Source organism: Candidatus Protochlamydia naegleriophila, from assembly GCF_001499655.1.
GTDB lineage: Bacteria > Chlamydiota > Chlamydiia > Chlamydiales > Parachlamydiaceae > Protochlamydia > Protochlamydia naegleriophila.
In genome coordinates this window covers 115,343-173,013 of the sequence record NZ_LN879502.1, presented here as the reverse complement: position 1 = coordinate 173,013, position 57,671 = coordinate 115,343, and the positions used below count along the sequence as shown (strand labels likewise).

Annotated in this window: 45 protein-coding genes and 1 pseudogene (2 of these 46 running past the window's edge); 12 read left to right on the top strand and 34 right to left on the bottom strand. The window is 43.9% G+C overall.

Annotated features, from left to right (window positions below; genetic code table 11):
- Both lipA and lpdA read right to left on the bottom strand, forming a co-directional pair.
- Positions 1-490, bottom strand: the beginning of a protein-coding gene (gene lipA / locus PNK_RS00720) for a lipoyl synthase (RefSeq protein WP_059059673.1). Its footprint begins 497 nt before the window's first position; the window shows 490 of its 987 coding nt (coding positions 1-490); it begins with the start codon at positions 488-490; the stop codon falls past the left edge of the window.
- 30 nt (positions 491-520) lie between these two features.
- Positions 521-1,930, bottom strand: coding sequence for a dihydrolipoyl dehydrogenase (lpdA, locus tag PNK_RS00715; RefSeq protein ID WP_059059671.1), 1,410 nt, complete (start codon positions 1,928-1,930; stop codon positions 521-523).
- A gap of 876 nt (positions 1,931-2,806) precedes the next feature.
- Here lpdA and PNK_RS00705 point away from each other — a divergent pair.
- Complete coding sequence (locus tag PNK_RS00705; RefSeq protein ID WP_059059668.1) at positions 2,807-3,262, top strand: hypothetical protein; 456 nt, start codon at positions 2,807-2,809, stop codon at positions 3,260-3,262.
- On the opposite strand, the gene PNK_RS00700 is transcribed toward PNK_RS00705, so the two are convergent.
- Positions 3,259-4,515, bottom strand: coding sequence for an alpha/beta hydrolase (locus tag PNK_RS00700; RefSeq protein ID WP_059059666.1), 1,257 nt, complete (start codon positions 4,513-4,515; stop codon positions 3,259-3,261). The genes PNK_RS00705 and PNK_RS00700 overlap by 4 nt on opposite strands.
- A gap of 312 nt (positions 4,516-4,827) precedes the next feature.
- Here PNK_RS00700 and PNK_RS00695 point away from each other — a divergent pair, with 312 nt between their 5' ends.
- A complete protein-coding gene (locus tag PNK_RS00695; protein WP_059059664.1) occupies positions 4,828-5,136 on the top strand; it encodes a hypothetical protein in 309 nt (102 codons plus the stop codon).
- Positions 5,137-5,141: 5 nt separating this feature from the next.
- Here the strand turns inward: PNK_RS00695 and PNK_RS00690 are convergent, their stop codons facing one another.
- From PNK_RS00690 to PNK_RS00670, 5 genes are all read right to left on the bottom strand, one after another.
- A complete protein-coding gene (locus PNK_RS00690; RefSeq protein WP_059059662.1) occupies positions 5,142-6,170 on the bottom strand; it encodes a ubiquitin carboxyl-terminal hydrolase in 1,029 nt (342 codons plus the stop codon).
- 214 nt (positions 6,171-6,384) lie between these two features.
- Complete coding sequence (locus PNK_RS00685; protein WP_059059660.1) at positions 6,385-7,620, bottom strand: MFS transporter; 1,236 nt, start codon at positions 7,618-7,620, stop codon at positions 6,385-6,387.
- A gap of 465 nt (positions 7,621-8,085) precedes the next feature.
- Complete coding sequence (locus PNK_RS00680) at positions 8,086-9,345, bottom strand: ArsB/NhaD family transporter (protein ID WP_059059658.1); 1,260 nt, start codon at positions 9,343-9,345, stop codon at positions 8,086-8,088.
- 24 nt (positions 9,346-9,369) lie between these two features.
- Positions 9,370-12,660, bottom strand: a complete 3,291-nt coding sequence (gene treS / locus PNK_RS00675; RefSeq protein ID WP_059059656.1) for a maltose alpha-D-glucosyltransferase — start codon at positions 12,658-12,660, stop codon at positions 9,370-9,372.
- Between the two features lie 8 nt (positions 12,661-12,668).
- On the bottom strand, positions 12,669-14,636 hold the full coding sequence (locus tag PNK_RS00670; RefSeq protein WP_059059655.1) for an alpha-1,4-glucan--maltose-1-phosphate maltosyltransferase: 1,968 nt from the start codon (positions 14,634-14,636) through the stop codon (positions 12,669-12,671).
- Between the two features lie 391 nt (positions 14,637-15,027).
- Between PNK_RS00670 and PNK_RS00665 the strand changes: the two genes are divergently transcribed.
- On the top strand, positions 15,028-15,648 hold the full coding sequence (locus PNK_RS00665; RefSeq protein ID WP_051981815.1) for an aspartyl/asparaginyl beta-hydroxylase domain-containing protein: 621 nt from the start codon (positions 15,028-15,030) through the stop codon (positions 15,646-15,648).
- 146 nt (positions 15,649-15,794) lie between these two features.
- Here PNK_RS00665 and secA read toward each other — a convergent pair whose 3' ends face one another.
- Positions 15,795-18,869, bottom strand: coding sequence for a preprotein translocase subunit SecA (gene secA, locus PNK_RS00660; protein WP_059059653.1), 3,075 nt, complete (start codon positions 18,867-18,869; stop codon positions 15,795-15,797).
- 256 nt (positions 18,870-19,125) lie between these two features.
- Here secA and PNK_RS00655 point away from each other — a divergent pair, with 256 nt between their 5' ends.
- Positions 19,126-19,872 (top strand): Bax inhibitor-1/YccA family protein, encoded by a 747-nt coding sequence (locus tag PNK_RS00655; protein WP_059059651.1) that lies wholly within the window; start codon positions 19,126-19,128, stop codon positions 19,870-19,872.
- A 156-nt stretch (positions 19,873-20,028) separates the two neighbouring features.
- On the opposite strand, the gene PNK_RS00650 is transcribed toward PNK_RS00655, so the two are convergent.
- The 7 genes from PNK_RS00650 to PNK_RS00620 all read right to left on the bottom strand — a co-directional run bounded on the left by PNK_RS00650 (position 20,029) and on the right by PNK_RS00620 (position 27,734).
- Complete coding sequence (locus tag PNK_RS00650) at positions 20,029-20,652, bottom strand: hypothetical protein (protein WP_059059649.1); 624 nt, start codon at positions 20,650-20,652, stop codon at positions 20,029-20,031.
- A gap of 115 nt (positions 20,653-20,767) precedes the next feature.
- The gene (locus PNK_RS00645) at positions 20,768-21,163 is read right to left on the bottom strand and encodes a hypothetical protein (RefSeq protein WP_032124797.1); all 396 of its coding nucleotides are present in this window, start codon (positions 21,161-21,163) and stop codon (positions 20,768-20,770) included.
- 84 nt (positions 21,164-21,247) lie between these two features.
- Positions 21,248-22,567, bottom strand: coding sequence for a phosphopyruvate hydratase (gene eno / locus PNK_RS00640; protein ID WP_032124796.1), 1,320 nt, complete (start codon positions 22,565-22,567; stop codon positions 21,248-21,250).
- 184 nt (positions 22,568-22,751) lie between these two features.
- On the bottom strand, positions 22,752-24,509 hold the full coding sequence (locus PNK_RS00635) for a hypothetical protein (RefSeq protein ID WP_059059647.1): 1,758 nt from the start codon (positions 24,507-24,509) through the stop codon (positions 22,752-22,754).
- A 57-nt stretch (positions 24,510-24,566) separates the two neighbouring features.
- Positions 24,567-25,709 (bottom strand): ribosome small subunit-dependent GTPase A, encoded by a 1,143-nt coding sequence (rsgA, locus tag PNK_RS00630; RefSeq protein WP_032124794.1) that lies wholly within the window; start codon positions 25,707-25,709, stop codon positions 24,567-24,569.
- Between the two features lie 43 nt (positions 25,710-25,752).
- Positions 25,753-26,496: a TrmH family RNA methyltransferase gene (locus PNK_RS00625; RefSeq protein ID WP_059059645.1), complete on the bottom strand. Its 744-nt coding sequence runs from the start codon at positions 26,494-26,496 to the stop codon at positions 25,753-25,755.
- Positions 26,493-27,734 (bottom strand): CCA tRNA nucleotidyltransferase, encoded by a 1,242-nt coding sequence (locus tag PNK_RS00620; RefSeq protein WP_059059642.1) that lies wholly within the window; start codon positions 27,732-27,734, stop codon positions 26,493-26,495. Before PNK_RS00620 ends, PNK_RS00625 begins: the two co-directional genes overlap by 4 nt.
- Before the next feature lie 98 nt (positions 27,735-27,832).
- On the opposite strand from PNK_RS00620, the gene mutL reads away from it, so the two are divergent.
- The gene (gene mutL, locus PNK_RS00615) at positions 27,833-29,773 is read left to right on the top strand and encodes a DNA mismatch repair endonuclease MutL (protein WP_059059641.1); all 1,941 of its coding nucleotides are present in this window, start codon (positions 27,833-27,835) and stop codon (positions 29,771-29,773) included.
- 99 nt (positions 29,774-29,872) lie between these two features.
- On the opposite strand, the gene PNK_RS00610 is transcribed toward mutL, so the two are convergent.
- Together PNK_RS00610 and PNK_RS00605 are read right to left on the bottom strand one after the other, a co-directional pair.
- Positions 29,873-31,063, bottom strand: a complete 1,191-nt coding sequence (locus PNK_RS00610) for a collagen-like protein (protein ID WP_059059638.1) — start codon at positions 31,061-31,063, stop codon at positions 29,873-29,875.
- A 212-nt stretch (positions 31,064-31,275) separates the two neighbouring features.
- Positions 31,276-32,601, bottom strand: coding sequence for an inverse autotransporter beta domain-containing protein (locus PNK_RS00605; RefSeq protein ID WP_059059636.1), 1,326 nt, complete (start codon positions 32,599-32,601; stop codon positions 31,276-31,278).
- A gap of 345 nt (positions 32,602-32,946) precedes the next feature.
- Between PNK_RS00605 and PNK_RS00600 the strand changes: the two genes are divergently transcribed.
- From PNK_RS00600 to PNK_RS00575, 6 genes are all read left to right on the top strand, one after another.
- The gene (locus tag PNK_RS00600) at positions 32,947-34,002 is read left to right on the top strand and encodes a M24 family metallopeptidase (RefSeq protein WP_059059634.1); all 1,056 of its coding nucleotides are present in this window, start codon (positions 32,947-32,949) and stop codon (positions 34,000-34,002) included.
- Between the two features lie 210 nt (positions 34,003-34,212).
- Entirely contained in the window at positions 34,213-35,982 is a 1,770-nt protein-coding gene (locus PNK_RS00595; protein ID WP_059059632.1) for a sensor histidine kinase, read from the top strand.
- A gap of 63 nt (positions 35,983-36,045) precedes the next feature.
- Positions 36,046-37,035, top strand: a complete 990-nt coding sequence (locus tag PNK_RS00590) for an AAA family ATPase (protein ID WP_059059631.1) — start codon at positions 36,046-36,048, stop codon at positions 37,033-37,035.
- A gap of 150 nt (positions 37,036-37,185) precedes the next feature.
- A complete protein-coding gene (locus PNK_RS00585) occupies positions 37,186-37,548 on the top strand; it encodes a DUF488 domain-containing protein (RefSeq protein WP_059059629.1) in 363 nt (120 codons plus the stop codon).
- On the top strand, positions 37,548-38,438 hold the full coding sequence (locus PNK_RS00580) for a DUF58 domain-containing protein (RefSeq protein ID WP_059059627.1): 891 nt from the start codon (positions 37,548-37,550) through the stop codon (positions 38,436-38,438). Before PNK_RS00585 ends, PNK_RS00580 begins: the two co-directional genes overlap by 1 nt.
- Positions 38,435-39,499 carry a hypothetical protein gene (locus PNK_RS00575; protein ID WP_059059624.1) on the top strand — a complete coding sequence of 355 codons (1,065 nt, stop codon included), beginning with the start codon at positions 38,435-38,437 and terminating at the stop codon, positions 39,497-39,499. The genes PNK_RS00580 and PNK_RS00575 overlap by 4 nt, the downstream gene beginning before the upstream one ends.
- Positions 39,500-39,735: 236 nt before the next feature.
- Here the strand turns inward: PNK_RS00575 and PNK_RS00570 are convergent, their stop codons facing one another.
- The 8 genes and pseudogenes from PNK_RS00570 to PNK_RS00535 all read right to left on the bottom strand — a co-directional run bounded on the left by PNK_RS00570 (position 39,736) and on the right by PNK_RS00535 (position 50,474).
- The gene (locus PNK_RS00570) at positions 39,736-40,374 is read right to left on the bottom strand and encodes an outer membrane beta-barrel protein (protein WP_051981814.1); all 639 of its coding nucleotides are present in this window, start codon (positions 40,372-40,374) and stop codon (positions 39,736-39,738) included.
- Positions 40,375-40,517: 143 nt separating this feature from the next.
- Positions 40,518-41,627, bottom strand: a pseudogene (locus PNK_RS00565) (ABC transporter permease).
- Positions 41,628-41,637: 10 nt separating this feature from the next.
- A complete protein-coding gene (locus tag PNK_RS00560; RefSeq protein WP_059059622.1) occupies positions 41,638-42,786 on the bottom strand; it encodes an ABC transporter permease in 1,149 nt (382 codons plus the stop codon).
- Positions 42,779-44,509, bottom strand: coding sequence for an ATP-binding cassette domain-containing protein (locus PNK_RS00555; RefSeq protein ID WP_059059621.1), 1,731 nt, complete (start codon positions 44,507-44,509; stop codon positions 42,779-42,781). The genes PNK_RS00560 and PNK_RS00555 overlap by 8 nt, the downstream gene beginning before the upstream one ends.
- Entirely contained in the window at positions 44,506-45,390 is an 885-nt protein-coding gene (locus tag PNK_RS00550) for an efflux RND transporter periplasmic adaptor subunit (protein ID WP_059059619.1), read from the bottom strand. The genes PNK_RS00555 and PNK_RS00550 overlap by 4 nt, the downstream gene beginning before the upstream one ends.
- A 210-nt stretch (positions 45,391-45,600) precedes the next feature.
- The gene (locus PNK_RS00545) at positions 45,601-46,248 is read right to left on the bottom strand and encodes a DUF7948 domain-containing protein (RefSeq protein ID WP_059059617.1); all 648 of its coding nucleotides are present in this window, start codon (positions 46,246-46,248) and stop codon (positions 45,601-45,603) included.
- A gap of 444 nt (positions 46,249-46,692) precedes the next feature.
- Positions 46,693-47,292 carry a DUF7948 domain-containing protein gene (locus PNK_RS00540; protein WP_158021650.1) on the bottom strand — a complete coding sequence of 200 codons (600 nt, stop codon included), beginning with the start codon at positions 47,290-47,292 and terminating at the stop codon, positions 46,693-46,695.
- 239 nt (positions 47,293-47,531) lie between these two features.
- Complete coding sequence (locus PNK_RS00535; RefSeq protein WP_059059614.1) at positions 47,532-50,474, bottom strand: DUF7948 domain-containing protein; 2,943 nt, start codon at positions 50,472-50,474, stop codon at positions 47,532-47,534.
- 363 nt (positions 50,475-50,837) lie between these two features.
- On the opposite strand from PNK_RS00535, the gene PNK_RS00525 reads away from it, so the two are divergent.
- Positions 50,838-51,563 carry a hypothetical protein gene (locus PNK_RS00525; RefSeq protein ID WP_059059610.1) on the top strand — a complete coding sequence of 242 codons (726 nt, stop codon included), beginning with the start codon at positions 50,838-50,840 and terminating at the stop codon, positions 51,561-51,563.
- Positions 51,564-51,715: 152 nt separating this feature from the next.
- Here the strand turns inward: PNK_RS00525 and PNK_RS00520 are convergent, their stop codons facing one another.
- The 8 genes from PNK_RS00520 to gspE all read right to left on the bottom strand — a co-directional run.
- Positions 51,716-52,690, bottom strand: a complete 975-nt coding sequence (locus PNK_RS00520; protein ID WP_032124776.1) for a small ribosomal subunit Rsm22 family protein — start codon at positions 52,688-52,690, stop codon at positions 51,716-51,718.
- A 7-nt stretch (positions 52,691-52,697) separates the two neighbouring features.
- Entirely contained in the window at positions 52,698-53,522 is an 825-nt protein-coding gene (locus PNK_RS00515; RefSeq protein ID WP_059059609.1) for a hypothetical protein, read from the bottom strand.
- A 2-nt stretch (positions 53,523-53,524) separates the two neighbouring features.
- Positions 53,525-54,286 carry a PulJ/GspJ family protein gene (locus PNK_RS00510; protein WP_032124774.1) on the bottom strand — a complete coding sequence of 254 codons (762 nt, stop codon included), beginning with the start codon at positions 54,284-54,286 and terminating at the stop codon, positions 53,525-53,527.
- A complete protein-coding gene (locus tag PNK_RS00505; RefSeq protein WP_158021649.1) occupies positions 54,283-55,011 on the bottom strand; it encodes a type II secretion system protein in 729 nt (242 codons plus the stop codon). The genes PNK_RS00510 and PNK_RS00505 overlap by 4 nt, the downstream gene beginning before the upstream one ends.
- The gene (locus tag PNK_RS00500) at positions 54,956-55,561 is read right to left on the bottom strand and encodes a prepilin-type N-terminal cleavage/methylation domain-containing protein (RefSeq protein ID WP_059059605.1); all 606 of its coding nucleotides are present in this window, start codon (positions 55,559-55,561) and stop codon (positions 54,956-54,958) included. Before PNK_RS00500 ends, PNK_RS00505 begins: the two co-directional genes overlap by 56 nt.
- Positions 55,562-55,576: 15 nt before the next feature.
- Positions 55,577-55,984 carry a type II secretion system protein gene (locus tag PNK_RS00495; protein WP_032124771.1) on the bottom strand — a complete coding sequence of 136 codons (408 nt, stop codon included), beginning with the start codon at positions 55,982-55,984 and terminating at the stop codon, positions 55,577-55,579.
- Positions 55,985-56,113: 129 nt separating this feature from the next.
- Positions 56,114-57,301, bottom strand: a complete 1,188-nt coding sequence (locus PNK_RS00490; protein ID WP_032124770.1) for a type II secretion system F family protein — start codon at positions 57,299-57,301, stop codon at positions 56,114-56,116.
- On the bottom strand, positions 57,301-57,671 hold the 3' portion of the coding sequence (gene gspE / locus PNK_RS00485) for a type II secretion system ATPase GspE (protein WP_162264028.1). It continues 1,264 nt past the right edge of the window; the window shows 371 of its 1,635 coding nt (coding positions 1,265-1,635); its start codon lies beyond the right edge, outside the window — the gene reads right to left on this strand; it ends in the stop codon at positions 57,301-57,303. Before gspE ends, PNK_RS00490 begins: the two co-directional genes overlap by 1 nt.

The following is a 57,671-nucleotide window of genomic DNA, read 5'->3' as shown; positions in this document are numbered from 1 at the left end:
TCGTCACCTCATCACTGTGTCGCCTAATTTCTTCGATCACCTGGGCTAAATGCTGCGCCCCGCCATCGGGTAGGTCATCGCGTGCAACCATCGTGATGACAACGTGCTTCAATCCAAGCTCCTTGACTGAAAGGGCAACCCGTTCTGGTTCGTCACTTTCCAGAGCTTTAGGCGTCTTGGAAAAATCGATGTCGCAAAAGCCACAATTGCGCGAACACTCTTTGCCCATCACCAAAAAAGTAGCGGTTTTTTTAGACCAGCACTCTAATAAGTTCGGACATTTAGCCTCTTCACAAACCGTATGCAGGCGGTGATGGTTGATGACTTGCCCCGTCTGCTTAAGCTCACTCCCTTTCGGCAATTTGCGATGCAACCAAGAGGGAAATCTGCCAGGCCCGACGGCTTTTTCTGTGGGCTGATCTTCGGGATTCACTGGTAAGACATTTAAACGCCTCTTCGGCTTGCTCAATGATTCAGATTCGTTTTCCATCTTTCCCTCCCTCTTTTGTGATTGTGCGGCTCACTTAGCCTGTCTCGTTTGTTTAGGAGGCAAGTGTAAAGGCAATCCTTCGGCTAACAAGGCGGCTTCCAGCCATGCTTCTGGTAGCGTTGGATGAGCATGAATGGTTTCGGCCACACAATCAAGCGTCAATTCATTCGTAATCGCCAAAGCCATTTCGGCAATCAGAACCGATGCCTCATAACCTACTACCTGGGCTCCAAGAATTTGTCCCGTTTTTTCATCCACAACAATTTGAGAAAATCCATCTGGCTGCATAGCGGCTTGCGATTTGCCAAGTGCTTGAAATGGGAAGGTAGATACTTTCGCCTTATACCCTTGCTGAATTGCCTCTTCCAGAGGAAGGCCAACCGTTGCAATTTCAGGATGGGTAAAAATAACCGAGGGAATGGCATTGTAATGCATACGAGTCGGCTTGCCGCATATGTTATTGGCCGCTACCAACCCTTGATGGGAACCGACATGAGCAAGCCACCATTTAGAAGCAATATCGCCAACAGCATAGATGCCATCCACATTGGTCTGCATCTTTTCATCAACGGCAACCATGCCATTATCTAAAACTAATACCCCAGCCTTTTCCAAGCCAATACCCTTAGTATTGAGTGAACGCCCAACAGCCACCAAGCAACAATCTGCTTCGAATAGCTTACCGCCTTCCACTTGTGCTCGCACACCAGTTCCGGTATTTTCAATTTTCTCAACTTTGACGCCCGTTTCAATTTTAATTCCACGCTTGACAAAAGCCTTGGCCAGTGCTTGAGCCACCTCGACAGCCTCTGTTGAAAGCAACCGGGGTAATAATTCCAAAATAGTCACTTCAACGCCAAGAGTCGCATAAAGAGAAGCAAATTCGCAGCCAATCACTCCACCACCGACAATAATCATTTTTTTAGGCAGCTCTGTCATGGCAAGCAAAGATGTTGAATCGTGAATGCGACTATAATCGAAAGGAAAAGCTGGTATGTTGCGCGGCTCAGAACCTGTTGCAATAACAACTTGACCAGCCTCAATCGTCACATTGTCCTGTCCTTTGATTTTAATTTCATTGGGTGACAAAAACTGCCCGAACCCCCTCAATACCGTAATTTTATTGGCCGCAATCAGCCCTTCTAGCCCCCGCCTCATGCGTTCGACAACCTGGTCTTTATGGGCGGCTAACTGATCGTATTGCACCGCTACATCTTTGATGTGAATGCCAAACTCTTTAGCCTCATGGAGGCGATCAACAATCTCTGCTCCCGCAATCAAAGCCTTCGAAGGAATGCACCCACGATTTAAGCATGTACCGCCCATCTCTTTAGCCTCGATTAAGGCAACCGACTTCCCAAGTTGTGCCGCGCGAATCGCTGCTGGATAGCCAGCCGGCCCGCCACCTAAAACTGCAACGTCAAACTTTTTCTTTTCCATGGCTTGTATCTCCTCAAACTCTATCCGACAAACAGCCGAAAATGTTAATCTTCGAATAGACGCAAAAAACGCTCCTTTTATACATCCCTTCTCTATCCCAAGCCAACCATCTCTTTCCATTCATCCCATTAGCTACTTGGCACGCGCGTCTATCATTCGCGCCCAAGCATATACCATTTCTTAATTCAGAATCATCAAGAGAGTGTCCAACAGGTAAAAAAACAAACTCTAACATTCAAATTTCCACTCATCCATAATAATCTCTTACAAAAAACTGAAGAAACAATTTTCAAAACAGATTCGATTCACCCTATTACATCCCAAACAGCAATTTGAACAGGATAAGAACAATAAAAAATTCAAATTAAGCATTTACATAAAAGCAGGAACGCATTTTTCAACTTGACTTAAAAAAGACAAAAAAACGCCTGTTTTTTTGCTTTTTTATCTTCTTCTTGCAATCTTTTCTTTCTAATCAACGTTTTTAATCCATTACAGAGCCTTTTACCCCTTTCAGATGGCTCCCAAACAATCAGCATTAACAATCTGATTGTCAATCAGTTAAATGCCAAAAGGATGGCGATTTAAATAGGGCTTGACAAAATTTATAAATAGAAGCTGTCAAAAGCTTGCCTTTTGATAAAGAAAAAGATAATATATCAGCAGGTGTGTGTATACTCAAAACAGATGAGAGGTTTGCTCAAATACGAACGTGGTTAAGTGATTGGCTCGTTAGCCAAGCCATAAGATCCAAGATTTCGGGCGCTCGCGCTCATTTTTCAGCCGTTTTGCGTGTAATCCCTCTACAAGGAGAACAGAGCATCCTAAAATAATATAAGAAGAATATTTATTTGCGTGTGAAATAGGGCGTTTCAGATGAGCGCGGTACCCCAAAAAAAATTATGCTGGAATTGTGAAGGAAATGTTTCGAAAGAAATAGATAACTGTCCCTACTGCGGAGTTTATCTGCATGCGGATGCAGACGATTCCAGTTGGAGCCCTTCTTACCGTTCATCTCCAAAAGAAGACATTCCTACGCCCCTTTATCAAGTCAAACCTCAAAGCGATAGCGAGGAGCAAGTATCTAAACAAGAACAAGCTACCCTATCTGCCGTCGTAACGTGGGCGCACCTTAAAAAAGATGTTTTGCCGCTTTTATTATTAATGGCAGGCTCGATCTTTTTCCTTTTTGGCATCGTTCTCTTTCTTTTTTCTCAAGAAGGTACGCTGACTCTGCAATGGCAAGAACATTATTGGACCTACTTTCTAGGACTGAGCGTCCCGTTCATTTTTATCGGCTGGAAGCTTTTACAGCAATTAGAAGCCGATTAAAAGACTCTTTGCCGCAATCCGGTTTTTTCAAGAAATTGGTTAAATTGCCGTGAAGTAACCGCATCATCCGTCCATGAACCTGTGTGCTCTCCATTAAAGTCCATCAATTTAATCTCTTGACCTTTACGGGTATAAGGCAAATTGTCAATGAGTTTCATTATTTGCGATGAGTGTATCACTGTATCGTGGATAGCCATCACAATCCCTATATGTCCCTGTACCCGATTCAAATTGGCCGCATTGTTGTAGTCGACAATGCTGGGCAGAATGTGGTGAACCAACTTTTTGATAATAGGAAAGCGCTCGCGTGCGACCTCGCGATACTCTGCAAAGGTGCGGTCTAAAATAAGATTCACCCCTTTCCTTCTTGCGGCTAGATCAGAAGCCGGCCCTCCTCCCAAGCAGTGCCCATGAACGATCATATCCTCATTCTTAATCCCAAGTTCTCGGCTCAAATATTGATATGCCGTTTCTACATCGAGCTTGGTTTTATAGGCAGTTGGGCTTCCCCCGCTTTTTCCATAACCTCTCACATCAACCATCATCACGTCAATACCTCGCAGCAGATAAGAAGCTGCCAAGCCTTTATAGGCAGCATAGCTCATGCCAGACCCTGGACAAATAAGCGCTGTTGGATGGGACCCCTCACTGCGCTCTTCTATTTTCTTTAAATCTTGCCGAACATTTCCAAGCTCAATGCGATACCCCCTAACGGGAGGCTCCAAAGACAGTTCGCCGGAGGGGAAATTAATAATCCCTAATGCCTTAATTGATTGACGGATAAATTGATCAGCCTCCGCATTAGGCTGCATATAGTCAAAACTCGACTGATCGCTAAATGATTGCCGCTTAACCACGCTACAATATTCGGCCTTAATCGTTAAAAACTGGTTGACCGTGCCATCTCCATTGTCTTCTTCTTGATAATCGCAGTATTTATCTATTAAAGCTTTAAAATCTTTGGCCCGCAAATGCATTCCATCTATCTTATCGCCATCCGGAGTCTCCATCGTCACCGACCTGCCCCCAATCCCTAGAAGCTGCTCCCTCGCTTTTTCCATCCGCTCCGGATTGATGAAATCACCTTTTAGAAATGAAGCCCCAGGATATACAAATGTTTTAATCATGCGCGTGCTAACATCGTTTACAAAGGCTGCTATGGCATTCTTCGGCTTGATCGACCGACTATCAGAACCATAATTATAATCTGATTTAAAGTAGGCTGATTGAATAGAATCGTTAGAAATACCCATTTCTCACCCCATAATAATGATTTTGTTTACTACGGAATTTCCATTTCGATCTCCTTTTCAAATAATTTTATTTACAACTCACTTAAAATTATTATATTATAAACTAAGTTTATTGATTAATAATAAGAGATTAAATAAAATTAAAACAAACAAACTAGATTATAATTTAAATTTTTATGGACCAAACTGAACAATAATTTTAAAATTGAGAATTATGAGTTAAATAAGAGCGGGCAATTATGTGAAATTGCTTGGTACAGAAAATTGAGTTGGGATGGAGATTTAGCCAGAAGGCAAAACTTTTATGTACTCATGACATGCCTCTTACAAGACGCTGTCAAGCGTCTTGAGAAGAACGAGAACCTTTACTTAGTCAATCAAGGAAGCGGCCTTTTTGCTGCCGCCATCCGAATGTATTCTGCCAAATTCCCGGTCTATTACCTTGCAGGAAAGATTACCGATCATCCTGATTTAGCCAAACAAGGCGAAATTGTGAAGCTAGCCAACAAGATGTTAGAGTTTCAAGATCGATATCCTCTCTCAAAAGTACCGGACGGTCTATTGATAGGCATGGACGATCCAAAAGTTCTGCACTGGGATGAGAATATCGCAAGCATCTGAGATTCTTAATTTTCGACTAACTGATAAAACAGAACGACAGCAGTTTTTCTACAAGCTTCGCTCGGCTCTTCAAGCTTTAGTACATCTTCATCATCAAACAAGACCCATGATTGATCTTGCTGATTTTTGACATAAGCAGTTGAGTGCTTCAAGCCGCCGAGCATTGACACGAGGCGGTATTCAGCCAGATTATCTTCACCATAGACAGGCACCTTTATGCTCGGAACAAGCCCCACAGCGACATTAGAATAGGGATTTAGATTAATAAAAGTCAGAATAGGAACAGCTTTATTTAGCATAAAGATTCTGGCCGGCTGGACAATTTTTTGCTGAAAGAGATGAGCTTGTAAATGTTCCGGCGGAAGATTAATGTGATCGCTATCTTTTTCGATGAGCTGATTGGTCCGTATGCGGCAATAGGAAATGTAAGGGAGCTCTAAAACCTGATGAAGAATCTGCCAAACCTTGATCGCATCCCCGGGTCCTGTTTCTGAAATTCCAGAATCGAAGCTCCTTAATAAAAGACGGAAACGATGCATCGCTTGAGCACATATTGTTTCTCCCTTCGAGGAGGCATTTAAAATGGCTGCCAAGGCTTGGCGGATCTCTAACCGCTTAGAAAACATGCCGGCTGTTTCGTCTTCTTTCTGTGTTAAACGATAGGTTTTATCATTTAAGCACTCCATAAAAAAGGAAAGGTTCTTAAGGCTCTGTAAGGTAGCAGCAATATAGCACGTATTGCCCCCATTCATCAGACCGCCCGACCTTTCGAGCGGACAGAGCGACCGCACGATAACTTCCAGCCTCTTTTCTAATTTTTGAATTTTTTTCCATTTATAGCGCGCAGTCAAAATATGTAGGGTCAGGTAAAAGCTAACTCCCAATGTAAATGGCGTTAAGAATCCGACCAGAATCGATAGAGCAATGATCTTGGTTTTGTGCTTTGTGACATCGATCACCCGGTGTCTATATTGATATTGAAATAAGCTAACGTTGTTATCGGAAAATAGCACCTCTTTAAAGCCCAGTTTCATAGCCACCTTTAACAATCGAGTGGTTTGCATAGTTATAAAAAGCAAGACCACTATATATAATATTTGAAAATTTGACCATCTCAAACATTCAATTGAACCCCGTGATTACAAGCCTCCAGCAAGGTGCTAGATCAACCAGAAGTGAGATTGAGCACAAATCATTTGATTAATGAGAAATGGTCAAACACGGCAAGCCGTGTTTGACCCACAAGAGTTAGCTATTGTGTGCAGTAACGCGAGGCGGGCGGCTTCCTCTCCAAGCAGCCCAGCCACCCATCAATAAGGCAATCGCCCCGCCTACGATCGCCAAAAATGAATAAACCCCTACAGCCGACCCGAAAAGCAATGGACTGATTCCCATAGCACAAGCCTGAACAGCTTGATACACCCCCAAAACTTCGCCTTGATGGGCCGCGCCCACCTTGTTAGAGACCGCCGCCGCCGTTGTCGGGAAGGACAATGCTAAAAAGTACATTAAAAATGGAAGAACGAACCAAAGGCCGCTGCTCACTGGAACGAGAAGGATAATGAGCATGAAGCTTGCACAACCACTTAAAGCAAAGGCAAGAAGCTTTTCAGCTTGGAATCGTTTTAATAGAGGAGCCGTTGCAAAAGCAGCACTCAGAGCATACCAGGCGCTTGTGTAAGCATAGAAATCTCCTATTGACCCAGTCGAAAATTTAAAGCGATCCTGTAAAAAAATCGGGACAAATTCATTAAAGAATGACCATCCAAATGCAAGTAAAAACCCTGCAAGCAGCAGCCATCTCAGATGATCGAGAGCAAAGACTCGGCGCATATTATCAATCTCGCTCTTCCAAGAAAAAGGCGACTGTTTGCGCTGTAAATTAGTTTCTGGGAAGGCTGTCCAAACCAAGATAAGATTAATCAGAGAAAAAGTCCCTGCCAAAATAAAAGGAATGACATAACCGCCCCAACTGACAAAATGGGGGTCGGATAACTTGCCGCCCAAAAAGGGGCCAATCATAAATCCAACCCCTAAACTCGAGCTGAGCCATGAGAAGCGTTTAGCCCTCTCTTCCTCTGAACTCATATCCACAAGCGCAGCTTGCGCCACCACGGCTGTTCCTTCTGAAACTCCCACTAACATGCGGTAAAGAAAGAGAAGACTCAATGATTTCGTCATAAGCCCTATAACAGCCAAACTATAACCCATGCAGCCAATTCCGATTCCAAGCAGCAGTGCAATACGCCGCCCTTTACGATCAGAAAAAGCCCCTAAAAAAGGAGAGGTGATAAATTGAGAAAGTGGGGTGAGGGCAATTAAAATACCCAACAAAGCCCCTCGATAGCTAAGAGAAGCATCGAAAGCAAGAAGCCCATAAGAGGTATCGAACAATAAGGCAGCAAAGATTGGATAAACCAGCGCGATGCCTAAATAATCGACAAAGCCAACTAATAAAATGATTATAAAACTAAATCGTGACATTCATAACTCCATCAGCAATCCATTCCTTTTTTCTTATTGCCCGCGTGAGCTGAACAAAAAAAGAGGTAATCGATCGCATCTAAGATGCAAATAAAAAAAAATAGAACGCAAACGCGCGTGAATAGAAAAAGACAAACGTGACGATCCGAAGCCTCAGAGAATGAACCTCTCTTAAAACTTCGGTCTAAATTTAAAGCTGAGCTTAAATTTAACATTCATAACGTTCATGATCGGAAAAGACCGCTACTTCCGAACGCAGATAAAGAGCGGCCCTAGACGGTACAGAGAGGATGATCCATGGAAAAATCTACGACTTTGAATAAAGTGCCATTTATTAGTTGCAGATCTCGATCTGCATAACTTTTTTTATTCTAAAGCTTCGAAAATCATTAATCAAGCAAAGAATGAATCAGAAAAAAGCGGCTGATAGCAGCCGCTTTTTTCTGATTGGGTTTGAAACCTGTTTTAAGCCCAAATCATCCAAAGCACAATCGCAGCCGGTATGACAGCAAAGGCCGTAACCAAAAGGCCATAGCGCATATACGAAGGAAAAGTAATGGTGTGTCCATTCTTCTCTAAAAAACTCACAGCAACAATATTAGCCGAGGCACCGATCGGGGTAATGTTGCCGCCAAGGCATGTTCCAATGAGAAGGCCGAAGACGAGTAAAGGAAGCGAAAAATGGGTGGAATCGGCAACCTGCTGAACGACTGGAATCATGGCAATCAAATAAGGCACGTTGTCGACAAAAGCGGACACAGCGAGGGAAATGATAAGCAAAAACAGATAAATGACCAATAAATTTGCCGGAACATGATTGACAATCCAGACTGCCAATGAATCCATCCAGCCAGCCAAACGAATGGCCCCTACCAGGATGAACAATGCCATTAAGAAAAATGTTGTCTGCCAGTCTAACGTGCGCAAAATGGTGCGCGTCAACTCCCACCGAGGCCCAAAGCGATGCCAAATAAGGCCGGCGATGCCAAGCACCATGGCGACCGAACCGGCCAACCATGTAGACTCTGGATCGAGCGAAGATCCGGCTGCCAAGACAACGATCAGAATGACAAGTAAAAGACTTGGAATCCAAGACTTGACATCTTCCACGCTGATCAGCTTAATCTTTTGATTATGGTGCCTAAATAAATAGAACGCGAACAGTAAAGCAAAAAAGGCTCCTGCCTGGACCACAAAAAAGATACTCGGTTTGCCTAAATACACAAAAAAATCGCCGAAAGTCATCTTCATATAAGACCCCAAAATCATGCTAGGAGGGTCTCCAATCAATGTTGCCGTCCCTTGAAGATTCGAAAACATGGCAAGCAAAATTAAGGGCAGAACCGGTGAAATTTTTAGCTTTTCGCAAAGAGCCAAGGCAACTGGTGCAATCAATAGAACGACAGCCACATTCTCAACAAACATAGAAATGATGCTCGTCAGTACAAAGATATTAATCAGGGCTAAACGAACCGTTTTAGAGCGATCCACCAACCATTCAGCTAAAACTGCCGGGACGCGCGAATACATAAATAATTCGGCTAATATGAGCGTTCCCACAAAGAGTCCCATGACATTCCAATGCACCTCATGCAAGGCTGTCATCACATCTATTTCCTGAACCAGAAGCAGTGCTAAAACGCCTGTCAAAGCAACAGCTGTTTTATGGCGAGGCGAAATAATAAATCCGATATAGCAAATCAAAAAAACGATAAGCGAAGCCATTTTCATTCCTATTTGCAGGGGGGGTTAAAGCATTTTCTCTTCCGATAAGTGCGCTAAGATGCCTTTGCAGGGAAGGTCAATCCAATCAGGCCTTGTATTGAGTTCATAAAGCAACTCGTAAACAGCTTTATCCAGCATGAATATTTTTAACAAGTAAATATTTTCTTTAGAATCAGTACTCAAAATGGGTACAGATGCTGTTTTAACAAGTTCCATGTAAGCCTTCAAAAAAACAGCGCTCACTTGTTGATACCAAAAGTCGGCCCATGGTTCGAATTTTAAAATGAGTTCGGGACGAATCAACTCTTCTCTCAACAACGTTTTATATGCAGCGTAGTGGAAGGAGCGCAACATGCCAGCCACGTCTCTTAAAGGAGAGCGTTTAATGCGCCTGGCCCCCAATGCCTGTAAAGGCTCGCCTTCAAAATCGGTAATGCAAAATCCTTTGCCCTGATACAAAATCTGCCCCAAGTGGTAATCTCCATGAATGCGTGTACGCACAATCGGAAGCCTCACACGAGTCAAACCTTGAAAGGATCTTATTAGCTCGGGCTCGCTGTTTAATACAGCTTCTGCCAAAGAAAGGCTTTTTTCCGAAATACTAGGGAGCGATCGTCTTAAAAACTGAAGCGCTTTACTGACATGGCTGCGCATGGCTTGATAAATCGAGCGTTGATAAAGTGTAGAAAAAGATTCTGGCCGGAAAGCCGGATCATCTGTACGAGAACTCAAAGCAAGGTGCATTTCAGCCGTGCATTGGCCAAGCAAGCGAGCCGCTTCTAAATAGTTGCCTCCAATTAATTCTTCACTTTGTGAAGGGGAATCGGCAACGGCCTTCAATTCCAGATCCTTGCCGGCTAACACCCTCTCAAAATAATTTCTCAAAGCATCTAAGGTAAATGTCCATCCAGAGGTTTCATGGGGCACAAATGTTTGCAACATAGCGATGGCTGTTGGCTGTTTGTCTAATCTCTGCCACTCGATGGCCCCCCTAAATAAAGGAATATGGGTAAACGTTGTTTTTTCAGACAAAAATTTTTCCATTTCAATATCTGAATTAATCCCTTCTTCGAGCTTTCGATAAAGCTTCAAAAAGAATTGATTACCAAAAACAAACGAGGTATTCGTTTGCTCCCCTGCAACTATCTGCGAACTCACGGCCTTTTTGCCTCTATACACCTTCTTATTTAAAACGCCTCCTGGATAGCCATGCAAAAATTGAGAATCGAGCTTGATTGTCCTTTTATTGACAATGATCCCAAATAAGGCAGCTCTCACCTGTTCGCTGTAAATGCCGTCATATAAAATCCCCTCTTGATCACCTACTTGCAAATTGGCGATGACGCTGTGTGGTCGATCCATCAAGATGCTCTCTGCTTCGGACTTAGAAGCAAAAGCTAAAATAATCAAATACGTATCCACATCACCGACTTCAATGTATTTTACTTCGGCGAAGCAAAGCTTTCCATCTCCTAAATCAGCATCCAAAATGACATCGATCCTTTGAATCGTAGCCGTCTTGCGGTCAAACCAGCGCGCATTTCTGAAAAAGGAAGGTAAGATTTTTTGTTCCAGCTTGGATTTGTAGGGAGGCTTTAAGATGTGGTCCCAACTCTTGCTCATGGACAACTTTGGAATTTGCTGCTCATTCGCAAGATGAGCAACAGTCTGGCTAGGCGTAAGAGAAAGCCAAAAAAAGGCATAGGGACTCAAAGTGACATGATACCCTTTGTCTTTGATCTTAGGGAATTTGCTTTGATGGAAGACTTCAACAGGAAGATAACCAACATACTTGCTCATATCCAATTCAGCCGCTTGCGCAAAACGAGAAAGATTGGTGACTATTAATATAATTTCATCCTGATAGCTACGTATAAAGGCTAATACTTTAGAATTGTCGGAGGTTATAAATTCAAGCGATCCAAATCCAAAAGCTTTATGATTTTGACGCACCAACAGGACACGCCGAATCCACCATAAAAGCGAGGAAGGGTTGCGCTCTTGATTTTCTACATTGACCACTTCGTAATGGTAGGCTGGATCAATAATGAGTGGCAAAAAAAGGCGTTGCGGATTGGCTTTTGAAAAACCTGCATTGCGGTCTGAGCTCCATTGCATAGGCGTACGCACGCCATTGCGATCGCCCAAGTAATAATTATCCCCCATTCCAATCTCATCACCATAATAAATGACTGGTGTTCCAGGAAGAGAAAACAAAAGAATGTTCATCAACTGAATCTTGAAGCGGTCATTGTCTAGTAAAGGAGCTAACCTGCGTCGAATGCCAAGATTAATGCGAGCCTTGGGATCTTTGGCATAAATGCGGTACATATAATCGCGCTCCTCATCGGATACCATCTCAAGTGTAAGCTCATCGTGGTTGCGCAAAAACATGATCCATTGGCACGTAGGAGGCAAAACAGGCGTCTGTTCGAGGATATCTATGATGGGAAAGCGGTCTTCCATTTGAATCGCCATGAAAAGACGAGGCATGACAGGAAAATGGAAGGCCATATGACATTCATCTCCGCTGCCAAAATAAGCCACAGCCTCTTCCGGCCACTGATTGGCTTCGGCAATCAAGACTCGATCTTGAAATTTATCTTCTACATGGAGCCGAAGCTTCTTAATAAACGCGTGCGTCTTTGGTAGATTTTCACAATTGGTTCCGTCGCTTTCAAACAAGTAAGGGACCGCGTCCAAACGCAATCCATCGACTCCCATTTTAAACCAAAAATCCAGGGCTCGTAAAACCTCTTTCTGAACAAGCGGATTTTCAAAATTGAGATCGGGCTGATGGGAATAAAAGCGGTGCCAATAATAAGCCTTTGCAAGCGGATCCCAAGACCAATTTGAAGACTCGAAATCCTGAAAGATGATCCGAGCGTCCTCATATTTACTAGGCGTATCACTCCACACGTAAAAGTTGCGCCAGGCTGATCCAGGAGCAGCTCTACGAGCTCTTTGAAACCAGGGATGCTGATCAGAAGTGTGATTAATAACAAGCTCGGTGATGATGCGCATCCCTCTTTTATGAGCTTCATTCAAAAAACGTCGAAAGTCATTGAGTTTGCCATAAGAGGAATGAATCGTGTAGTAATCAGAAATATCGTAGCCATCATCTTTTAAGGGCGAGGAATAGAAAGGCAGCAACCAGATTGCAGTGACTCCAAGCGATTCTAAATAAGTGAGTTTAGCCTCAAGCCCCGGAAAATCTCCTATACCATCGTCATTGAGGTCATAGAAGCTCTTGACATGCAACTGATAAATGACGGCTTGTTTAAACCATAAAGGGTCTTTCCCTTTTCCTTCCATGACTTCCTCTACATAAAATATTCAAAATCCATTTCTCTGAGCAACCGTCGTTGAATGCGAAAGATCTTCACAGGCATGTCCTTTGGATGAAGAATCATTGGCTGACTTCCCCCTTCCCAAATTGCATAACGATCACTCAAGAGCTCATGTACCCGGTAAGGCTCCTGCGGCTGTATGCCAAGCTCCTCCAACGGAATCGTCAATGTACCCTCTTGCAGATTAAAGGCATCTAAGCTCACGACAATCAGTAGATTATTTGAGGGATTCTCGCAAAATTTGCCATAGCAGAGAATATTAGCATTGTCTACTGGAAGAAACTGCAAATTAGCCGTCATGTGAAGGGCTTCATTTTCGCGCCGAATTTGGTTGATTTGAGCAATGAAACTGGCTAGGCTTTTGGGATCGTTTCGATTCCAGCGTTTTCGTTCATACTTTTCAGAATCGCGATACTCCTCCGTTCCAGGCAATGCGTCTTGAATCATGAGTTCAAAAGCTGGGCCGTAAATGCCATAGTTGGAAGAAAGGGTCGCAGCCAAGGCAAAACGGACCATAAAAGTCGCTTTGTTACCCATTTGAAGCTCTTCTGTCAAAATATCTGGCGTATTCGGCCAAAAATTGGGTCGAAAATACTCTTTGAGATCAGTTGAGGTTAGTTCTGTTAAATATTCAATCAATTCTTGCTTGGTGTGGCGCCAAGCAAAATAGGTGTAGGACTGACTAAATCCTATTTTGGCTAGCCAATACATCACCTTGGGCCTCGTAAAGGCCTCTGCCAAGAAAATAACATCTGGAAAGTCCTGCTTGATTGTTCGAATGACCCACTCCCAAAAAGGAAATGGCTTCGTATGAGGATTGTCAATGCGAAAAATTTTGATGCCTAATCGAATCCAGTGCAAAAAAATGCTTCTCAACTCCTCCCACAAAGCTTGCCAAGCCTCTGTCTCAAAAAAGAAAGGAACAATATCCTCATATTTCTTAGGAGGATTTTCTGCGTATTGAATCGTTTGGTCGGGACGCCAACGAAACCAATTTGGATGCTCTTTTACATAGGGATGGTCCAAGGAACATTGAAAAGCAATATCTAAAGCAACATCCAAGCCCAAATAGGTTGCCGCCTGCACAAAATGGCGCAACTCTTCTTCTGTCCCAAGTTCTGGATGAATGGTCTTATGTCCTCCTACTTGAGATCCAATCGCCCAAGGACTCCCAAGATCGCCAGCCAAGGCATCGGAGCTATTATTTTTTCCTTTCCGTTTTGAGATCCCAATCGGATGAATGGGTGAAAGATAGAGGACATCAAAACCCATCTTGGCAATCCCTGGCAATAGCTCCTCGCAATCCTTAAACGTTCCCGACTGCTCTCCGCTCGAACGGGGAAATAACTCGTACCAGGCACTAAAACCGGCTTTGGGAGGATCGACAGAGAGAGGCAAAGGATGTGGAAGCGTCGTTTCCCACTGCCGATTAGGATAGCAGTTGCGCATCAACTGTGTAAGAGTCGGATCAGTTGCCAGTAAAATGGCCTGCTTCTGATTTCTAGCCCCTTCAATTGCCAGCAACCACTCCCTCAATTGCTGTTCTTCTCTGCAGCATAACGCCTCCTGGATCATTTGCAAGCCGATCTGCAAGTCGATCTCAATCGGAGAGGCTGCCTTAAATTTCTTTTCTAAGTCTTTTTGCCACGTTTCAAAATAGTCAATCCATGCAATGATGTTATAAAAACTCATTCCAATTGCCTGAGTAATGAAACGGCCTAACCAACGATCATTGCTTTTTGGCTCCATCACAATTTCTTGCCACTCCGCCTCTCTGTCAGAGCGGACATACAAATAGGCCGCAACTTTGTAATGGCCATCCGTAAAGATATCCGCCTCCACCACGACCTCTTCACCAATCACGCGCTTAATGGCGAAACGGCCAGCCTCAATTTGCGGGCTCACATTCGAGATCACAACTCTTCGCCTTCCCTCTTCCATGCAAGTACTTTCCCCCCCCTCTTTGATCCAGCACGACTAAAGGCAAAAGTTAACACTCTCCCAATTAAAGAAATATTTATATTCTCGGAAATGACTAATTTAACCGTTTAGACGGTAAAATTAGTCATTTACCCCCAAATAACAACTAAAAATATTTTATTTTTAAGTATTACTGCTATATCGGTAAAAAAATACACTAGAGTGAAGAATGGATATCAATAATGAACAGATAGAAATACCATTCTCGTCGATCAGCACCTTTAGATAGATGGCTTTAGTTCACTTGAGAAAACAAGGAACTTTTTATCCGGAAGTTTTAAATTATTTTTTTAACTACGTGCTATAATAAAAAAGGCAGCATAAAAATATAAAAAAAGCCTAGGAGATGTCTATGCTACCTTTCAAATACGATGAGCAAACTCCTTTTTATCCGGTCGATAATTTCATCGACATGCACGATGTCCAAGTCAACTTCCCCATCATTCAAGAAGAACTTCTCAAAAACAAGGTCTGGCTTCACTGGGGAAGTGATGCCTATGATCAAAGTGGCCACTGTAAATTTTTGAGTGGCGACTGGACGATTTGCCCTCTCTACTTCGGCAACTATTCGGGTGATGGGATGGAAATTAGCGCTAATTTAACCGCGGCTCAAAAAGACGAGCTATTAGCCTCTCTTCCTCTCCGTTTTCCAGCTTCCACAGCCCTTTTTAAACACTTTCCCCGCATCAACTTTGCAGGCCTTTCAAGACTCCATCCCCAAAGTGAACTGGCTCCTCATAGGCATAACAATCCCCATTCTTTCATTTTTCATTTGGGCCTCATTATTCCAGAAGGTGGGCTTTGCGGCTTAAAGGTTGGAGATCAGGTGCATACCTGGACTAAAGCCGGTGAAGCCATTGTCTTCAATGACAACCTAGAACACAGCGCTTGGAATCACTCAGACGAAGAGCGCGTCATCCTGTATATCGATTTTTTAAGGCCTTTAGAAATGTTTAAACGGCTGATGTACTGATCTTTTATGAGCAGCTTGGCAAGTTATTTAGAGACGCAAAAAAAAAAGACCGTGAAAATAATAAACCCCTATCACCGTTTAAGTAATAGGGGTTTGGGGCCAAATGGGAGGCGTTTCACTAGCTGAGGGCGCTTTCCCTTTGTTTATTATGCCATTTCAGACTGGTGACAACATTTCTTATATTTTTTGCCACTTCCACAAGGACACAAGTCATTGCGTCCCGTGCGCTGCCCCACCACGATAGGCTCTGCCTTTTGCGCTTCCGGAGACTGCTCTTCTTCTTCGCTAGACTCATCCATTTCATCGGCTTCTGGAGCCATCGGCTGAATGTTCTGTAAATCTGCAAACAACGAACGATTGGTCTCCATGCGCAGCCCTGCTTGCAGCAGTTGCTGAAGCGTTTGCTGTGGAGCAATGATCTCAAAACGGAACATCGAACGAGCCACTTCTGTGCGAAGTGTGCGGCTCAATTCATCGAACAAGGCAAAAGCCTCATGCTTAAATTCCATTAAAGGATCGCGCTGCCCAACAGCACGCAAAGTCACATCTGAGCGCAAGTGATCCATGCGCAAGAGATGCTCCTGCCACATTTGATCGGTTTTGCGAATCATCAGGTTGCGTACTGCGCTATGAGCCGGACGAGCAGGTTCACCATCGGCAATCAGCTGCGCTGGCACTTTTGCATTTTCGCGCGCCAATTTCTCTTTGAAAGCCTCGACAACTTTTTCAGCAGCCAATGCTTCAATCTCTTCGATCTCCATATGCTCTTGGTCAAACGCATTCTCATCAAAAGTCACAGGGAAAAGGTGGAGAAGCCACTGACGGTATCCTTCTGGATCCCATCCCCCTTCATCCGACCTGCTCTGAAAGAATTTATCGGCGCCAAGTGCGCAAACACTTTCAATCACTTCGATGGCCACAGGTTCGATATCTTCCACTCCAATGATTTCATTGCGGAAGGCATAGATTTCCTGCCTTTGCTTATTCATGACGTCGTCATACTCTAAGGTATGCTTACGCATGGTATAGTTGCGCTGTTCGACCCGCTTCTGCGCTGTTTCGATCGATTTATTGAGCATGCGGGCAGAAATGGGCTCCCCTTCTGGCGGACGAAACTTTTGCAAGACGCCTGTGATGCGAGGAGAGGCAAATAAGCGGAGCAAGGCATCTTCAAACGAGATGTAAAATTTGGAATTACCGGGATCTCCTTGACGCGCACAACGCCCTCTTAGCTGACGATCGATACGGCGAGATTGGTGACGCGTTGTTCCCATCACGTACAGACCGCCAACTTCAGCAACACCCGCTTCCAGCTTGATGTCTGTTCCACGGCCAGCCATGTTGGTGGCAATGGTGATGGATCCGCGCTTACCAGCTTGAGCCACAATCTCCGCTTCGCGCTCGTTCTGCTTCGCATTCAAGACAGTATGCTCAAGGCCGTTTTGCTTGAAAATGCGCGATAGCTTTTCGGAAACCTCCACTGACTCTGTTCCGATGAGGATCGGACGCCCTTTTTCGTGAATCTCACGAACTTCTTTGAGCATGGCGTTATACTTTTCTCTTTCCGTCATGTAAATTTCGTCATTGAAGTCCTGACGCTTATTGGGACGGTGAGTCGGGATTTCGAGAACGTCGAGCTTGTAAATTTCTTTAAACTCGTTCGCCTCGGTCGTCGCCGTACCTGTCATACCGGATAGCTTTTCATACATGCGGAAGAAGTTTTGCAGTGTAATCGTCGCATACGTTTGGGTCTCTTTTTGAATCTCTACGCCTTCTTTCGCTTCAATCGCCTGGTGCAAACCATCTGAGAAGCGTCTTCCTGGCTGAGGACGTCCCGTATTTTCGTCGATGATGACAATTTTATTGTCGTAAATGATGTAGTCGACATCTTTTTCCATGAGCAAGTGCGCACGGAGCAGCTGACGCAAGTTATGCGCACGTTCTTTACGCTTGGCATCTTCTTCTTTAATCTGCATCTTGCGCGCCATTTTGGCTTCAGCGTCTAAACTTGCGTCTTCGTCGATGCGAATGTATTCATCGCTGATATCCATCATGATGAAGTCTTCTGCACTGCCAATGCCGCCAGTATAGGTCTGCCATGCACCAATGCCCTTATCCGTCAGCTCGTATTCATTGCCCTTTTCGTCAACGATCATGTAGAGCTCGGCCAAGGTTTGGATGCGCTCCTCCTTGTTTTGTTCGGCGTGGTAGTAAAGGTCCCATTTATCAATCGCTGCGCGGACATCGGGATTTTCTTTTAAACGCTTGAGAATCTTGTTTTGCGGTGTACCCTTTCCAACCAGCCACAATTTGCGGTAAGCCTCTTGCTCAGCCTCTTCTTGCTTCTTGTCTTTTTTAGCATTCTCATCAGCAAGGGCCAGTTGATCGAAAACTTTACGCGCATCGGTTGCCAAACGGCTGCAAAGATCGCGTTGACGCCGTACCAGTTCAGCCACCCCTTCTTTCAGCTCATCATACATTTGGCGGCTATCGGGAACTGGACCTGAAATGATCAAAGGCGTACGAGCTTCGTCGATCAAGATAGAATCGACTTCGTCGATAATCGCAAAATAATAACCGCGCTGAACTTGCTCATCCTTCGACATAGCCATCGAATTATCGCGCAAATAGTCAAACCCAAATTCTGAGGCCGTTCCATACACTACATCACAAGCATAAATCTGCTTGCGGCCTTCGATCGGAACGCTATTAGTCAAAGCACCCGTTGTCAGGCCAAGCCAACGGAGAACCGTTCCAACCCATTCGCAGTCGCGTTGCGCCAAATAATCGTTAACAGTAATGAGATGAACGGGCTTACCAGTTAAGGCATTGAGATAGAGCGGCATGACCGCTGTCAACGTTTTTCCTTCCCCAGTATGCATCTCGGAAATCGCACCGCTATGCATGGCGATACCGCCAAGAATCTGCACATCGTACGGAACCATGTCCCAACGTTGATTATAGCCAGACACGTGTACTTCTGTTCCGCTTAATCGCCGACACACATTTTTGACAACGGCATAAGCCTCTGGTAGGATTTGATCAAGAGTCTCCCCTTTTTGCAAACGCTGACGAAACTCTTCCGTTTTGCCTTTCAGTTGCTCGTCACTCAAAGACTTAAACTTTTCGTCCCACCGATTAACATCGACGACGATTTTTCGATATCTATTCAATAGGCGGTCATGAGCACTGCCGAAGATTTTCTTGAGGAATCCAAACATATCTTTACATCTCTTTTAAATTGACCAAAAAAGCCCAACATCCTCCGTTCCAAGTTCATTGGGGCATATAAACGTAGTGTTTAATCATAGGGCAATAAGTCTTTTCTTTCAAAATATTTAAAATCCTAAGAGTTGAAAAAATAGCAAAGAGGCAATCCATTTGCTAAATTTGTTTTCTCAAAGACTTGTCAAATAAAAATGAGAGGCGGTAAACTATTCTTATTAACTCTTATCAACATAAGCAAAAGGAGATCTCATGAGATCCTCTAATCCGGCTCTTTTATCCAATCCCTTTTCTGGTTTTGGATTAGTCTCAGACTCAAATTCGATGACAATTCGCGGAACTGTCAATAAAACAGCCATTTTACTTTTAATGGTTCTTCTCCCGGCCCTTTGGGTATGGAAAGCGTACTTTAACGCCGGTCAGAACCCGGCTGTCGTTCAAACCTGGATGATGGTGGGTTTAATTGGTGGATTCATTTTATCTCTCGTCACCGTCTTTAAAAAAGAGTGGGCTCCTATCACGGCTCCTCTTTATGCGTTGATGGAAGGATTATTTTTGGGTGGCATTTCAGGCATCTTTGAAAGCGCTTATCCGGGCATCGTCATGCAAGCAGTCAGCTTGACCATTGCGACTTTGCTTGTGATGCTCGTGATATATCAAACGGGCTTGATCAAGCCAACAGAGAACTTTAAGCTAGGCGTGGTTGCAGCTACAGGGGGCATTGCACTCGTTTATTTTGTTGCCATTATCCTAGGATTTTTCGGTATCAATGTCTCTTTCATTACAGGAAGCGGCTTATTTAGCATTTTATTCAGCGTGTTCGTCGTTTGTATTGCAGCCTTAAATTTTATCATCGACTTTGACTTTATCGAACAAGGTGCCCGTGCAAATGTTCCAAAATATATGGAATGGTATGGTGCCTTTGCTCTCATGGTCACATTAGTTTGGCTGTATATTGAAATCCTGCGCTTGCTTTCCAAGCTGAGCGACCGGCGCTAAACAGCCCACTTTACCCCCTAAATCACGCCTGAACCACTACTAAAACTTGGCAAGCGGAAGATTAAACACGGAAAAGCGTGTCTCTAATAAAGAATTTAGGAGAGTTGGGTTTAAGGGGGAGGGCTTAGCCCTCCCTTATACCGAATGGCCGGGAATTTAAGCTGTCCTGCGGATCAGCCGTTGGACAGAATCTTGAAAATCTCTCAAAGCCCCAATAGCTTCTTGCAAATACTGTTTTAAATGAGCAATGCTATCATGTGCAAGACGCGTAAAAGTTTCCCGTCGAGTAGGTGCAGTTTCTCTAAGGCTCAGTCTGCTTTTTAATTCCTCTAAATGGATGCTAATTCCCTGTCGATAGCGCTCAATCCAATGGGAATCGCGTCTCATTGCTAACTCGCCCAAAAATTCTTCTATTAAGACAACGTCATTATCCAAGTCATTTCCTAGTCTGTCATAAAAATTTTGAAAATCAGTTTCCAAGCGCTGCGCCTGGTCTAAACTTATTCCAAGATTGACTGGTTCGGCTTTTTGGCAAGATAAAATGAGGAGGGCAATCAAACTTACAGCTCCAGATGTTAGGAACAAAGGCAAGGCCGAGGGAGCGAGAATCGCTGCCGCCATTGCGCCGACTCCGCTTAAAAGCCCAATTGCTTTGAGCATGCCAGAGGTTCCAAGTGACCTTTCTACGATTTGTTGCACACGATTGTCGCGAGGTACTTGTGCGAGCTGCGGAGCATACGGATGCAACTCGACTCCTTGATGTTGATCAATTCGATTCATATTACCTCATAGGTTTTGAATTTCTTAAATTACAAATAGATTAGGATTAATTTATTAAAATTTAGTAAATATCAAATTTAGAAATGATACAGAAGGGGCAAAAAGGCAAGTCATTCTAGCGAACGCCGGTCAGATAGTCGTAAAAATCGGCTTCAGTGGTAATTAAAATACTATGATAGAGTCCACAAATGGGTTGGGCAGCATCAAGAACCTCTTGATCTCCAACCCCCGGCATGCAGATAGCATCCAGGTGAGGGATGATTCTTTGTTCTTCCAGCATTTTTAAACCCGATAAGTAATCTTGCGTACTAAATCCTTCTTCGGCAACGCGAAAAAAAATCAAATTGCGCTTAAAAAGAAGTGCTTGCACGGCATAATAGAGTCCCTTGCTTTGATTGGGAGGATTGCCAAAGTATTCGTCCAATTCTTCTAAATACTGGCAAAAATAGGCTGTGCGAAAGTCTCCTCTCTCAGCCTCTCCAAATAAGGCGATTGTATAAACCGTATCCATGCTCTTTGTCGTTGTAATGGCTGCACAGCACTGTCTTCATGGACCAAAGCTGTGCGGCCAGGTTAAAAGGGAAAAATGCAAAATCTAAAGGATGCTTGCCTTTGGATAGCGAAACCGATTGCTATCTTGATAAAGAGCCGTCGTCCCGAGTCCAGATTCAATTGCCAATAAACGATTATATTTCGCAATGCGATCTGAACGCGATAGAGAACCCGTTTTAATTTGGCCAGCATTGGTCGCCACGCAAATGTCAGCAATGATACTATCTTCTGTTTCCCCTGACCGATGTGAAATGATGGTTGCATAGCGGTTGATTTGGGCCAAACGGATGGTTTCGAGCGTTTCGCTCAAGGTTCCAATTTGATTGACCTTGACTAATATCGAATTGCCAACTCCCATTTCGATCCCTCTGCGCAAGAATTTGGGATTGGTTACAAAAATGTCATCTCCTACGATCTGAACAGTATGGCCCAAACGCTCTGTTAAACGCTGCCATCCATCCCAATCCCCTTCAGCCAAGGCATCTTCGATGGAATCTATGGGATAATTTTGGCATAATTGGGCTAAGTAATCGATCTGCTCATCAGCAGCCCGTTCGGCAAAATTCTCATTCCTTAACTTTTTCTTCTTCTCGAAGTAGCGATGAGTGCTTTTATCGTAAAATTCAGAGGCAGCACAATCGAGCGCCAAAGTCACTTGAGAACCAGGTCGGTAGCCAGCCTTCTCAATGGCTAATAAGATCAAATCTAAAGCTTCTTCATTCGAATTTAAAGAAGGCGCAAATCCACCCTCATCCCCAACAGCCGTAACATGGCCGGCCTTCTTTAGAATGCCTTTGAGTGTGTGAAAAATCTCCGCCCCCCAACGAACTGCTTCGCGGAAATTGGGAGCGCCTGTTGGGCGAATCATGAATTCTTGAAAATCGAGCGAATTGTCTGCATGAGCGCCGCCATTGATGATATTCATCATGGGGCACGGTAAAATATGGGTATGGGCTCCACCAATATAGCGGTAAAGAGGAAGCTTAGTCGTCAAAGCGCCAGCCCTCGCAAGGGCGAGGGAAGCTGCCAAGATCGCATTGGCGCCAAAGCGTCTCTTATTGTCAGTTCCATCGGCTTCGATCATCATGCGATCGAGTCTTTCCTGATCGCATACATGCTCTCCCACCAAAATCTGCGCAATCGGACCATTGATATTGGCAATAGCCTTCAAGACTCCTTTTCCAAAGTAATAATCGGGATCTCCATCGCGCAATTCTACTGCTTCATTTTCTCCGGTTGAGGCACCAGATGGAACAGAGGCTTTGACCATCACATTTTGATCGGTCGTCAATTCTACTTCAACTGTTGGATTCCCTCTAGAGTCGAGGATTTCTCTTCCTTTCAAAGACCTTACGTATGCCATATATCCCTCTTGCTTGATCGAATGCTAAACATAAGGCAGGCATGCTTAAAGTACAAATATTTCTTAAGCTTGTTAAAAACTCCCCTTAGGCAAAAAGAGGGCTATAAGGTGGATTATAAAGGAGCTCGATAGGGCTGGCCGCATCATGCCAGCCTATCGAATCAAAGGAATGGAAGTCTATCCCTCAAGTAAAGTTTAGGAATGCCGAACTATTGTGCGGAAAAGGGCTTCGCATTGGAATTTGATCATATCTATGCTCTAAGCGTGAACGGCAAAAGAGAAAGGTGTCTGCAAATTGATAAAGAAACTGCAAATTCTCATCTGCCTCTACATGCCCCAATCGGTGCTGAGTAGCTAAAAAGCCTTCTAAAGCCACATATCTCTCATTGGCCGGATAGGTCTGCCCTTCTAGCCTGCGAAGGTGAATCATTGCATCATGGATATCTGTAAAGTGATCTTCCATTTCATGAGCAATCGCTAGAATGTTAGTCAATGCCTGTGGCGAAAGTTGAGTAAGTAGGCCTTTATTTAAAATGGCTTTTAAATAATCGGCACAAAATGAAAAATTACTAATATCTTTACACATGATCGTGCGGCAAATGGCGATGATCTTTTCGGTCTTTTCAATAGAAAAAGGCAAGCTTTCTAAGCCTTTCAAATAAAAATGGAAGTACAGAGAGGCATATTTAGGATTGGTATAGCTCAAAGCCCATTGCTGATCATTCAATAAATCATAATAAAGCGCTCCGATTTCTAAAAACTTTCGAGGAGTTTCCTCAAAGGTGTCCCATTCCCCGCTTAGACTATAGGCTCCTCGATAGAGTTGAATCGCTCGAGCGTAGACTTGGAGGGCCCCCTCTCTCTTGTCCATGATCAAAAAAAAACGAGCAATTGAAACAGCTTCGTCAACAGACTGGAGCCTGGTCTGCGAGTAGCGATCCATTATTGCCTGACAAATGGATTCAGCCTTTTGATGCTCTTGGCAAGATATGCACATCTCCCCCAATCGCGATAAAGTCAGCAGGGATTGCGAGTGAAGCTCTAATCGATCCAAAAAAAATGCAAGGCGTTCCTTGATGAGACCTGCATCTTCATGAGTGTTATATCCAGTAGCTAACTTATCATTAATATCTTCCTCCTTTTCTCCCTTATACGTGCATAAAAGATATAAGAGAGCGATGCTCTGATCGTCTGAAGCCTCTTCCAAGAACTTATTCAAGAATTCACCGTTATCTTCATCTGGATCACGATAGAGTAGGGAGTCTCCTAAGCAAATCAAAATCCCCTCTCCCTCGTTTGCCAATAATGTGAATACCACCTTCAGAAACGAATCAATCTGTTGGGTTTCAGACTCTGCTAATTTTGTAACCCAATAGTCTCTGGAAACCCAGTAAGCCCCTTGTTCGATTGCTTGAAGATAATAAGAAGAGGTTTTTTCTCCACTATTCGGAAATAAAGTCAATAGATTACCAAAAATAAAAAGATCGCCGTTAGACTCAGCCTTTGTTGCTTTTTGCTCAATAAGCTCGTATGTGCCCCTATTTTTGCCAAGTTCCTCTTCTAAAATAGCGCTGCGCTCAATCCCCTTCATGTACATCTTTAAATTCAAGTCTATGGGGAAAGTACTGCGCGGAAAATGAGCCCGGAGCAATTCATAACCTTTAGTGCAAAAACCACTCTCTCTTCCTTGGCTTAAGCGTTTGAATAGCCTGGTTAAAAAATAACTCCGCTTGTGACTAATATTCCTCTCTTTCGCTTCTGACCAATCGGTGAGCATTCCTTCTCTTGCCGCCACGCACTCCCAAGTGGGATCGCTTAAACTAAAAAATTCATGGGAAACCATCTCAAATTTAAATGAGGGTAAAAAAATTGAGAAAAAGAGCCGAATCGGCTGTTGAAGGGCAATGAGAGTCCAGACACTAGCAAAGCGAAGATAAGCCATTAATTTTAAAAGAGAGCGGCACTCAAAGTAAAGTCCGCTAGAATCTCTTCACGTTTTCTAGCGTCGCACGTGTTTTTCATTAATGGTTTGGATTAAGGCTTGATAAGAAATGTAGCGAACAAGGGAAATGCGTTCCTCCTCAAGAGCTTTTTGCACGGCGCAATTGTCTTCATGGGAATGGGTGCAGTCGGGGAATTTGCAGTCGAGGCCACACTCGTGGATTTCGGGAAAATAGCCCTCAATCTCATTCTTATCGAGATCCCATACTCCGAAGCTCTTGATTCCTGGCGTATCGATGCACCAGCCGCCAAATTCCAATGGGATGAGCTGCGTCGTCGTCGTCGTATGAGAGCCTTTCTTCGTTCTTTCAACAGTTTCACCAACGCGCAAGTTTAAATCGGTGACGGCATTGATTAACGAAGATTTTCCAACACCAGACTGGCCAGAGAACACCGACGCTTTACCTTGCATAGCCTGCCGGAGAGCATCCAATCCCTTATTTTCGGCAGCACTAACCGAAATGACAGGAACGCCTGCCACGGCATAAGCATTGAGGAGTTCTTGGTAAAGGGCTTTTTCTTGTTCGAGAAAGGCTTCATCCACCCCTTCTGCATGATCCAATAAGTCGACTTTATTAATGACAAGCAAGGGCTCCATATTTCCTTTATGGGCCGCGATGATGTAGCGGTCGATTAAAGGCGGCTTTAAAGGAGGATTGACCACCGAGACGGTAATAATGACCTGATCGATATTGACTGCAATCAACTGCTCTTTGCGGCGCGAAAGGTTGTCGGCACGCGATAGAATGGTGCGCCTCGGTTTGACGCTCGCAATGATCCCTTCCCCTTCATGCGTCCTTTCAAAGAGCACAAAATCGCCAACGGCAACGAGATTCTTAGCCTGCGTTTTGTCCCGCTTCATGAGCCCTTTCAAAACACAGCTGATCCTTTCTCCTTCATGATCGACAATGACTCCTTGAGGCATGATGGAAATGACGCGCCCCTCCAGCCACTCTTGTTTGCTCAGTTTTTGCTGATGCCCTTTTTCCAAGTTTTTTAAGTATTTCTCTTGATCCGTTTTTTTGAACTTAGAGCGATCCTTAGCAGAGGCAAGCTTGCGCTGCATGCGGCTTTCTTTTCGCGCTTGAAAATAATCTTCTTCTGGATCTCTCCAATGAGAGTCATCTTTGGGATTGCTCATTTAAGCCTTCCTTTCTTTTTCGAACATTGACATAGACCCTCGATCACTTTTTCAATAAATAAAGCAAAATTCCACCAGCAACAGCGACATTCAAAGACTCCATCTCGCCCGGCATGGGAATCGTGATTGGCGAGCAAAACTCAAAAAGATCGGGTGAAGGGCCATGCGCTTCATTGCCAAGCACCAAAATTTTGCGGCTTCCCAATCTCATTTTTTCAGGTGCTTCTCCCTTTATATCAGCCACAAGCGTTTGAAAATTGCCTTGTTGAGCGAGCTGTCGCAACTCATTAATATTTCCTCGACGCAAAGGAATCTTGAAGTGCGCTCCTCTAGCCGACCGCAATACTTTTTCATTGTAGGGATCGCAGCTGGTCGGAAGCAAATAGATACCGTCCCATCCCAATGCCAGAGCGGTGCGCATCAACGTTCCCAAATTACCCGGATCGCTAATTCCATCCAAGGCCAAGATAGATCTCGATTGCTTCAAAGAAGCAAAAGGGGGCATCTGCACCTCGGCAATGACTCCCTCTGGCGTGCTATTGCCCGACACTTTTTTCATAATGCTCTCTGTTATATGCCACTCTTCAGGAGCATGAAACTCGAGATAAGGGGCATAGGCAGAGGTGTAGATAAGTTTTTTGACGAAAGGTAAAACTTCCTGAATGGGTTTGCTTCCCTCTAGAATGAGCGACTTTTGTTCATAGCGGTAACGGCTCTCTTGCCTTAGCTTCACAAGGTGTTTGACAAAGGGATGTTGTAGACTAGTAATAAAATGAGGGTCTGTCATAAAGCTTGTGTCCATAGCGTTGATTGTTTTAAGAGACTCAAAACGGGTGCTGGATCGCTCCAATCTTCATTCACTGCAAGCCTCTCGGCTTCTTTAAGTAACATCCCCATCGCCTTACCAGGCTTAATTCCCTGCTCTTTCAAAAATCCAGCCGAAATTAAAGGTGTGTTCTCCTGAATGCGCTTGATATGAGGCAACATCGTTTGAGTGCGTAGTTGATGGGCATTTAAGAAACTTTGCCGTTGATCGCCATAAAAAGCTGCCAATACAGCTAGCACAAGCCCATAGTCTGGATGGGCTAGCACATGCACCCATTGATGGGGCTCTAAAGACTTTCCCTCCTCTTCATCTCGAATAAGGGAGTGCAAACTGCCCATGAATTCGATGAGTTTGACATCGCGATTAGAAGCCTTGATGCGCTTGGCAATCTCCACTTTTTGCTCTGTCGACAAAGCAGGAAATAGGGGCATCAGATAAAGAATAGTCGGACAATTGGCCGGAAAATGGCCATATGCGGCAACAATGTGTCTAAGCTCTTTAATGTGCATGCCATCCATTTCTGGAAAAATAACGTCCAGCAAACCTAGTCTATGCATTTCCACAATGGCTTGATCGAAGCGGGGGTAGGGCGCCATCTTATTAAATTCTTGCCATACCCGCTCCATGGCAACGGCGGGAAATAACTTTTCAGCATTTTCACGAATTGCCTGCTGCGTTTCCTCGTCAATAGCAAATCCAAAGCGGGCAGAAAAGCGGAAAGCACGCAACATCCGCAACCGATCTTCAAAAAAACGTTCATGTGGGTTACCAATCGTTCGAATGACACCATGCCTGATATCTTCCCGCCCATTCACAAAGTCGTGTATGACCTCTTCTAACGGATCGTAGAACATCCCATTGATGGTAAAGTCTCGCCTTAAGGCGTCTTCGCGCGAAGTAGACAATTCGATGCCTTGCGGATGGCGTCCATCAACATAATTGAGATCTTTACGAAAAGTTGCCACCTCAAACTGATGTCCTTCGATGACAATAATTACCACCCCAAAGGCCAGCCCAACCAAAATAGTATTGGCAAACAAATCCATCACTTCGTCGGGTGAAGCATTAGTTGCGATGTCAATATCTTCGGATGGATGTCCCATGACGAAATCCCTCACCCACCCCCCAGCAAAATAGGCAGTGTAGCCAGCCTTGACAAGGGTCGTTACAATCGATCTAGCGTGATAAAAAACGTCCATGGAAACTAATTAATTATTTTTTTAGTGATATCTGTTTAATGATTATAACGATATAATAGCCGAAATGAAAGATAACTAACTAGTACCTAAATAGCATTATGAGCTTCTCATCAAAAATTCGAGTCTTAAGTGACCAGGCTATCAATCAAATTGCAGCCGGCGAAGTCATCGAAAACCCCGCTTCAGTTGTCAAAGAACTCGTTGAAAATTCAATCGACGCCGGCTCAACCGACATTTGCATCGAAATTCAAGGAGGAGGCCGTCAGCTCATTCGCATATCTGACAACGGCAGCGGCATGTTTCCGGATGATGCTCTTTTGTCTTTAGAGCGGCATGCCACCTCTAAAATTCGCGAAGCCGGAGATATTCAAGATATTTTAACGATGGGTTTTCGTGGAGAAGCTATTCCTTCAATTGCTTCCATTTCAAAGTTTACTCTTCTAACATGCCCTCAATCAGAAGATAAATCACTGACAGGTACATTAATTCTCGTCGACGGAGGGCGCATTCTTTCCCACTCACCCGCAGCCCGTTCCCCTGGAACGACAATCGAAGTCAAATCGCTGTTTTTTAATGTGCCCGTGCGGCGTAAATTTCAACGATCTCCAAATTATGATACTCAGGAAATTGTCAAAATCATCACCTCCCTGGCTTTAGGACATCCGACGATTCAATTTGAGTTAATCAGCGATCAAAAGTCCCTCTTAAAAACACCTCCTATTTCGCACGACAATTCCTTTCAAGATCTGCTTTTTAAGAGAATCGAATGCCTCCTAGGCAAAGAATTTGCTTCCGCACTCTGCCCAGTCAGCTTTTCACAGGCGCCTTATGAACTGCAGGGGTTCATCGGCCTTCCATCCGTCCACAAGCCCAACCGCACAGGCCAATATTTATTCATCAATCAACGCGCGGTCTACTCCCCGCTGATTGGCGTCGCGGTACGAGAAGGATATGGTACGATGCTGGGAACGAATCGCTATCCTGTGTTTATTTTACACCTCAATCTACCGGGTGCCTTTTTAGATGTTAATGTCCATCCTCAAAAGAAAGAGGTACGCCTCAGGCAGGAACAAAAACTTAAAGAAACACTAATCGAAGCTGTTCAGAGCGCTTTGCGTCAAGAAGGAAGCTCATTTACCGACATTGCCATTAAGGCAGAAGAAAGCGATGTATTTTCCTCTATCGCCAATTCCTATGCCTCACTACTCTCCCCCTTTTCTAATGCCGCTACCTCATTCCACGTTCAGGAAGAAGAATGGGAATATAAAGCTAATCCCATAGAGCCTCATACCAGCACTCCCAACTCATCTCCTAGCTTTATCCCTTCTTTCAGTCCTATTCCACAGGTCACTTTAGCAGAACCTACCATACGAACAAGAGTTATACCGCCTAAAGAAGAGCCGCCCGCTCTTTTAGCTTCTCTGGTAAATAAGGCACCCCCTCGCGTCGCCTTCCCCCTCTTAGGCTACATTATCCTCGACTCTTTTTCTATAGAAGGCGCTCATGCAGCTACTATGATAAAAAAGGAAAGCGGCGGATTATGCCTGCTTAACCAAAAAGCTGCCTATGCTCGCATTACTTATGAGAAACTTCTCAAGCGGGCATCTTTAGCCATCCAATCGCTGCTCATCCCACTCACACTCCAATTCTCAGCGCCGGAAACTGCCCTCTTAAAAGAATACCTTGAGCCTTTGAATCAACTCGGCTTTTCTATTCGCGAATTTGGCGACCAAACATTTGTCTTAGATGCCTTTCCGACAGTTATCAAGCAAGAAGAAATCGAAACTTACTTGTTGAACATGATTCAAGATTTATTGACTCGACAAGAGACTCGACAACTGCAAATCAAGATGGAAGAGAAACTGGCTTTAGCCGCTTGCCGCGCCTCTCTTCCCAAGACTAAACGCTTGACCAATGAAGAAGCTCAAGGACTTGTTGATCAGCTCTTTGCATGCCAGAACCCTTATCAATGCCCGATGGGAACACAAATTTTAAGCTATCTTTCTCCGGATGAACTGGCAACTTTTTTTGTTTCCTAAGCAAGAGGCTGCTCTCTCATTTCTTTAAAATCTAAGGAATGATCTGCCTGCATTGCATTCTAGATCCGTGAAATCTGTAAATAAGTGCCTCGACTCATTTTATATAACTCTTATAATTGTGATGGCTGCACTAGTAGGAGTTGTCCCTTGTCCCACAGGCGTTAATTGAGAACTCGCATTAGAGGAACTAAATTGAATGGTGAGAGTCTGCCCACTAACCCCATTCAACATGAATGTAGTAGTTAGAGCTTTCACATCTGCACCTAAAGCACCAATATTCGATTGCATCGAAGATTGGCTTCCAGCAACCTCAGTTCCATTAAATAAGGCACGTAAACTAAAGGTCGCATTTAAGGACAGAACGGCACTTAAACCAATTTCAGCCCTGACCGATATCAAATAAGTTCCCGTTTGATTGCAAGTAAAGGTAGAAGATCCTGCTGTATGAGACCACCCGGAGAGAATTGAATTCGTATTAAAAGTGATCGCAGCAAATGTATTGGCCCCAGCTAGAGATTGGGTTGTCGTATCATAGACAAACAAATAGTTATTAGAAAAAGCGGGTCCGGAAGCCCCGGTTGCACCCGTCAAGCCTGTCGCTCCCGTTAAGCCAATAGCCCCCGTAGATCCTGTGGCTCCGGTCGCTCCCGTTGCACCTGTTTGGCCTGTCATACCCGTAGCTCCAGTAGATCCATCCGCTCCGGTGGCACCTGTCGCGCCCTCTGGTCCCGGCAATCCCTGTGGGCCTGGTGAGCCACAAGGGCCTCTTTTTTCCGGAGGTCCGCGCAAGCCCGGCTCCCCTCGTTTGACACTATGCTGGGATGCTCTTAAAAAATTAACGGCTCTGGCCAATCTATTTTCTACCGGCTCTTCATTCTGAAAGTCATGATTGCCATTATCTTTTCTCTGAATGGCTTCATATAAGGCACCAATAACGGAATCGTGATCTTCAGATAGGCAGTTGGAAGCTTCATAGTTAATGGACTGAACTACGACTCCTTGTGTGTCAATTAAAAATAAACTGGCAGAACATAAGTCATCCGAAAGGGATTTAACTTCTTTGACAACTGCATTCGTTCCTGTTTGATGATAATAAATAGCAGTCTTATCGTCTGACTCATGCGTTTCTAGAAATATGTCACAGTTTTCTAAAGAAGGGAGAAAGGATTCAAAAACCTCTTTTTCATCGGAAGAAAAAAAAGTCGTATTGAATTCTGAGCGAAGAAGAGTAGACCCAAAACAGAAAGCCAAAAAAAATAACAAGCTTCTTACAATTAAACGCTTAATCATTAAACCATCGATTTATTAAATCCATATGTGAGATTGGCAGTTCTTTCTACAGGTTCCTTTCTATCAGGTTCCTTTCTACAAGTTCACACTCACAATAGAATGTCGTTTTCTTATGTCCCATTTTGTCTAATACATCACCTATTCCATTCAATAAAAGCTTTCTTCTGCATAAGATTCTCCATACCCGCAAGGATCTGTGTAGGAAGAAGAACTTAATCAGAATAACATGAACAAGTAGAATAGGAAGTGAATCCACTACTACAAGAGCTATCAGTAGACCAATTCCAACTACATTTATCCCTTTGGCTTGCAACAATTTGTCTATTGCGTTTAGCTGGCTGCGAGAGAATAGGGTTGGAACTGCGGCAGGCAAGGCATCCGTTTACTGGACTTTGAATCATATTCCACAATGATTGGCAATCGGTCAGCGGTATGACAACAGCTATTTGCCCTTGCACTCTTGCATGCCACACAGAGTCGTAGGTTGCCTCTACAGAGAACTTGAACACTTCGCTGAAAGCCGCTTCTAAACGAGCCCTGCCACCAAACGCGTGACGATGTTCATGGCGGCTCTCACTATGATACTTGAGATGATTCTCATGCTGATCATAACTCTGATCGCGCCAATAATAGTAAGGGCCTGCAGCAAAATATAAGCTAAAACAATTACAACAAGAGGGCTTTCTCAACCATTTACCAATTTCCGCATCTACACCATACCAAGCAAATGCTTGATTTTCAAAAATGGCTAAATACCCTCCTGAATAGTCATAAAAATGATTGCGACAAAAGCTTTTTTTTCCAATAGGGATATATCCATTCAAGCGCAAATCGACACAATTTCCAAGCAATTCAAAGCCGATCCCGAGTTGATTCAGATCAAACTTATGAAAGCGCCTATAGTCATAATAGGCATTAAAACCTAAGACTGTATTACAATTAATCAAATAGCGTGATCCTAATCCCACACTTCCAGCCCACTTCCCATCATCAAAATAATGTCCGCTGCCATCGATAAACAAAGAGGTACTATGATTAAAAAACAAAGAAGGAATGAAAAATGCCCCTAAAGTCGTATAGCCTTTTTGATCACCTAATCCTCTTCCAAAAGTATGACTCAAATAGAATTGTCCATAATTTTCGCCATCTAAAACCTCAAATGAATGGTCATACGGCCTATTGGAAACGCCCCAGGAATCCTCTCCCATTGCTTTATTAATATAAAATGCGTTCGATTGAAAACCATATGCAGACTCTTTTTTGAATGAAGCAACATTACAATCTTCGATCTTCTCTTCCTCTGTACTCGATAGCTCTTCATTCACAAATGGATTTACAGACAATACTCTTGATTGATCGCTCTCTACACTCTCAGTTGGATTCCAAATGCCTTCTTTTGTCTTATGCTTGTCCATTTCCTCAAGAAAAAGGCTCTCTTTTGGTAGAGTGATGCTTAATTCATTTTGGCAAATAGAATGCCCACAGCATAAGATATAAGCAGGCAAAATGAGAAATGAAACGAAAAATGAGTATCTCATTTGCTAAATCCTCTTGTATTTACATACAAAGCACCTGAAAAATTTTAAATAGCAAGGCTTGCGCTTGTAAAAATGCAAACCAACCCTCTCAAAACACATCAGGATCGATATAATAGTCGTTAATAATAATTAAAAAATTATATATAGAAACCTTTTCATTAATTCAAACAAAATAGGTAATGCTTAAATCTTGCCTTCCCTTACTAAACAAATTCTTCCGACTGCGCTCCAAAATGCCTCTTGGATTAAATTGATTCTCCTTTAAAAATATGAAGTCCTTTCTTATAAGGATTGATAAAATTGCCATTAGACTTCTTTCGAACTCCATAAACTATGGAAAAATGAATGGATTATACAAAACGTTTAAATGAACTCAGACAGCACCTCGCTACACTTCCTTGTGATGCGCTCTTGATTGAACATCCCACACACCTGCTATATTTAACTGGAATGGAAGTCTCGATTGGCAAGGTTGTCGTTAGTCAGCAAGAGGCTTGTTTAATCGTCGATGGACGTTACTTTGAAAAGTGCTGCCAACAAACACTTTATCGCACTATTCTTTCAGAAGAATCTGCCTTAAAAAATTGGCTCGCTGAACAAAACATTAAAACGGTTGGATTCGATCCCGATAAACTGTCTTATCAAGGCTTTTTACTACTGAGCCAAAGCCTCGCTCCTGCAATTGCAGTCACTCCCGTCGAATCTCCCGTTCAAAAAATGCGCCTCATCAAAGATGCCGAAGAAATTATCTGCTTAAAACAAGCCGCACGTTTGGGATATGAAGGATATGAATACATCGTGAGCCTTCTCCAAGCCGGTATTACAGAGACAGAGCTTGCATTCGAACTGGAATTTTTCTGGAAAAAACGAGGAGGTAAAAAACTCGCGTTTGATCCAATCATTGCCTTTGGCGCTAACGGTTCAATGCCCCATTACCGCGCAGGATCTACCCGCCTACAATCCAATACTTCTGTTTTAATTGACATCGGCGTGGTCCTCCATCACTACCATTCTGATATGACTAGAGTCGTCTACTTCGGCACCCCGCCAACTGAGATTCAAATGATTTATGCCATTGTAAAAGAAGCTAAGCAAAGAGCCATGGAACTCTGCCGTCCAGGTACGTTAGTCGGAGAACTCGATCAAACCGCCCGCTCTTTCATCGCTTCTAAAGGCTATGGCGACTATTTCACCCATAGTTTAGGACACGGAGTAGGATTAGATATACACGAACCTCCCACCCTGCGCAGCCATGGCTCCTTTAGCACACAGCCCCTCCAAGCTGGTATGGTCATCACCATCGAACCAGGCATTTATCTCAGCGGCATCGGCGGCGTGCGACTCGAAGATACAATCCTCATTACAGAAACAGGCTATGAAAACTTAACCGAACCACAGTAATATAAAAACAAGTTAATCTATTCCATTAATAGCAAATAAGTTACAATCACTTTAAACTTAAGCAATTCCCTTTTTTGCTTTTTTATTTCTTCTTCTACTCCTCATTCACAAATTCTTAATGAACAATAAATAAATAATTAACTTTATATTATTTTAATTGATTGATATAATTTTTTTTATTAAACTAATACAAAAAGATTTGGCTTCCGCATGTTCAGTTTTAGACAGAAGATTTTTATTAGCTATGCCGTCGTTTTTTGCATTTTCCTTGTGCTCCTTTTTCCCTTCGTTTCGCACTGGGTGCACCAGATTGTTGTTAAAGGGATGGAAAATCGGGCTGCTGAGATTATTGCCAATATAAAAGAAGCGCCGAATAATGAATCTCTCGTTCGCCGTCTGAAAGATCAAAAAAGCGTTACTTTTTTTCGTATCAGTGTCATTAGCAATGAGCGCAAGTTATTATACGATTCTCATGTCAAGCGTCTATTGGGGCCCAAGTTCAGCCAAGATTTTATTGTCGACCATCCAGAGGTCATGCAGGCATTCCACGAAGGGGTAGGCTTCCATGAAGAATATTCCAACATCATGCATCAGAAGTTTTCTTATTTGGCCAAGTCATTTGACTTTCACGGTAAGACATACATTTTGCGTACAGCATTTCCGCATGAATATGTCAATGAACTCACTCGCGACTTTGAAATAGGTTTTTTGGGATTTGCATCCGCCATATTACTGCTTTTTAGTGTAATGACCTGGATTGCCATCCATCATTTAACCAAACCGATCCAAAAGATTATCAAAGCAGTAAGGCCATACCAAGCCGGCAGCCAGCAAATTCTGCCCGCCATTGATACTTCTGAGCTCAATCCAAGAGATGACTTTGCCAAGCTTGCTTTAACGCTCAATAGCCTCTCAGCAAACATACAAAATCACATCGATCTTATTACGCGTGCCAGAAACGAAAAAGAGGCAATTTTGGAATCGCTTGTTGAAGGAGTCATAGCAGTTGACGTTGATATGACCATGGCTTATGCCAATCGCATGGCCATTAAATTAATCGGTCAAGGTCATGCTCAACTAATTGGCAAAGAATTTTCGATTTTGAACCAAGACAAGTGCAATGATCTTTTAAGAAGATGTCAAGATGAGAATAAGCCCCTAACAGATACCTTGGAACTCTACATTGAAGGGAAAAAAACGTATCTCGACATTGTTGCCGCGCCAAAGAAGGACAACGGCGGGGCCATTCTGGTTATGCAAGACAAAACCGCTCATTATAAAATTTTCGAAATGCGCCGCGATTTTATTGCCAATGCTTCGCACGAGTTAAAAACTCCCATTACTGTCATTCGCGGATTTGCTGAAGCTTTGCATGACAATCCAGGCCTGCCACAAGAAACGCAGATTGAAGTCACAGCCAAAATCGTTCGCAATTGCAATCGCATGACAGCTTTGATTAAGGATTTATTGACTCTAGCCGATATTGAAAATATTCCGGCTTCTCGTTTAACGAATTGCGATTTACTTGCGCTTTCTCAGCGATGCGAATCAATGCTCTATGAAGTATTTCCAGATGCTGTTGTCAAGATTGATCAAAAGCAAGAAGTGGTTAAGCTGATTGCCGATGAAGACCTTCTCGAACTTGCCATCATGAATCTGATCGAAAACGCAGCTAAATACTCGGCGCGTCCTGCTAATATCACCGTTACATTGCATGACAAAGCAGATCAAGTCGTGGTAGAAATTGCTGATAAAGGTATGGGAATCCCACTAGCCGATCAAGAGCATATTTTTGATCGTTTTTATACTGTCGATAAAGCCCATTCCCAAAAAATGGGAGGTTCTGGCCTAGGTTTATCGATTGTTAAAACCATTGTCGAAAAACATTTCGGAACGATTACCCTTGCATCTGAATTAGGCAAAGGATCGACCTTTACCATTGTCTTGCCAAAGCAGAAAGTAGACGAATTGTTCGAATAGATTTTATTTAGAAAAAAATGTTGCAATCCCACACAATGCGACTAAAAATGCGGTGGGGATGCAATGGCTAATGAAACGTCGATACCAGCTCAAATCAACGAAGCACAGGAAAAAATCGATCGTATTAAAGGGGAGATGGGAAAAGTCGTCATCGGACAGGCTCATCTCATCAATTGCTTATTAATCGGTGTCTTTGCCGATGGCCATCTACTTCTGGAAGGCGTTCCGGGGCTAGCTAAGACGTTAGCTGCCACAACCTTGGCTAAAATCATTCATTGTGAATTCAAACGCGTCCAATTTACTCCCGATTTACTTCCATCCGACCTGATCGGAACTCCTATTTATAACCCTAAAGAAGGCACTTTCAGCATCAAAAAAGGCCCCATTTTCACAAATATTTTGCTGGCAGATGAGATCAACCGTGCTCCAGCCAAAGTTCAGTCAGCTCTTTTGGAGGTGATGCAAGAAAAGCAGGTAACCATAGGAGGCGAAACCTTTGGTGCTCCGCGCCCTTTTCTTGTCTTAGCCACGCAAAACCCCATAGAACAAGAGGGAACCTATCCCCTTTCAGAAGCCCAGACAGACCGCTTCATGATGAAAGTGACTCTTACTTATCCGACGCGCGAAGAAGAAAAAGAAATTCTCAGCCGCATGGGTACTCTCGGTCCATTACCGCAGGTCAACCCTCTCCTGGAAATTGATGATATTCTCTATTTTCGCAGGCTCGTCAATGATATCTACATCGATGAAAAAGTGTCAGACTATCTATTGAATATTGTGCAGGCAACACGCAAGCCTCTGCAATTTCATTTAGATCAGCTAGAAGGGTTGTTAGAATATGGGGCCTCGCCAAGAGCAACACTTGCCTTAAAACAGGCCGCTAAAGCCTATGCCTTATTGTGCGGCCGCTATTTTGTCACTCCTCAAGATATTAAAGATGTTTGCCATGACGTTTTGCGCCATCGCTTGCGCCTCTCTTACGAAGCTGAAGCCAAGAGTCTTTCGACAGACGACATTATCACTCGCATCCTCGAAGCACTGCCCGTGCCCTAAGATTCTCAAAAGAAAATAAATAACGTGCTATTGTCCATTTGATGTCTAAAACTATGGCGAGTCGTCAAATTGCTAAATGCCTAAATTCAAATTTTTTCCAGGTTGGTTGAAGCAAAAAACTTTGGTAATATTATAAATTAAGGAGCGGTGATGAAAATTCAGCTCAAAAGAGTGTATGACCCAGCAACTAAGGACGATGGGATGCGCATCTTAGTCGAACGCCTTTGGCCAAGAGGAATTAAAAAAGAAGATCTAGACTTGGATCTCTGGTTAAAAGAAATCGCTCCAAGTACCGAGCTTAGGCAATGGTTTTCTCACGATTCTGCCAAGTGGCAAGAATTTGAAAAAAAATATAAAGCCGAACTGGATCACACCCCTGAAGCTGTCGCTCAAATTTTTAATCAATTGAAGCACAGCACCATCACCCTGCTTTATAGCTCAAAAGATACCGAACACAATAGTGCGCTCTATTTACAGCACTACCTAGAAGATAAAATCCAGCAAGGCCATTGATGAAAGAAAGTCCCACACCTTTTACCCAAGAAGCTTTTCAACACATCCGACGCATTCAAATTGAAACGACACGCAATGTCAACGACTTATTTGCAGGCATTTATCGCTCGGCCTTTAAAGGCAAAGGATTGGAATTTGAAGATGTGCGTGAATACCAACCTGGGGACGATATCCGCAGTATCGACTGGAATGTGACCGCACGACTGCAAACCCCCTACATTAAAAATTTTCGCGAAGAAAGAGAACTCACCGTTTTGCTCGTCGTCGATATTTCAGCCTCCTCTCGCTTCAGCCATACCAAGCGTTTGAAGAGCGAATTAATCGCAGAAATCGCAGGCTTGTTAGCCTTTTCGGCGATTAAAAATCAGGACAGAGTAGGCCTGCTCCTTTTTTCAGATGAAATCGAACTCTATTTAAAGCCCAAAAAAGGAGTCAGGCACGTTCTAAGAGTCATTCGTGAGCTTCTCTTTTTTCAACCACGCCATTCTGGAACCAATCTAAAAAAAGCCTTAGCCTTCTTAGGGCGTGTGCAAAAACGGCAAGCCATCTGCTTTCTAATATCGGATTTCTTAGTAAGCACGCTGCCTCAAGAAATCAATCTGACAGCCAAAAGACACGAACTCATTGCCATTCAAGTTTACGACAACTACGAAAAAACATTTCCATCCCTTGGCCTTGTTTCTCTGCGCGATTTAGAGTCACACGAATTCTATTTAGCGGACTCGGCCAATGATTCAGTGCAAAAGCACTTCCAAGCCCAGGCCAATAAGAGGCAGCTGGCTTTAAAACAGACCATTGAAAGGGCGGGGGCAGACTTCATTTCCATCAGTTCGAGCGAATCGCATACACAAGCTCTCTACCAATTTTTCAAACGCAGGCGCAAACGATGAGGATATTCCTGGGATTATTACTCATTCCGTCATTACTCATGGCAGATCTGACGTGGAAGGGGGAAGAAGGCAGCGTTGCCATGGAAATTTCAATTCATCCCGACAAACTGGTCTTGGACGATGTCATCTACGTTGAAGCCTCTTTTCGTTATCCAAAAAATTATGCACTCGATGTCAATACCTTGACTAGCCAATTAGCTGGATTCGTCAATCCGTTGCAGCCCCGTTTGGCTATTATCCAATCCCACTCTTCGCCTATCGAAGATAATGAGAGCCATCGGCAACAAAGCCTGTCCCTCATGATTGCCCCTCTTGAAAAAGGATCTTTATCTCTTTCATTTCTCAATGTTCTATTTAAACCCCTCGATGGCTCGCAACCCATTGAACTTTTTACTCCCGTTTTTCAAGTGGAAATCCTGCCTCCATCCATCATCAATCGCCAGGTGCTTCCAATTGGTCCTTTACTTCCTCTTGAGCCGCAATTTCCCTTGAGTTTGAGTGAAACGAATCGACAAGCCCTGTACCAAGATGCCGGACAACTGGAAGAGCTTGCAAAGCACAACGAATACATCTTGTCGATGCATTCCTTTCCATGGATCAAGACTCTCATTCTCATATGCCTAGCACTTGGGTGGTGGGGCTTAATCCTCTTGCGCCGCACTTACCAGCTTAAAGCCCAAGAAGAGGCCTCCCATCAAGCGCCTAGGATAACTGCTTTACAAGCCCTAAAGGGGCTTAATGATCAGCAGCTTCCACAACAAGGCCTGTTTAAACCTTTCTACACGCAATTGTCAGAGCTCGTTTTAACCTTTTTAGAAGAATATTTCTCGATGCCTTTCAAACCTTTTACCACGCAAGAGCTCCGTGAACGCCTACTGGTCTCCCATTTGCCTTCTAAACAAGCCGAAGAATTACTTGCTTTACTCAAACGAGCCGATGAAGTTAAATTCACAGATCAAGCTAGAGCCATATCAGAGTGGAAAGCAGATGAAGAGCTCGTCGCTGCCATCATCCGGTCTCCTTTAGAGCTAGACCACAAGCCTCCGTCGGCTTCTTCTTAATCTTTGTTTTGGATGTATACGAGACTTCTTTTGCCAAGGTCAGAAAGATAAAGCCGCATGGGATATTTTGGCGTAACGATTAGAGTGCTCTATCGATTGATAAGGTCTTTGAAAGAAGGAATGAAAGCGGGGTAAGTGATGGGTGCTTTAGAATCGAAAAAACTGGAGAGTAGAAAAACGGGCGTTGATTTTCAATCTGGCTTGAAGCTCAAGCCAGATTGATTAGAACATTCAAACTAGAAGCGGTAGCCTAAGCCGGCCCCCACTTTAAATCCACTCAAGTTAACATCATGTCTTTCAACATAACGGCTATAGCTATGAGAGTTTGAAAAATCGTATTTCTGGAACAAGTAGTCGATAAACACATCGGCAAATAAGCATTCATTGAAATAGTAGTAAGCACCAATTTGAGCAATACCTCCAAAACGGCTCTTCTTCACGTGTTCATGAACATATGAAGAATGGTCTTTGATTCTCAACCAGCTATAGGCAGCACCACCACCGATATAAATGTCCACGCATGGAGCATAATTGTATACATACTTGACACCGAATGTCAGAGGAATCAGGCGGAGGGTTGTCTTATCGTGTTCACCGAGAGAGCGCCCGCTCTTGCTAAACCCGCTCACGCCTACGAAAGCGCGCCAGTTGTCGCAAAATCCTTTTGACAATTCAACTTGGTAATCGGCCCATCCATTGCCATAAATCTCTTTCACTTTCTTTGAACTCGGGCGGTAATAAGCCACACGTGCTTCAACTCTAATGTCGCTCAAAAGAGAAGATTCGCACTCACAGCAGCAGTCATCCCACGCATAGCCATTTGATGTACTAAAAAGAGCTAAAGCCATCAAAAGAGAAGAAAAAAATAGTTTCATAAAAGTGCCCATTTAAAGGTTAAATAGATTGAGTTTTTAGACTATAAAAATTGATTTAAAAAAAAGCAAGCCCTAGTTGGTTTAAGTCGGGGATTGCGTCCTAATTCGCTGGCAATTGCTGTAGCTGGCTGGCAGATTTTTTCTTATTGCAATCGCCTTCTAAAAAACCAGCCAGCTCCTGTAAGGGTACAGGCCGCAATAATGGCCATCGGCCAAGTATTTTCAAAAATCATCGCAGCAGGCATAGATTTTAAAAAGACCCCTTTGACAACGACTAGGAAATAGCGAAGCGGATTTGCCAATGTGAGCGTTTGAAGCCAAGAAGGCATATTTTCAATCGGAGTTGCAAAACCAGATAACATCACTGCCGGGCTCATGAAGACAAAGGTTCCTAAAATGGCTTGTTGCTGAGTCATAGAAAGCGATGATATGAAAAGGCCAACTCCTACCACGGCACTGATAAAGACAAATAAACTTGAATATAGTAGCCAAACAGATCCAGTAAAAGGAATGCGGAAAATAAAAATAGCAGCCAAGAGAATAATGCTTCCTTCAACCATTCCAATCACTATTGCCGGAACGGTTTTCCCAATCAAAATCTCTGTCGGTTGAAGAGGAGAGACAAGCAACTGGTCAAATGTTCCAAGCTCCCTTTCACGAGCCACCGATAAGGATGTAACAATTAATCCTACTAGCATCGTCAAGATTCCCATCAAATTGGGAATATTAAACCATTCGTAAAGCAGGTTTGGATTAAACCAATTACGCGTCACAAGATCTGTCGACTGAAGAGGCAGGCCTGCTTGCAATGCAAAATCGCGATTGAATTGATCGATAATTCTGAAAGCATACCCTTGCACAATTTGAGCCGTATTAGATTTTCTGCCATCTAAAATGAATTGGATGTCGGCCGGTTTGCCCGCCTTTAAATTGCGGGAAAATTGTTCATCAATGTGAATCACTAAAGTCACTTGCTGGGTATCGATTAGGCGACTGATATCGGCAACCGATTGCAAATAAAGGATCTTATTAAATGTTGGAGAGCCATAGAAGCGCTGCACTAATTCGTATGAGGGCTGTCCACTGTCGCGGTTGAGAATGCCAATCGGCACATTTTTAACATCTAAGGTTGCCGCGAAAGCAAAGACGAATAGCTGGGTAATAGGCGGAACGATTAAGACCATTCGACTTTTTTATTCCCGTAAAACAGCCAAAATTTCTTTCACGATTAAAGCTAATATGCGATTGATCATGAATACTCTCTTAATCCAATCTCTTGACAGTCTTGCCAGCAGTGATAAAAAAAATACAGGCGCCAATGATTAGCATGGCTCCGATATTGGGTAAAATCAGTTCCCACACATTGCCGACTAAGAAAATTGTTTGCAAGCTCGAGACAAAATAGCGGGCGGGAATCAAATGAGTAATTAGGCGTATAGGTAAAGGCATGCTAGCAATTTCAAAAATGAAGCCTGAAAGAATGAATGCTGGTAAAAAAGAGGCTACAATAGCCGCTTGCGCGGCCACAAATTGGTTTTTGGCAAGAGTTGAAATCAGCAATCCAAGGCCAAGCGCGGTCCACAAAAAGACGGCCGTTACTAAGACAAGGAGATGCCATGAGCCCCTTAAGGGAATATGATAAAAAAAGACAGAAATCCACACACACATAGTCATCGATAGCATTCCCAAAATGAAGTAAGGCACCAATTTTCCGATCAATAATTCCAAGATGCCGACAGGAGTAGACATTAACGCCTCCATTGTGCCCCTCTCCCACTCTCTTGCTACCACCAGGGCAGTCAAAAGAGTTCCAATCAGGGTCATGATGATAGCCAGGGATCCTGGTATTAAAAAATTGCGGCTTTCCAATTCCTCATTGTACCAAAAGCGAGGCTGCGGCCTGACTAAAAAATTGCCTTGAAGATTATCGCTGATGACTTGCTGCTGTAACCAATTTTGCCAAGCTCCCTGAACATAGTTCTGAACAAAATTGGCTGTATTGGGTTCGCTACCGTCGGCCAATACTTGAATGGGCGCTGTTGACGAGGGCCGCTGCCGAAATGATGAAAAGTAAGAAGGGATCACTACAATGCCGCGAATCGATCCTTCAATCATTTTGTCATTCAAAAAACGGCGGTCTTTGACAATGACCGTATCAAAAAAACGAGAGTCCTTTAATGACTGTGCAAAGCTCAATGCATCGGGAGAGGAATCTTCCAAAACCAGTCCAAGCCGAATATGGTCGGCATCTAGCGAAACGCCGAAGCCATACAAAAAGAGAAGAATCAAAGGAAGAATTAAGCTAATTAAAATACTGCTCGGATCGCGGATAATTTGATAAAATTCTTTAACGATTAAGGCCTTTAAACGGCGAATCCGTCCATCTGAAAATCCCTGTTTTTTCTCACCCATGGTTTTGATCTTCATATTGCTGAATGAGTTGGATAAAGGCATCTTCCAGGGTCGGATGTGGATTCTGCGCCGTTTTCGCCTCTTTCTTTAAAGAATCAGGTGTTCCTACTTTTATCAAGCGACTGCGATAAACGAGTCCTATTCGATCACAATATTCAGCTTCATCCATGAAATGCGTCGTAACCATGACGGTCACACCTTTCTCGACTAATCCATTGATATGATTCCAAAATTCGCGCCTTGTAATGGGATCGACGCCCGATGTAGGTTCATCCAGAAACAGCACTTCTGGATGGTGCATCACCGCGCATGAAAGAGCCAGTCGCTGCTTAAAACCAAGCGGCAGGCCATCGGCCGATTCATTGAGATAGGGCTTCAAAGCAAAAATGTCGATCATTTGATCCACCATTTTTCGTTTTTGACGCCCTTTCAAATTGTAGATACCGGAGAAAAAATCAAGGTTTTGCAGCACGCTTAAATTGCCATAGAGAGAGAATTTTTGAGCCATGTACCCGATATGCGAACGCGCTTTCGAAGGAGCATCTTGCAAGCTCAATCCATTGACAAATGCCGAGCCGGATGTTGGCTTAAGTAATCCACACATCATCTTAAAAGTAGTCGATTTGCCTGCACCATTCGGTCCGAGTAATCCAAAAATCTCTCCGCTCTGAATGCTAAAGGTAATGTGGTCGGCAGCCGTAAATGAACCAAATTTTTTAACTAGATCATTCGCTACGATAATATTCTTTTCGCCATCTGCAACCTGCGGCGTCTCGCCCGCCAAGGCCGAATACCCCCCAGGTCCTCCGCCTAAAATATCGACAAAGGCATCTTCAAAGCGAGGAGGAGTAGGCACAAGCCTAGCTTTAGACCCAGCGTGCAAAATAGGCAGATTTAAATCGCAGGACGCCTCTTTCATCACCAAACGAATATCACTACCTTGAATGATTCCATCGACCACACATGGTTGGTTTAAAGCATTGACGAGTATTTGACGGCGATTCCCGTCAATATCTGTCAATTTAAGCGTCCGACCTTCAACGCGCTGCGCCAACACTTCGGGAGGGCCTTGATAAAGTAGCTTGCCATTATTGAGCAGAAGGACACTATCACATTTTTCAGCCTCATCCAAATAAGCCGTGCTCCATAACACTGTAATACCATCCTCTAATAGATTCTGCACCATCTTCCACAGCTCGCGCCGTGAAATGGGATCGACTCCAACACTTGGCTCATCGAGTAAAAGTAAGGTGGGTTTGCGCAGCAGCGCACACGCAAGCCCAAGCTTTTGTTTCATTCCTCCAGACAATGCACCCGCTAGTCGCTGCTTAAAAGGTTTTAAAGCAGTAAAAGTAAGTAATTTTTCAAAAGCTTCTTCTCTTTCCTGGCCAACAACTCCTTTTAGATCGGCATATAATACCAAATTCTGCTCGACCGTTAGATCCTCGTATAAACCAAATTTTTGAGGCATGTAGCCGATCAATTGGTGGATTTGCTCGGCTTGTTTGACCGTGTCATATCCAGAGACCTCAATAGATCCTTTTGATGGTAGGAGCAGGCCTGCTATGAGGCGTATAAGAGTTGTTTTACCAGCGCCATCAGGCCCTGCCAATCCGATCATTGTTCCTGGAAAGAACTTGGCTTCAATCGAATCCAAAGCAGGCGCTGCTTGTGCAGTAAAGATCTTGGTTAAATGCTGAATCGAGACTAAGGCCTCTGTCACGGTTTCTCCTCAGACGCTTGAGACTCTTGACTAGCTTGGGTCTCTAACGGCTTGCGGCGCAGTTTAACCGTCACAGGCATCCCTTGGCGCAATCCTTGGTCGGGATTGTCTGCGATGATGCGTAAACGATAGACCAAGTCCGTTCTCAACTGCGTCGTTTCAACTGTCTTCGGTGTAAATTCAGCAACCGGAGAAATAAATCCCACATGCCCTTGATAAACAGGACTACCCTTTGTATCAGTAAAAATCTCAGCTCGCATTCCCGGATAGACAGCCCCTAACAGGGGCTCGGCTACAAAGGCCCGCACCCAAATGGGAGAAATTAGCGACAACGTATAAATGGGATCAGCCTCTCTAATAACAGCTCCGGGCTCACGGATGCGTGTTAAAATGGTCCCATCATTCGGTGCATAGATTTCTGTGTCATGCAAATTGGTAAGGGCCACTCCAAGTGAGGCCTCTGCTTCTTTTAAATTTGCCGCTAAAACATCCCTAGAAGAAATTGCATCATCGTATTCTTCACTTGAAATGGCTCCAGTGCCGACAAGAGTGCGCCGCCTTCCCAATAAAAGATCGGCATTTTTTAACGAGGCTTTAACAGACTCGACGTGAGCACGTGCTTGCAAAACCAGATCGATGTAGGGCTGCTTATCCAAGGTCGCAATCAAACTCCCTTGCGGGACATAATCCCCTTCCTGATAGGGCATGCTTTCGACCCGTCCCTTGACGCGGAAACCCAGATCAACCTGCCGAACATCCACATTTCCATACAGAATGATCAGATTGGGATCTTTATTTTTTTCTTGAAAATAGTTGCGATAAAGAAAAATGACGCCCCCAATGAGGAGGCAAAAAATGAGTAAAAAGAAGAGTCGCTTCATTGTCTTTGAATCTTAGCTTGCATACGGAATTTGAGGATCATCTTTTATAAAAAACACTTACATTATTTATTCTCCTCATTTTGAAAAAAAGCACCAGAAAAATGAAGTGCCTTTATTTCTATGCAAATGTCCTAAATTTAGAAGGCGATTTTCGATCTTAATGCTTAATCGAGCAAAGGTCGGTAACCCTAAATATGCCTATGCTAATCCTTAAGCGCGATAAACGAACATAGGATCAATCACTAATACTTGGCTTTCATCGTAATGGCCTATTTCAAATCCAATTTCATTTTTAGCCACTAAAGTAAATTGCGCGTCAACTCTCACTTTTTCGCCTTTAACAAATTGATAGATAAAGGGCTTTTGCATGCACAATTCTTGGCTATCACCCATGCGAATCCGCAAATTGCCATCGCTATCAACCAAAAGCTCCTCAGCTCCTTCTAGGCGCAAATGAGGCAAGCGGAAATGTTTGCCATAAAATATAGCATCAGAACCTAAATCTGCCTGCCAATCCATTGTTCCATAATTAGAAAGTCTAGTACGTCTTTGACTGAGATCAGTGCTTATAAAACGGCCCCCCTTATTGCGCGACCCATCGCCCCCTTTGACTATTGAATTAGGGCTAGTTTCAATAAATCGAAACTCTAAAACTGGGGTCGGCCAGTCGCCTTCCAATCGAGCAGGCAGCCCGATCCGCTGAGCGGCAATGGCCTTTGAAAATTCCGATGAGGCGGTTTTATTAGCAGAAAACGAGCGAACGGCCAAGACATTGACAAGCGTCAGAAGCAAAATTGAAAGGGTCGCTGCTGAAATTCCTACGCGCAAAAGTTTGTATTTGAATGACTTATTTCGCATTTCATCACTCCTAAGCTTTTGAAACTTAAATGCCATCTCCGACAACAAACAATCATTCGTGAAATGGTATTAAGCTAGATTGAATGGTTTTTACAAAGAATGGATATTCGCACTGCAGCGCAGTAAACGCCAATCAAGCAAACATACAAGATTCTGGCAAAGTTAACTGTGAAATACTCTTGATACAGTCGTTTATGCACTAGTAGCGCTTTGGTCGAATAAGAGCATTGACATTTCCATCGCATCTACCACCTTAAAATAGAATTTAATAGATGGAAACAGAAAAGTCGCCATTCCCTCTAGTTTTCCATTCTTATCGTTTGACTGCACCTAACTAGTCAATGGCCGCTAATCAGTCGCTCTCTGAGCTCACATTCATTCACAGTTACTTGCATCACTGAGAGCTATAAAATCAGTCGGCCTAAAGGCCTCTAACACGTCACTTTACTTTATAGACGTTAACAAAAAGAACGGGCTTGGATAGATGTGGTGAGAGGCCAGTAGGCCGGCCCACAGTGAGCGATTAGCGAACTGTGGGTAACGGAATAAAAAATCATAAGAGCTCGGAAAGCAAATGAATCCTATTGCCTTCCGTATCACCAAAAGCTCTTCTGCCCCTTCCAAAGGCAGGCGTGTAAGGCTTGGATTGGCGCCAGGCGCCACGCAGATGTCATATTCCAATTGATCCGGATTGCCATAAAAAATGGTATCGATTCCAGGATACAGATCTTGATAAGCGACTTTGCGATAATTGGAAATATTAGAAAACCATGAATTTTTGTCATTGCCAATAAAGTAGTTGCTCTTGCAGTGCAGTTTATCTATTCCTTTGATGAGCGGATTTGAATTGGCATCGACGAGCTGCATTTTTAAAAGGGCTGACGAAACCGTTTTAGTACCCTGCGGATTTGTTAAAACTATAGCAACTTCTTGAGGCTTGAAGTAAAACTTATAACCAGGTCCGCGCGTCAAATAGCGCACCGCAGAGTCTGTTTGGCCTTCGTTTTGCTCAAATTGGATGGGGAGTTTAAAAACTTTATTCATTCCTGCATGGGACTCAAGTGATGTTTCACTAACGGACCCTTTTTCCGAAGCCGACCAATAAAAATTTATTGCCATTAAGCTCAAGATTGATAAGGCAATGCATTTTTCGAAGCGGTATTTATTAAATCATGCTATCAACTTTACTTTCTCAATTAAATGTCTTGTTTAAAATTTTCATTAAAAAAAATGTTCACAAACGAGACAGCGTCAACTATCTAATTTGTGAACAGCGCTTCCTATTAGCCTTTAACTCTTACAACAGCCGGTGTAGAGCGATTACCGAATTGATCGATCGACACGACGTAATAGGTATAAGTCTTATTCTTCCTGCGATTGCGATCGACAAATTCTAAGCGCTCGTCACTTGAAATGGTTGCAATGGCATGCTTGAGGCTTGCATCGCGATAAATCTTATAACTTGCCGGAGGAAGTCCTTGCGATGGTGCATCCCAAGTCAAATGATTGGCAAACTCGGTTTGCGACAAGAAGCGATTGGCTTCCTGCTTTCCTCTTAAATGACTCGGAGGGGCGATAGAAGAATTGACGGTTAAAATAACAGGAAGACTGACTGAGTCTTCAAAATTGCTGGCTCCGCTGTAAACAGCCGTCAATGAATGAGATCCAATTGAAAAAGATGAAACAGTCAACGTAGCCGTCCCGCCCGATAAAGAAACCGTCCCAAGCAGAGTCGTTCCATCGAAAAAGCTGACCGTGCCAACTACCGAAGGAGGTGTGATGACTGCTGTCAAAGTTACCGCCTCACCGAACGCTGCAGGATTCGGAACTACAAAAAGATTCGTTGCCGTGACTGCTTGATAAGAGAACTGGCCAGCAACCGAGGGAGCAGATGTGCCGCCCACCCCCGTCAATGTGACAGGAACCGTTCCCGTTCCAGGCGGCGAAATCGCCGTAATCTGCGTGTCGCTATCGATCACAAACGCGGCAGGTATTCCCCCAAAATCAACCGCCGTCGTATTGGCAAAGTTGACGCCTGTAATGACCACAGCTGTTCCCCCACTCTCCGGACCGAACCTTGGCGAAATGGAAAGAACAACGGGCGTTCCAATGGCAAATTTGGCGACAAAGGTATCAATTCCCCCTGCATTCGCTGGCTGGAACGCATCGGTTGTAACTGGAAGATCGGTTGCATTAGTACCGCCTGTGATATAGGTATTTCCAGCACTATCGATAGCAATGCCTCCAGCAGACCCAACACCGGTTCCGCCGAAATAAGTTGAAAAGACAAGACTCGATCCATCGACAGTAAATTTTGTAACAAAGCTATCTCTTGAACCCTGCAATGCTGCTTGAAAGGGTTTTTGAGTGGGAAAATTAGCCGAAAAAGTTAATCCGGTCACATAAGCGCTTCCATCTTGGTCAACTGCAATCCCCGTTCCTGTATCAATCCCACTTCCACCAATATATGTCGAATAGATGAGGGCCGATCCCGCCGCATTAAACTTGGTGACAAAAGCATCACTGCTTCCAGCAACAGCTGGTTGAAAAGCATTCACGACGGGAAAATTAGTAGAATTTGTTGTTCCAGCTAAATACACATTCGCACTGCTGTCTAAAGAGATTGCATTTCCAGTATCATTGCCTGTTCCCCCCAAATACGTCGAATAGACAAGAGCCGATCCTGTGGGATCAAACTTCGTCAAGAAGGCATCATTGCCACCTCCCAAAGCTGCTGCTTGAAATGCATTCAAGACAGGAAAATTTGTCGAAGCCGTCTGTCCCGTTACATACGCGTTACCGCTCCTATCTACTGTAACAGCATTTCCAACATCATTTGCTGTTCCACCCAAATACGTCGAATAGACAAGAGCCGATCCGGTAGAATCGAACTTCGTCAAAAAGGCATCACTTCCTCCTGCCAAAGCAGCTTGGAATGGATTTAATACAGGAAAATCAATCGAACTCGTTTGTCCTGTTACATAGGCATTACCGCTACTGTCAACGATTATCCCATTTCCCCTGTCACTAAGAGCCCCGCCTAAATACGTCGAATACACAAGTGCACCACTTGCATCTAATTTAGCCACAAAGGCATCCTCTACACCAGCTAGTGCAGGCTGAAAGGCATTTAAGACAGGAAAATTAGATGAGCTCGTATTCCCCGTTATATATGCATTACCTGCCCCGTCGACGGCTATAGCGGCTCCCCCATCATTGGCAGTTCCCCCTAAATACGTTGAGTAAATGAGAGTCGTTCCCGTCTCGTCAAATTTAGTAATAAAAGCATCGGTAGCCCCGCCAAATGTTGCCTGAAAAGCATTCATAAGAGGAAAATTAGTCGAGCTGGTTTGCCCTGTCACATACATATTTCTGCTGTCGTCAACAGCAATGCCAATCCCAGTATCAGCTCCACTGCCGCCCAAATAGGTCGAGTAAACCAATACAGGATCGATTACTAAATCCTGCCCCTCATCATAATTCCCAATCTTAAAACCGACTTCATTTTTAGCAAGAAGGCTAAATTGCGCTTCAATCGAAACCTTTTCTCCGCTTATCAGCTGATAGACGAATGGCTTTTGCATGCGCAATTCTTGATTATCTCTCAAACGAATTCGAAGACTGCCATCATCGGCAATTGCAAGCTCTTCTGCTCCCTCTAAGCTAAAGCGTGCAAGGCTTGGATTTGTGCCGGGTGCTACGCAAATGTCATATTCCAATTGATCTAGATTGCCATAAAAGATGGCATCGATCCCTGGATACAGGTCCTGATAAGCGACTTTGCGATAATTGGGAATGTTAGAACGCCAATGATTTTTGTCATTACCAATGAAATAGTGACTCTTGGAACGCAACTCATCTATTCCCTTGATCGTCGGATTCGAATTAGCATCGACAAATCGCATTTTCAAAACAGCTGGAGAAAGATCACTCTGTTGCCCATTCTTCAATACCATGACAACTTCTTGAGGAGTAAAGTAAAACGTATAGCCAGGCCCGCGTGTCAAATAACGCACCATGGCAGCCGTTTGTCCATCATTGTATTCAAATTGAATGGGAAGCTTAAAAAACTGGGAAGTGGCATTCTTTGAAAGATCTGACGCTTCTTGCTTTAGCGGTAGCGAACGGTGAACATAGAAACTGACCGCCATTAGAAGTAAAACCGAAAAGACCGCCGCTGGAATTCCGATTCGCAAAAGATTTTGCCTGAATAGTTTATGACTCATAATTCACTCCTACTACGTTGTTACTTAACATCATGAGCCGCAATCAATCTTTCATTGGATAATATCAAGTAAAAATAAAAGAACTTTAGTCCAAGGATGGGTAAAATATATGGATAAACGATACAACGCCAAAAGTCAAAATTAATGTTTGCAGCGGAAACATGGCTAAATAACAGAGACAGCAAACAGTAGCTTTCAATCAACTCAGGCATTAATAGCTTAAATATCTTCAAAGAGGCCGCATTTAATCTTAAGTTCCCAAGCTCTCATGACTGTGCTAAAAAGTTTATCTCATACCATAGGAAAATTTTTAAGCAGCTGTTATCATGTTCTCTAAAAACTCTTCCTAATCCTGGACGCCTGATGAGAAAAATCCTGAAAAAAGCCTCTAAAATCTTTTGGCTTATGTTGCTCTTGCAACTCTGCCTATCTTTTCCCCTGCTCGCAAAGCAGACATTTGACTTTAGCTTTGAAAAAGGTCATGCAGGATGGGTAGGCGATTTTGCCGACTACGATGTCGGCCAAGAGGCTTTTTTTGAGTTGGGGTGGGGATGGACATCGCTTCCAACCCAACTTGATTTGAATGGAACACCCTTGCAAAAAGGGATGCTTTTGACAGGCAATAACCACAGCGACGACCTATTCATGTTCTTGAAACACCGCATCGAAGGGTTAAAGCCTAATACGTATTACCATTTGACCTTTAGGGTCGTCATTGAAAACAATGTTCCTCCTGACCAATTCGGCGTTGGCGGCTCACCAGGAGAGAGCGTTTTTTTTAAGGTGGGTGCTTCGAGAAGAGAGCCCAAAAAAGTTGCCGAAGGTTCTATCTACCGTTTGAACGTCGATAAAGGCAATCAATCTCAAAGCGGCAAATATGCGATTGTGGTAGGAGATTTAGCCAATCCACTAGTAGATCCTTTAGATCCCACTTACCAACCCAAGCAGTTTGTCAATGAAATTCCCTTAAAGGTCAGAACCGATCATCGTGGCAGATTGTGGCTGTTCGTCGGAACAGATTCTGGATTTGAAGCCCTCACAACCTACTATGTCGCGCATATTTCGGTTGTGGCCGATTCTAAACACTAAAGCGAGCTTAACGCGGAGATGAGGCGGAGGAGATGATAAGCCATTGACTTCCCTGCTCCTCTTTCTAAATACCCCAAATGATTGAAACCAGTATCTCTTGCGTTAAACGCTCTAAAATTCGATCTAACCGCCTCTAGCTTTTGGCAAGAAACTCACAGATTAAAGGGAAAGGGATCTCCCCATTCCAGCTTGCGCGCCTGTTTATAGTCGCTGCCGCACCTTTTCGAAACAGTCGCCTGCTTGACTCCATTTGCGGTGCAAAGGGTGAATAAGCTATGGCCAGAGCGATGGTGTGGATGGCGTAAAATTCTTGCTGGAGGGAGAGGATGCACGACTTTAGAAGCCGCTACATAGGAGAATTTTTCATCCTCATAAGAGAGGCTGCCGCTCTTTAAGCGGCGATGAAAGGAGGTCCTTTCAATCCTAGCTGCGAAATGGCACCAATCTTGCCCTTCCATTGGGCACTCAGCATGGTGAGGGCATGGAGCGACCAGGTGCCCGCCCATTTCAATGAGTTGACGACGTATCAAGCGAATGCGCTCGAATCCAATGGGTGTGCCAGGTTCGATAATGACAAGCAGCTGGCGCGCAGCTTGCCAACATTTTTCTAATAAGGCTGGAATAAGCGCAGGAGCCAATTCACCAATCGAGTAAGAAAGTGTCACAATATCGTGAACAGGTAAATCGGGCAGCTGTTCGAGATCGGCAGTCTCCCAGCGGGCCTCTTGAATAGCTGCATGGTCGCTATACTGTGCAAGGCGTTTGCCAAAGTTTGCCAAGGAGAGATCTTTTTCTAGCAAGGTAGCCGACTGAAGAGTTGGAAAAACATTGCAGGCCGCCCAAAGAGCCGTTCCAGGCCCTGCCCCCAAATCTAGCAGCGAATTTGGTGATAACTCCTCGCTCTGCTTCTTGACTGCTTGAAGAGCTTGATATACGGCTGCATATGTAGCTGGTAAACGCGTGGCAAGATAGGATTGCCGCTGCACATCGCTCGTCATAAACTGTCTTTTTTGAGAAGGAATGCGATAACGGTCGGTTAATTCTTCTCTTGCCTGGCTCAATTCTTTTAAGCCGGTCGATTCAATTTCCGTTTCAATCGCTTTTTGAAGGTCTTCTGGAAGTTGCATGTTCGCGTTATTTCTTTGTTGTAATGTTAAAGTCTAATAATTCGTCACTAATTCCGGGCTTCTGCTTGCCTTTGAACTCACTGGCAAATTGCATGGATGCATCTGGTGTTTTTTTGGGATCCAATTCTTTGCGTCTGGCAAGGATGGCCTCGACAATCTCCTCTTTGCCAAAAATGGCGAGCAGTAACTCGCGTGGTGCATGCCGGATTTTAATAACAGGATTGTTTTTTTCATGTTTCAAAAAGTCGAGCAAGGAAAGATATCCCTTTTCCCGATTGCGGCCCGATAACGGTTTTTTTTCATCAGAATCTGTATTTTGCTGCATCTCCTGCAATTGCTCTCGCGTAGTCGTTCCTTTGAGCATCAGATAAAAGGCGTGCTGCAATTCGGGATCGCTCAAACGAATGCGCCGAATCTCTTCGATGCGCCGAATATTCTCGGCCTCAATCAGCTTGTCAGCCGATGCAATGAAGTCGTCGAGCATCTCGTCGATAAAATTGGGGCGCCTGCTTTCCAATTCCTTAAAAAAAGCCGCATCACCATATAAGACTTTGATCAAGTCAACGGTAATTTGGCGCACTTGCTTGGCTTTTTCCCCATCGCGCAAAGACTTTTCATAGAAAAAGGAAAAGCTTAGCTGGCGCTGAGATGTTGCCTTTGACCACTTACCCATATTTTTTTGGTGCTCGTTCAAGGCCTTACGGTCGAGCTTATCCAAATAAAATTGATATTCATGCTGCACAGCCATCAATGACTTAAACTTTTCCAGCTTTTCAACCGTCACGACCGACAATACCAAGAGCAGAGCTAAAACAAAAGGTAGGATATTCATGCTCAGCCTGGTGGGTAGTAAATATAATTGATGCTGCTCGGCAAAACGAATGCAAACGTGATCTCGCGAGAAGGAATTTCTCTCGCCAATCTTGACTGCAAATCTTCGGGCTTGTTGGCAACTTTAACAGTCAGATTCACAATCGAGGGCATTTGTTGATAACTCTTCATCCACTCCTGGGTATGCCAATGATCTTTTTCCGGATCCTTATTCTCAGTATCCACTTTGCCAGGTTGGATGGCAGCGGCATTCAAATGCCTCTCAGGAGCGGCATAAAACTTATAATGGATGGCTGCCACATTTTCCAATAACACTTCTCTTTGCATCTCTTGGTGAGGCTTATCTGAATAAATAGGCCACATTGCCAAGCACAGGCGGTGCTTGTCATCGATGTAAAGACGCGCTAGCAAATCATCGGAAAAGGCCGGATTGGATCTGGCTCCATTATTAAAGGAAAAAATCAAGCTTGTTGATTCAGAAATGCTTTTTTCAGGCGATTGGGTATAGAAATAGAATCTCCTTTTATAGGCCTGCTTGCCTTCTCTTACGCTTTCATTTTCGTTGACAATGCGTTGAAAAAGATAATTCAGCCGTGTTTCTACATAGCGCATCTGAAAGCTTTCTTTTTGCTGCACCTCAGTCATCCGATTGATCTCCGATAGCTCTCTAAAGAAACCGAAGACAATAGTCAAAAGAATTGAAACCAAAGAGACGGCAATGAGCGTCTCAAGAAGGGTCAAATGCCGTTTTCGAGTACGCTTCATCCTCCCTTCCTCCTGTTGGCTGGTTTGCTGGCTGCATTGACTGGTGATTTCTTTTGTAGTGCTGGCCTTCCTCTGGCTGGGAACTTCTCATTCTTTAAAGGCTCAGCAGGTGCTGCTGGATTAGCTGATTCATCGTCATCGCCTTCTTCCTCCTCTTCATACCCATCTTCTTCGATAGCTCCAATGGGTGTGGCCATTTGATTACCATCTCCGCCACCTTTTTCTCCACGATCGATGTAGACTTCATAAGCATAATTGAAGACGGTGGGTGTGTCAGGTTTAGTTAGATGGCTTAAGTCCTTCATTTGAATGAGCAATTGGGAGTGTAATCGCTTGGACGTTGCCCGTTTTTTTTCTCGAACTGGAAGAAGGATTGAAAGATGATAGGAAGCTTCATACTTCAGCCGATTTAATTCTGGCTGCAGCTCTTCGTCTTCGAACGGTTTCTCTCCACCTGCTAGGATCTCATCGAGGGGAATAGTGCGCTTATACAGTTGCTCAATCACTTTTGCATGAATGAGATGAACCATATGATCCCTTTGATTAACGCGAGCAACTTGGGCCTGTTCCTTATACATATTGGTATAGATCCGCAAAGCCGGAGCGGCGCAAAGCAAAATCAAAAATACAGCAACCATCACTTCTAAAAGCTGAAAGTGCCGCCTGCAGCTATTTTTTTTTGTCAGCAATTGGATTGTTTCCAGGTTCTGGGTATAACTCTTCATAGACCTCTGCAGGATAGAGACGTTGGCTTAAGTCTACCCCATCTGCCTCTTGGCTTAAACGTTTTTTGCCTATCGGACTTGGATAACCAATTAAATCGATGGTTTCCTGCCACAGTTCGCCTGTACGGCTGTGCTCAGCCGCAGATAAAACCAATTTGCCCTTGCTCATATTGCCAAGAGAAAAACGCACTACTAATGGATTAGCCTGGTTATCGTCGAATTTGTATGAGCGGATGGCAGAAAATGAAAGCTTACGCTCGATTAATTTTACCCACGCATCATTGAGCGGTTTTTCCACTGCAAGATTGCTTGTCACCTGCTTTGTTTCCGGATCGATGGCAAGCCTTACCTCTACATCGCTATCCAAAACGAGCATCAGTTCTTGCGCCATTCTCAATTGATCGATGACTTGTCCGCATTCAGAAAAAAAGCGCTGCTCTTCATACGCCTCTTTTAATTTGACTCCTGTTAAAGCGATGCCTAAGGAGAGGATCAAGAGGACAATAAGCAGCTCGAGTAGCGTAAAATGGGCTTGTCGTATATTCCTCATGATCCACTATTGACGTTAAGACGCCTCTTTATTGAATAAGGTGCCCTGTCCTTTTTTTGATAAGTAGGCATTATATTTATCAGAGACGATCTCGATCTCACCTTCGTTATCTTTTGTGACTTTATATTCAACTCCCCAGCCATCTTTGACCAGTTCTTTGGCGTTTTTTACGAGCTGGGACCTATCTACAATATCTTTCCAATTAGAATCAATATTGTCCTTTTCTTCTGGATGAGTCGCCAAGTGAAGATCCAAGATAGTATGGATTTTCTCAATCCCGGCTTTGGTTTTAAAAGCCTTTCCTTCTTCCAAACTACCCGTATAATTATAGGCAATGACACCTGTGATCATGGCGATCAAAAACATCACGATCATCATTTCAACGAGCGTAATAAAACGCTTCTTGCAAGCAAACTTTTTCATAACGTCCTCTCTTTAGAACCTCTCTTCACCCTTTGAAAATAGCTCTTCAAAGAGAGAAGAGAGATCCTTAATTTCTTTTCCCGGCTTACTAACTATAGAGGTCGCAAGCTGGGTTTAAACTATTTTTTTCTATCCGACCGAAAATGAACTCACATCGGTCAAAGGCAATAAGATCGCCAAAAGCACTGTTCCAATGACAAGTCCCATGACGATTAAAATAACTGGCTGAGCAAGAGCCATGACGCGGTCGAGTGTTTTTTCCAGCTCTTGTTCATACATGTCTGCAATCCGGCTGAGCATTGTCACAGATGTGCCAGACTCTTCTCCTACGGCCAGCATGCGCGAGACCATTTGAGGAATGTAGCGCGATTTCCCTAACTCTTGGCTTAGAGAATGCCCTTCAATAATTTTTCCTTCCGCCACTTGGATCTCTTTTTCCAAGACAACGTTGCGCATGACTCCTCGTGAAATCCTCAGCGATTCTATCATGTTGAGCCCCCCTTGTAAAAGAGTTCCCATTGTCCGACAGAAGCGGGCCACAGCCGTTTGAATCACAAGCGTTTTAATCAAAGGGAGGCGCAGCAAATACTGCTCCATCCAAAGCTTGCCCTCGGGAGAACGAAACTTCCAAATGCCCCAAGAGACTCCCCCAACAATTGCTGGAATATAAAGCCACCAAAAGTCTCTGAAGATATGGCTTATGGCTAAGACTGCATTGGTAAAAGCATTGAGCTCTCTTTCAGCAAAAATACCTTCTAATGAAGGCACAACAAATCCAAGAAGCAAAGCAATGATCAGCATCGAAAAACCGCCCAAAATGCAAGGATAAATCATTGCCGTCGTGATTTGTTTTTTTAGCTTCATCTGCTTGGCAAGAAATTGAGTCAACTTTTCCAATACAGGCCCAAGCATTCCAACAGCTTCCCCTGCAGATACCATCCCACAATAAAGCTTATCAAAACTTTCAGGATAAGTTCCCATCGCGGCCGATAAAGTCATTCCAGTACGAATTTGCTCGCAAAGGCTCAATACGATGCGATGATAAGGCTCCCCTCTGGATTGCTCCTCAATAGCCGTCAAACTTTCATAGAGAGGCACTCCTGCATTGACCAATTGAGATAGCTGTACCGTAAAGGCAAGCAGGCCTTCGCCTTTAAGATTCTGTTTGGAACTGACCTTGGCCTTAGTCTGAATCTGTGTAACTAAGACCCCTTGATCGCGCAATTTATCCTTGGCTTCTCTTTCGCTCAATGCCTCGATCAAGCCTGAACGCCTTTTACGCTGGGCATCGACATAGTGATATTGATAAAGCGGCATTATCCTTGCTCCTCAATACCTCTGGCGACGCGCAAAACCTCTGCCACTGTAGAATGGCCTTGCTTAACAAGCTCAGCGCCATGACCTAGCAAGCTAATCATACCTTGTGAGAGCGCGACGCGACGCATCTCGACTGCATCAGGGCTTTGCACAATCTGCTTGTTAACGGCATTATTGACTGGCATAAGCTCATAAACACCCTGACGGCCCTTAAATCCCGTACCATAACAATGGCCGCACCCCTTCCCCCGATAAAGCACGCCGTCTTTTAAGGTCTCGGGCTTAATTCCAATACTTTGCAGCTCTTTAGCGCTCGGAACATAAGCCTCCTTGCATTCTGGACAAATACGGCGAACAAGCCTCTGAGCCA

Excerpts from the sequence above, each read along its gene's own strand:
- lpdA (WP_059059671.1), bottom strand. The coding sequence starts at position 1,930 with ATGGAAAAGAAAAAGTTTGACGTTGCAGTTTTAGGTGGCGGGCCGGCT.
- PNK_RS00705 (WP_059059668.1), top strand. The coding sequence starts at position 2,807 with ATGAGCGCGGTACCCCAAAAAAAATTATGCTGGAATTGTGAAGGAAAT.
- PNK_RS00700 (WP_059059666.1), bottom strand. The coding sequence starts at position 4,515 with ATGGGTATTTCTAACGATTCTATTCAATCAGCCTACTTTAAATCAGAT.
- PNK_RS00695 (WP_059059664.1), top strand. The coding sequence starts at position 4,828 with ATGACATGCCTCTTACAAGACGCTGTCAAGCGTCTTGAGAAGAACGAG.
- PNK_RS00690 (WP_059059662.1), bottom strand. The coding sequence starts at position 6,170 with ATGAAACTGGGCTTTAAAGAGGTGCTATTTTCCGATAACAACGTTAGC.
- PNK_RS00685 (WP_059059660.1), bottom strand. The coding sequence starts at position 7,620 with ATGTCACGATTTAGTTTTATAATCATTTTATTAGTTGGCTTTGTCGAT.
- PNK_RS00680 (WP_059059658.1), bottom strand. The coding sequence starts at position 9,345 with ATGGCTTCGCTTATCGTTTTTTTGATTTGCTATATCGGATTTATTATT.
- treS (WP_059059656.1), bottom strand. The coding sequence starts at position 12,660 with ATGGAAGGAAAAGGGAAAGACCCTTTATGGTTTAAACAAGCCGTCATT.
- PNK_RS00670 (WP_059059655.1), bottom strand. The coding sequence starts at position 14,636 with ATGGAAGAGGGAAGGCGAAGAGTTGTGATCTCGAATGTGAGCCCGCAA.
- PNK_RS00665 (WP_051981815.1), top strand. The coding sequence starts at position 15,028 with ATGCTACCTTTCAAATACGATGAGCAAACTCCTTTTTATCCGGTCGAT.
- secA (WP_059059653.1), bottom strand. The coding sequence starts at position 18,869 with ATGTTTGGATTCCTCAAGAAAATCTTCGGCAGTGCTCATGACCGCCTA.
- PNK_RS00655 (WP_059059651.1), top strand. The coding sequence starts at position 19,126 with ATGAGATCCTCTAATCCGGCTCTTTTATCCAATCCCTTTTCTGGTTTT.
- PNK_RS00650 (WP_059059649.1), bottom strand. The coding sequence starts at position 20,652 with ATGAATCGAATTGATCAACATCAAGGAGTCGAGTTGCATCCGTATGCT.
- PNK_RS00645 (WP_032124797.1), bottom strand. The coding sequence starts at position 21,163 with ATGGATACGGTTTATACAATCGCCTTATTTGGAGAGGCTGAGAGAGGA.
- eno (WP_032124796.1), bottom strand. The coding sequence starts at position 22,567 with ATGGCATACGTAAGGTCTTTGAAAGGAAGAGAAATCCTCGACTCTAGA.
- PNK_RS00635 (WP_059059647.1), bottom strand. The coding sequence starts at position 24,509 with ATGGCTTATCTTCGCTTTGCTAGTGTCTGGACTCTCATTGCCCTTCAA.
- rsgA (WP_032124794.1), bottom strand. The coding sequence starts at position 25,709 with ATGAGCAATCCCAAAGATGACTCTCATTGGAGAGATCCAGAAGAAGAT.
- PNK_RS00625 (WP_059059645.1), bottom strand. The coding sequence starts at position 26,496 with ATGACAGACCCTCATTTTATTACTAGTCTACAACATCCCTTTGTCAAA.
- PNK_RS00620 (WP_059059642.1), bottom strand. The coding sequence starts at position 27,734 with ATGGACGTTTTTTATCACGCTAGATCGATTGTAACGACCCTTGTCAAG.
- mutL (WP_059059641.1), top strand. The coding sequence starts at position 27,833 with ATGAGCTTCTCATCAAAAATTCGAGTCTTAAGTGACCAGGCTATCAAT.
- PNK_RS00610 (WP_059059638.1), bottom strand. The coding sequence starts at position 31,063 with ATGATTAAGCGTTTAATTGTAAGAAGCTTGTTATTTTTTTTGGCTTTC.
- PNK_RS00605 (WP_059059636.1), bottom strand. The coding sequence starts at position 32,601 with ATGAGATACTCATTTTTCGTTTCATTTCTCATTTTGCCTGCTTATATC.
- PNK_RS00600 (WP_059059634.1), top strand. The coding sequence starts at position 32,947 with ATGGATTATACAAAACGTTTAAATGAACTCAGACAGCACCTCGCTACA.
- PNK_RS00595 (WP_059059632.1), top strand. The coding sequence starts at position 34,213 with ATGTTCAGTTTTAGACAGAAGATTTTTATTAGCTATGCCGTCGTTTTT.
- PNK_RS00590 (WP_059059631.1), top strand. The coding sequence starts at position 36,046 with ATGGCTAATGAAACGTCGATACCAGCTCAAATCAACGAAGCACAGGAA.
- PNK_RS00585 (WP_059059629.1), top strand. The coding sequence starts at position 37,186 with ATGAAAATTCAGCTCAAAAGAGTGTATGACCCAGCAACTAAGGACGAT.
- PNK_RS00580 (WP_059059627.1), top strand. The coding sequence starts at position 37,548 with ATGAAAGAAAGTCCCACACCTTTTACCCAAGAAGCTTTTCAACACATC.
- PNK_RS00575 (WP_059059624.1), top strand. The coding sequence starts at position 38,435 with ATGAGGATATTCCTGGGATTATTACTCATTCCGTCATTACTCATGGCA.
- PNK_RS00570 (WP_051981814.1), bottom strand. The coding sequence starts at position 40,374 with ATGAAACTATTTTTTTCTTCTCTTTTGATGGCTTTAGCTCTTTTTAGT.
- PNK_RS00560 (WP_059059622.1), bottom strand. The coding sequence starts at position 42,786 with ATGGGTGAGAAAAAACAGGGATTTTCAGATGGACGGATTCGCCGTTTA.
- PNK_RS00550 (WP_059059619.1), bottom strand. The coding sequence starts at position 45,390 with ATGAAGCGACTCTTCTTTTTACTCATTTTTTGCCTCCTCATTGGGGGC.
- PNK_RS00545 (WP_059059617.1), bottom strand. The coding sequence starts at position 46,248 with ATGCGAAATAAGTCATTCAAATACAAACTTTTGCGCGTAGGAATTTCA.
- PNK_RS00540 (WP_158021650.1), bottom strand. The coding sequence starts at position 47,292 with ATGAATAAAGTTTTTAAACTCCCCATCCAATTTGAGCAAAACGAAGGC.
- PNK_RS00535 (WP_059059614.1), bottom strand. The coding sequence starts at position 50,474 with ATGAGTCATAAACTATTCAGGCAAAATCTTTTGCGAATCGGAATTCCA.
- PNK_RS00525 (WP_059059610.1), top strand. The coding sequence starts at position 50,838 with ATGAGAAAAATCCTGAAAAAAGCCTCTAAAATCTTTTGGCTTATGTTG.
- PNK_RS00520 (WP_032124776.1), bottom strand. The coding sequence starts at position 52,690 with ATGCAACTTCCAGAAGACCTTCAAAAAGCGATTGAAACGGAAATTGAA.
- PNK_RS00515 (WP_059059609.1), bottom strand. The coding sequence starts at position 53,522 with ATGAATATCCTACCTTTTGTTTTAGCTCTGCTCTTGGTATTGTCGGTC.
- PNK_RS00510 (WP_032124774.1), bottom strand. The coding sequence starts at position 54,286 with ATGAAGCGTACTCGAAAACGGCATTTGACCCTTCTTGAGACGCTCATT.
- PNK_RS00505 (WP_158021649.1), bottom strand. The coding sequence starts at position 55,011 with ATGAAGAGTTATACCCAGAACCTGGAAACAATCCAATTGCTGACAAAA.
- PNK_RS00500 (WP_059059605.1), bottom strand. The coding sequence starts at position 55,561 with ATGAGGAATATACGACAAGCCCATTTTACGCTACTCGAGCTGCTTATT.
- PNK_RS00495 (WP_032124771.1), bottom strand. The coding sequence starts at position 55,984 with ATGAAAAAGTTTGCTTGCAAGAAGCGTTTTATTACGCTCGTTGAAATG.
- PNK_RS00490 (WP_032124770.1), bottom strand. The coding sequence starts at position 57,301 with ATGCCGCTTTATCAATATCACTATGTCGATGCCCAGCGTAAAAGGCGT.